The organism is Mesorhizobium sp. Cs1299R1N3, assembly GCF_037179625.1.
Taxonomy (GTDB): domain Bacteria; phylum Pseudomonadota; class Alphaproteobacteria; order Rhizobiales; family Rhizobiaceae; genus Mesorhizobium; species Mesorhizobium salmacidum.
Genome location: NZ_JAPYKQ010000006.1, coordinates 110,549 through 166,775, shown reverse-complemented (window position 1 = coordinate 166,775; position 56,227 = coordinate 110,549). Strand labels below are relative to the sequence as shown.

Annotated in this window: 55 protein-coding genes, 1 tRNA gene and 1 pseudogene (2 of these 57 cut by a window edge); 21 read left to right on the top strand and 36 right to left on the bottom strand. The window is 61.8% G+C overall.

All coding sequences use genetic code 11. From position 1 onward, the window contains the following. Positions 1–1,047: the 3' portion of a phospholipase effector Tle1 domain-containing protein gene (locus tag O7B34_RS15980; protein ID WP_337146947.1), read on the top strand. It extends 336 nt beyond the left edge of the window; only the last 1,047 of its 1,383 coding nucleotides appear in the window; its start codon lies beyond the left edge, outside the window; its stop codon occupies positions 1,045–1,047. Positions 1,048–1,098: 51 nt separating this feature from the next. Here O7B34_RS15980 and O7B34_RS15975 read toward each other — a convergent pair whose 3' ends face one another. The 5 genes from O7B34_RS15975 to O7B34_RS15960 all read right to left on the bottom strand — a co-directional run bounded on the left by O7B34_RS15975 (position 1,099) and on the right by O7B34_RS15960 (position 5,273). Further along, positions 1,099–1,716, bottom strand: coding sequence for a hypothetical protein (locus O7B34_RS15975; RefSeq protein WP_337146946.1), 618 nt, complete (start codon positions 1,714–1,716; stop codon positions 1,099–1,101). A 2-nt stretch (positions 1,717–1,718) separates the two neighbouring features. Then, positions 1,719–2,270, bottom strand: a complete 552-nt coding sequence (locus O7B34_RS32175; RefSeq protein ID WP_442920968.1) for a C39 family peptidase — start codon at positions 2,268–2,270, stop codon at positions 1,719–1,721. Positions 2,271–2,316: 46 nt separating this feature from the next. After that, positions 2,317–3,072 carry a hypothetical protein gene (locus tag O7B34_RS15970; RefSeq protein ID WP_337146944.1) on the bottom strand — a complete coding sequence of 252 codons (756 nt, stop codon included), beginning with the start codon at positions 3,070–3,072 and terminating at the stop codon, positions 2,317–2,319. Between the two features lie 524 nt (positions 3,073–3,596). Further along, positions 3,597–4,253, bottom strand: coding sequence for a recombinase family protein (locus O7B34_RS15965; RefSeq protein ID WP_337146942.1), 657 nt, complete (start codon positions 4,251–4,253; stop codon positions 3,597–3,599). A 45-nt stretch (positions 4,254–4,298) separates the two neighbouring features. Then, positions 4,299–5,273, bottom strand: a complete 975-nt coding sequence (locus O7B34_RS15960; protein WP_337146941.1) for an HNH endonuclease — start codon at positions 5,271–5,273, stop codon at positions 4,299–4,301. A 298-nt stretch (positions 5,274–5,571) separates the two neighbouring features. Here O7B34_RS15960 and O7B34_RS15955 point away from each other — a divergent pair, with 298 nt between their 5' ends. Next, complete coding sequence (locus O7B34_RS15955; protein ID WP_337146940.1) at positions 5,572–6,756, top strand: Swt1 family HEPN domain-containing protein; 1,185 nt, start codon at positions 5,572–5,574, stop codon at positions 6,754–6,756. Between the two features lie 33 nt (positions 6,757–6,789). Further along, the gene (locus O7B34_RS15950; RefSeq protein ID WP_337146939.1) at positions 6,790–7,734 is read left to right on the top strand and encodes an HNH endonuclease; all 945 of its coding nucleotides are present in this window, start codon (positions 6,790–6,792) and stop codon (positions 7,732–7,734) included. Between the two features lie 52 nt (positions 7,735–7,786). Here the strand turns inward: O7B34_RS15950 and O7B34_RS15945 are convergent, their stop codons facing one another. After that, positions 7,787–8,689 (bottom strand): S1 family peptidase, encoded by a 903-nt coding sequence (locus O7B34_RS15945; protein ID WP_337146938.1) that lies wholly within the window; start codon positions 8,687–8,689, stop codon positions 7,787–7,789. Positions 8,690–9,216: 527 nt separating this feature from the next. On the opposite strand from O7B34_RS15945, the gene O7B34_RS15940 reads away from it, so the two are divergent. From O7B34_RS15940 to O7B34_RS15925, 4 genes are all read left to right on the top strand, one after another. Continuing rightward, on the top strand, positions 9,217–9,894 hold the full coding sequence (locus O7B34_RS15940; RefSeq protein ID WP_337146937.1) for a vWA domain-containing protein: 678 nt from the start codon (positions 9,217–9,219) through the stop codon (positions 9,892–9,894). Between the two features lie 3 nt (positions 9,895–9,897). Continuing rightward, positions 9,898–10,641: a PP2C family serine/threonine-protein phosphatase gene (locus O7B34_RS15935; RefSeq protein ID WP_337146936.1), complete on the top strand. Its 744-nt coding sequence runs from the start codon at positions 9,898–9,900 to the stop codon at positions 10,639–10,641. Further along, positions 10,638–12,830 (top strand): helix-hairpin-helix domain-containing protein, encoded by a 2,193-nt coding sequence (locus tag O7B34_RS15930; RefSeq protein ID WP_337146935.1) that lies wholly within the window; start codon positions 10,638–10,640, stop codon positions 12,828–12,830. Before O7B34_RS15935 ends, O7B34_RS15930 begins: the two co-directional genes overlap by 4 nt. Before the next feature lie 122 nt (positions 12,831–12,952). After that, positions 12,953–13,447 carry a phospholipase D family nuclease gene (locus tag O7B34_RS15925; RefSeq protein ID WP_337146934.1) on the top strand — a complete coding sequence of 165 codons (495 nt, stop codon included), beginning with the start codon at positions 12,953–12,955 and terminating at the stop codon, positions 13,445–13,447. A gap of 213 nt (positions 13,448–13,660) precedes the next feature. On the opposite strand, the gene O7B34_RS15920 is transcribed toward O7B34_RS15925, so the two are convergent. Next, complete coding sequence (locus O7B34_RS15920; RefSeq protein ID WP_337146933.1) at positions 13,661–13,978, bottom strand: YMGG-like glycine zipper-containing protein; 318 nt, start codon at positions 13,976–13,978, stop codon at positions 13,661–13,663. 244 nt (positions 13,979–14,222) lie between these two features. On the opposite strand from O7B34_RS15920, the gene O7B34_RS15915 reads away from it, so the two are divergent. Together O7B34_RS15915 and O7B34_RS15910 are read left to right on the top strand one after the other, a co-directional pair. Then, positions 14,223–15,782, top strand: coding sequence for a recombinase family protein (locus O7B34_RS15915; RefSeq protein WP_337146932.1), 1,560 nt, complete (start codon positions 14,223–14,225; stop codon positions 15,780–15,782). After that, positions 15,782–16,606: a plasmid partitioning protein RepB C-terminal domain-containing protein gene (locus O7B34_RS15910; RefSeq protein WP_337146931.1), complete on the top strand. Its 825-nt coding sequence runs from the start codon at positions 15,782–15,784 to the stop codon at positions 16,604–16,606. The genes O7B34_RS15915 and O7B34_RS15910 overlap by 1 nt, the downstream gene beginning before the upstream one ends. Here O7B34_RS15910 and O7B34_RS15905 read toward each other — a convergent pair. Further along, positions 16,603–16,944, bottom strand: a complete 342-nt coding sequence (locus O7B34_RS15905; protein WP_337146930.1) for a hypothetical protein — start codon at positions 16,942–16,944, stop codon at positions 16,603–16,605. The two genes, O7B34_RS15910 and O7B34_RS15905, sit on opposite strands and share 4 nt — an antisense overlap. A 12-nt stretch (positions 16,945–16,956) precedes the next feature. Beyond that, entirely contained in the window at positions 16,957–17,418 is a 462-nt protein-coding gene (locus tag O7B34_RS15900) for a hypothetical protein (protein WP_337146929.1), read from the bottom strand. Positions 17,419–17,662: 244 nt separating this feature from the next. Between O7B34_RS15900 and O7B34_RS15895 the strand changes: the two genes are divergently transcribed. After that, positions 17,663–17,836 (top strand): hypothetical protein, encoded by a 174-nt coding sequence (locus O7B34_RS15895; protein WP_442920967.1) that lies wholly within the window; start codon positions 17,663–17,665, stop codon positions 17,834–17,836. Positions 17,837–18,316: 480 nt separating this feature from the next. On the opposite strand, the gene O7B34_RS15890 is transcribed toward O7B34_RS15895, so the two are convergent. Then, positions 18,317–19,159: a hypothetical protein gene (locus O7B34_RS15890; protein ID WP_337146928.1), complete on the bottom strand. Its 843-nt coding sequence runs from the start codon at positions 19,157–19,159 to the stop codon at positions 18,317–18,319. A 147-nt stretch (positions 19,160–19,306) separates the two neighbouring features. Here O7B34_RS15890 and O7B34_RS15885 point away from each other — a divergent pair. Both O7B34_RS15885 and O7B34_RS15880 read left to right on the top strand, forming a co-directional pair. Then, positions 19,307–20,749 (top strand): annotated as a pseudogene (locus O7B34_RS15885) (YifB family Mg chelatase-like AAA ATPase); the annotation flags it as partial. A gap of 210 nt (positions 20,750–20,959) precedes the next feature. Beyond that, positions 20,960–21,790: an acyltransferase family protein gene (locus O7B34_RS15880; RefSeq protein ID WP_337146927.1), complete on the top strand. Its 831-nt coding sequence runs from the start codon at positions 20,960–20,962 to the stop codon at positions 21,788–21,790. A 330-nt stretch (positions 21,791–22,120) separates the two neighbouring features. On the opposite strand, the gene O7B34_RS15875 is transcribed toward O7B34_RS15880, so the two are convergent. The 5 genes from O7B34_RS15875 to O7B34_RS15855 form a co-directional block, all read right to left on the bottom strand. Beyond that, positions 22,121–24,289 (bottom strand): malate synthase G, encoded by a 2,169-nt coding sequence (locus O7B34_RS15875; protein WP_337146926.1) that lies wholly within the window; start codon positions 24,287–24,289, stop codon positions 22,121–22,123. Positions 24,290–24,573: 284 nt separating this feature from the next. After that, complete coding sequence (locus O7B34_RS15870) at positions 24,574–26,616, bottom strand: hydantoinase/oxoprolinase family protein (RefSeq protein WP_337146925.1); 2,043 nt, start codon at positions 26,614–26,616, stop codon at positions 24,574–24,576. Between the two features lie 190 nt (positions 26,617–26,806). Next, positions 26,807–27,556 carry a CDGSH iron-sulfur domain-containing protein gene (locus tag O7B34_RS15865; RefSeq protein ID WP_337146924.1) on the bottom strand — a complete coding sequence of 250 codons (750 nt, stop codon included), beginning with the start codon at positions 27,554–27,556 and terminating at the stop codon, positions 26,807–26,809. A gap of 110 nt (positions 27,557–27,666) precedes the next feature. Continuing rightward, complete coding sequence (locus O7B34_RS15860; protein ID WP_337146922.1) at positions 27,667–28,038, bottom strand: hypothetical protein; 372 nt, start codon at positions 28,036–28,038, stop codon at positions 27,667–27,669. A gap of 99 nt (positions 28,039–28,137) precedes the next feature. Next, positions 28,138–28,395: a DUF1127 domain-containing protein gene (locus O7B34_RS15855; protein WP_337146921.1), complete on the bottom strand. Its 258-nt coding sequence runs from the start codon at positions 28,393–28,395 to the stop codon at positions 28,138–28,140. 222 nt (positions 28,396–28,617) lie between these two features. Between O7B34_RS15855 and O7B34_RS15850 the strand changes: the two genes are divergently transcribed. Then, the gene (locus tag O7B34_RS15850; protein WP_337147114.1) at positions 28,618–30,138 is read left to right on the top strand and encodes a winged helix-turn-helix domain-containing tetratricopeptide repeat protein; all 1,521 of its coding nucleotides are present in this window, start codon (positions 28,618–28,620) and stop codon (positions 30,136–30,138) included. A gap of 34 nt (positions 30,139–30,172) precedes the next feature. Here O7B34_RS15850 and O7B34_RS15845 read toward each other — a convergent pair whose 3' ends face one another. From O7B34_RS15845 to O7B34_RS15835, 3 genes are read right to left on the bottom strand one after another with little or no spacing between them, the layout of a single operon-like run. Continuing rightward, the gene (locus O7B34_RS15845; protein WP_337147113.1) at positions 30,173–30,523 is read right to left on the bottom strand and encodes a hypothetical protein; all 351 of its coding nucleotides are present in this window, start codon (positions 30,521–30,523) and stop codon (positions 30,173–30,175) included. A 56-nt stretch (positions 30,524–30,579) separates the two neighbouring features. Then, on the bottom strand, positions 30,580–32,067 hold the full coding sequence (locus O7B34_RS15840; RefSeq protein ID WP_337146920.1) for a pyridoxal phosphate-dependent decarboxylase family protein: 1,488 nt from the start codon (positions 32,065–32,067) through the stop codon (positions 30,580–30,582). Positions 32,068–32,078: 11 nt separating this feature from the next. Further along, positions 32,079–33,167 (bottom strand): PLP-dependent cysteine synthase family protein, encoded by a 1,089-nt coding sequence (locus tag O7B34_RS15835; protein WP_337146919.1) that lies wholly within the window; start codon positions 33,165–33,167, stop codon positions 32,079–32,081. 249 nt (positions 33,168–33,416) lie between these two features. Here O7B34_RS15835 and O7B34_RS15830 point away from each other — a divergent pair, with 249 nt between their 5' ends. Further along, positions 33,417–35,423 carry a BTAD domain-containing putative transcriptional regulator gene (locus O7B34_RS15830; protein WP_337147112.1) on the top strand — a complete coding sequence of 669 codons (2,007 nt, stop codon included), beginning with the start codon at positions 33,417–33,419 and terminating at the stop codon, positions 35,421–35,423. 98 nt (positions 35,424–35,521) lie between these two features. Next, positions 35,522–35,698 (top strand): hypothetical protein, encoded by a 177-nt coding sequence (locus tag O7B34_RS15825; RefSeq protein ID WP_198028721.1) that lies wholly within the window; start codon positions 35,522–35,524, stop codon positions 35,696–35,698. A gap of 38 nt (positions 35,699–35,736) precedes the next feature. Here O7B34_RS15825 and O7B34_RS15820 read toward each other — a convergent pair whose 3' ends face one another. From O7B34_RS15820 to O7B34_RS15770, 11 genes are all read right to left on the bottom strand, one after another. Continuing rightward, positions 35,737–36,045: a UBP-type zinc finger domain-containing protein gene (locus tag O7B34_RS15820; protein WP_140507000.1), complete on the bottom strand. Its 309-nt coding sequence runs from the start codon at positions 36,043–36,045 to the stop codon at positions 35,737–35,739. Then, complete coding sequence (locus tag O7B34_RS15815; protein WP_337146917.1) at positions 36,045–37,736, bottom strand: FAD-dependent oxidoreductase; 1,692 nt, start codon at positions 37,734–37,736, stop codon at positions 36,045–36,047. The genes O7B34_RS15820 and O7B34_RS15815 overlap by 1 nt, the downstream gene beginning before the upstream one ends. Positions 37,737–37,887: 151 nt before the next feature. After that, positions 37,888–37,972, bottom strand: a tRNA-Leu gene (locus O7B34_RS15810). 123 nt (positions 37,973–38,095) lie between these two features. Then, positions 38,096–38,716 carry a 2,3-bisphosphoglycerate-dependent phosphoglycerate mutase gene (locus O7B34_RS15805; protein ID WP_337146916.1) on the bottom strand — a complete coding sequence of 207 codons (621 nt, stop codon included), beginning with the start codon at positions 38,714–38,716 and terminating at the stop codon, positions 38,096–38,098. A 92-nt stretch (positions 38,717–38,808) separates the two neighbouring features. Beyond that, positions 38,809–39,654, bottom strand: a complete 846-nt coding sequence (gene dapB, locus O7B34_RS15800; RefSeq protein WP_337146915.1) for a 4-hydroxy-tetrahydrodipicolinate reductase — start codon at positions 39,652–39,654, stop codon at positions 38,809–38,811. After that, positions 39,651–41,510, bottom strand: a complete 1,860-nt coding sequence (locus O7B34_RS15795; protein ID WP_337141052.1) for an ABC transporter ATP-binding protein — start codon at positions 41,508–41,510, stop codon at positions 39,651–39,653. Before O7B34_RS15795 ends, dapB begins: the two co-directional genes overlap by 4 nt. A gap of 78 nt (positions 41,511–41,588) precedes the next feature. Beyond that, positions 41,589–42,635, bottom strand: coding sequence for a glucokinase (locus O7B34_RS15790; RefSeq protein ID WP_337146914.1), 1,047 nt, complete (start codon positions 42,633–42,635; stop codon positions 41,589–41,591). Between the two features lie 187 nt (positions 42,636–42,822). Next, positions 42,823–43,914, bottom strand: coding sequence for a penicillin-insensitive murein endopeptidase (gene mepA, locus O7B34_RS15785; RefSeq protein WP_337146912.1), 1,092 nt, complete (start codon positions 43,912–43,914; stop codon positions 42,823–42,825). Between the two features lie 58 nt (positions 43,915–43,972). Next, positions 43,973–44,887 carry an SDR family oxidoreductase gene (locus O7B34_RS15780; RefSeq protein WP_337146910.1) on the bottom strand — a complete coding sequence of 305 codons (915 nt, stop codon included), beginning with the start codon at positions 44,885–44,887 and terminating at the stop codon, positions 43,973–43,975. Beyond that, entirely contained in the window at positions 44,884–46,038 is a 1,155-nt protein-coding gene (gene queG, locus O7B34_RS15775; RefSeq protein ID WP_337146908.1) for a tRNA epoxyqueuosine(34) reductase QueG, read from the bottom strand. The genes O7B34_RS15780 and queG overlap by 4 nt, the downstream gene beginning before the upstream one ends. Next, positions 46,019–46,711, bottom strand: a complete 693-nt coding sequence (locus O7B34_RS15770; protein ID WP_015314714.1) for a glutathione S-transferase family protein — start codon at positions 46,709–46,711, stop codon at positions 46,019–46,021. The genes queG and O7B34_RS15770 overlap by 20 nt, the downstream gene beginning before the upstream one ends. 321 nt (positions 46,712–47,032) lie before the next feature. Here O7B34_RS15770 and O7B34_RS15765 point away from each other — a divergent pair, with 321 nt between their 5' ends. Then, on the top strand, positions 47,033–47,839 hold the full coding sequence (locus O7B34_RS15765) for an undecaprenyl-diphosphate phosphatase (RefSeq protein ID WP_337146906.1): 807 nt from the start codon (positions 47,033–47,035) through the stop codon (positions 47,837–47,839). An 88-nt stretch (positions 47,840–47,927) separates the two neighbouring features. On the opposite strand, the gene O7B34_RS15760 is transcribed toward O7B34_RS15765, so the two are convergent. Together O7B34_RS15760 and rsmI are read right to left on the bottom strand one after the other, a co-directional pair. Continuing rightward, positions 47,928–48,305, bottom strand: a complete 378-nt coding sequence (locus O7B34_RS15760) for a YraN family protein (RefSeq protein WP_015314716.1) — start codon at positions 48,303–48,305, stop codon at positions 47,928–47,930. Between the two features lie 84 nt (positions 48,306–48,389). Further along, the gene (gene rsmI, locus O7B34_RS15755; protein WP_337146904.1) at positions 48,390–49,286 is read right to left on the bottom strand and encodes a 16S rRNA (cytidine(1402)-2'-O)-methyltransferase; all 897 of its coding nucleotides are present in this window, start codon (positions 49,284–49,286) and stop codon (positions 48,390–48,392) included. A gap of 168 nt (positions 49,287–49,454) precedes the next feature. Here rsmI and O7B34_RS15750 point away from each other — a divergent pair, with 168 nt between their 5' ends. Together O7B34_RS15750 and O7B34_RS15745 are read left to right on the top strand one after the other, a co-directional pair. Then, the gene (locus O7B34_RS15750; RefSeq protein WP_027142552.1) at positions 49,455–49,640 is read left to right on the top strand and encodes a hypothetical protein; all 186 of its coding nucleotides are present in this window, start codon (positions 49,455–49,457) and stop codon (positions 49,638–49,640) included. Positions 49,641–49,647: 7 nt separating this feature from the next. After that, positions 49,648–49,836 carry a hypothetical protein gene (locus O7B34_RS15745; protein WP_027142553.1) on the top strand — a complete coding sequence of 63 codons (189 nt, stop codon included), beginning with the start codon at positions 49,648–49,650 and terminating at the stop codon, positions 49,834–49,836. Positions 49,837–49,882: 46 nt separating this feature from the next. On the opposite strand, the gene O7B34_RS15740 is transcribed toward O7B34_RS15745, so the two are convergent. The 5 genes from O7B34_RS15740 to rph all read right to left on the bottom strand — a co-directional run bounded on the left by O7B34_RS15740 (position 49,883) and on the right by rph (position 53,372). Beyond that, complete coding sequence (locus O7B34_RS15740; RefSeq protein WP_337146903.1) at positions 49,883–50,206, bottom strand: low molecular weight protein tyrosine phosphatase family protein; 324 nt, start codon at positions 50,204–50,206, stop codon at positions 49,883–49,885. A gap of 4 nt (positions 50,207–50,210) precedes the next feature. Beyond that, positions 50,211–51,389, bottom strand: coding sequence for a radical SAM family heme chaperone HemW (gene hemW, locus O7B34_RS15735; protein WP_337146902.1), 1,179 nt, complete (start codon positions 51,387–51,389; stop codon positions 50,211–50,213). Next, positions 51,386–52,063 carry an RdgB/HAM1 family non-canonical purine NTP pyrophosphatase gene (gene rdgB, locus O7B34_RS15730; RefSeq protein WP_027142556.1) on the bottom strand — a complete coding sequence of 226 codons (678 nt, stop codon included), beginning with the start codon at positions 52,061–52,063 and terminating at the stop codon, positions 51,386–51,388. The genes hemW and rdgB overlap by 4 nt, the downstream gene beginning before the upstream one ends. Further along, entirely contained in the window at positions 52,063–52,473 is a 411-nt protein-coding gene (locus O7B34_RS15725; protein WP_337146900.1) for a VOC family protein, read from the bottom strand. Before O7B34_RS15725 ends, rdgB begins: the two co-directional genes overlap by 1 nt. 182 nt (positions 52,474–52,655) lie before the next feature. Next, positions 52,656–53,372, bottom strand: coding sequence for a ribonuclease PH (gene rph, locus O7B34_RS15720; protein WP_027142558.1), 717 nt, complete (start codon positions 53,370–53,372; stop codon positions 52,656–52,658). 202 nt (positions 53,373–53,574) lie between these two features. Here rph and hrcA point away from each other — a divergent pair, with 202 nt between their 5' ends. From hrcA to O7B34_RS15705, 3 genes are all read left to right on the top strand, one after another. Continuing rightward, entirely contained in the window at positions 53,575–54,657 is a 1,083-nt protein-coding gene (gene hrcA / locus O7B34_RS15715; protein WP_027142559.1) for a heat-inducible transcriptional repressor HrcA, read from the top strand. Between the two features lie 140 nt (positions 54,658–54,797). Further along, positions 54,798–54,995: a hypothetical protein gene (locus O7B34_RS15710; protein WP_015314792.1), complete on the top strand. Its 198-nt coding sequence runs from the start codon at positions 54,798–54,800 to the stop codon at positions 54,993–54,995. A gap of 83 nt (positions 54,996–55,078) precedes the next feature. Then, positions 55,079–56,227, top strand: the 5' portion of a protein-coding gene (locus tag O7B34_RS15705) for a PQQ-dependent sugar dehydrogenase (RefSeq protein WP_337146898.1). 198 nt of this gene lie beyond the right edge of the window; 1,149 of the gene's 1,347 nt are visible here — the first part of the coding sequence; the start codon lies at positions 55,079–55,081; its stop codon lies beyond the right edge, outside the window.

Below are 56,227 nucleotides of genomic sequence, written 5' to 3'. Positions count from 1 at the left end.
GGCGCCTATACCGTTCGTGCACTCGGGGGCGTTTTGTCATTCTGCGGTGTACCCACACAGCAAGCAGACGGCGGCCCGCTTTTGCGTGACGAAGCCTCCACGCTGAAGATCGCAAAAGAAGCCGTCAAACAGGTCTACCAGTTCACAAACTCCCGTAACCTGCAGACCGCGACGAAGCGCCAGTTGGCGCGATTACAACAGCGCGATTTGATCGCTGCGAGATTCCGAGCGAGGTACCAGTCTGGGGATCTGGGACAGTCAAACGCTGTGCCATATTTCATAGGAGTGTTCGATACCGTTGCCTCACTCGCTAGCCCTGTCGCCATTGCAGGAATGATCGCTGTTTTTGCGGTATCAGTCGGGATTTTGGCGGCGCTTCTCTCCATTCTTTGGCTGTCTTTCACGGCTTGGTCAGCGATTTTCTTCGGTGTGACAGCCGGAATCGCCGTGATTTGGTACTTGTTTGATCACATAAAAATACCGGGGGCGCTGCCGGGCTTTAGCTTTCTCAAGACGATCCAATGGACCGAGTTTAGGATGCGCTTCTACGATTGGCGACTGTCTCCACGGGTTCCATATGCGAGGCACGCGTTGTCCATTGATGAAAACCGCAAGGATTTCAATCGAGTGCCGTGGGGCACGAAATCTGATCCAAACGACGTCGATGAAAGCGGGGCAAATCGCCTTCAACAAGTGTGGTTCGCTGGCGATCACTCTGATGTTGGCGGTAGCTACCCAGAGAACGACTCCAGGCTTTCTGACACTTCCTTGAAGTGGATGGTTGATGAGGCAAAGGCGGCGGGCCTCCTTTGCGATGACGACTGGCTGAATGTCTTTCCAGACGCAGCAGGTCCGCAACATGACGGACGTCAGGGTACGGTATTCCGGTTCATCGCACCGTTCGTGAGAACCATCCCGGTCGATGCGACCCTCCATCAGTCGGTGTTGGACAGGTTCGCACTACCAGAGGTGCTTCAGTACAACGTGCTGAAACCTTATCGCCCTGAAGGACTGAGGCAGCACGAGAAGGTCAAGCAGTACTATTAGCGGCTGTTCGGTGTCAGACAGCTCCCACCCCTCGGCAATGGTAAAGCCATGCTATTGATCAGGAACCCCGATAGACGGCGGAACGGAACTCAATGCGGTGACAAAATCATCGAATGTGTACAAATGGCGCAGAGAGATCAGCTTCTCGTCGTAGATCGGTCGCTCTACAACAACCACGTCGTTTTCCGTCGGCAAAACGAGCCAAAAGGCAGTGACGCCGTAGGCTGGAACGATCAACATTCGAACTTCAGCGTCGGTAGCAACATTGGAGTCGATCCAACTCACGGATTGATCGACCTTTGCTGCAATCGATGACGAACCGACTTCCGTGACCGTGAAGTCAGTAAGCTGTTCATTCGCCTTAGAGCGAGCGTATCTATACGCCGCCTTTCCGTCGCCAATTTGATGATGCCAATATCCGGTAGACCGTGCAAGGTTAGCGACGTTTTTCGATTTGGATTTTATCGCATCCAATCCAAGGCTCCATATAGGGAAGCTCTCTGTTAGCTGCAGTTCTTGGCCCCCAGGGTTGGGCTCCAGGCCCAGGTCCAACTCTACCCCTTTGGGATCGAGGTGACCGCTGCCAAAAGGCAGCACGGGTAGCCTTTGCGCAATCTGCGAAGCAACCGACTGCTGAATTCCCATCGGCAGTTGTGATGCATTGACCAAGGTCAAACTCCTACACTACCGCCAAGATTGTGGTATGTCATGGCCCATTGACCCATGCCATCCGCCGTTATCACGGCATCAAACGACTTTCTTACCGCAGCATCCGAAAGAGGGTCCATAACAACAACGTCTCCGTTCCCATAGTACCCGGTGAGCAAAACGACATGCGCGCCTGTCCCGGACCATTGAATATACGCCTCTACAGGGCGGTTGTTATCAATTTGGTTTTTTACCTCTTCCAGCGTAAGGGGACGCATCGTTTTGGTGAACGGGAACTCAAGGCCCTTATAGACTACCTCTGGCCACAGTGGTTGATTGCATGCAGGCGATGACGGCGTAGCACAGCAGGGGTGTGCGAACACGTTGGTTGCAAGATCGCACTGTGTGAACTGATTGGTGCCGAGAAAATGGAAAACCATTTCGCAACACGCCGCCCAGCACCAAAGTCTCTGACGTTGATGGCTGAACACAACGTCAAGAGTTAGGTCGGTTCCACCTGGCGGCGCTGGTAAAAACCTGGAGATCGCAACTCCCTCGACGATTCTGAGGCCCATCATTCCACCCCTACGAACCCACCATCGATGGCTCACCAGAAACCCGTCAGCAGAGGCCGCTCTGAGTGCAATCCGGGAGAGCTCGTTGCAGGACACCTTGATTTTGGATCTGGTCTAGGCGTTGTTGCGTATAAGGATCGACCTCGTTGGCAGCCGGCTTAGCGGGCGAGGGCGGCACCACAGTGATAGAGAATTTTGGAGGCTCTGGCGGAGCGCCGGGAGGCGGCGGCGGGCTTGGCTTTTGAACCACATACACAGCGATTGGCTTAGGCGCTGCTGGCGTCTTAATCTTTGCAAATGCTACACTTAGGGTGTCGTCGTTTGTCAACGATCCGCTCGCCTTCGCGGTTTCTGTTACCGTAAGCAGCTTGATCACGGGCGATGAATTTGCATCAATTGTAAGTTTAAACTGGTTCGCGTAACTTAAGGTATCCGGTTGTGCAAAATCGTCATACGTTGCGAATATCCTGTCACGCCACGGAACAATCCCGAGATTACCCGTCAAAGGATGCCAACCGAGTGAACTGACAACCTCCTGTTCTTTATCGCAATCGAGTTTTCGAAGGCTTTTCAAATTTGCACTATAGGCAATAAGGGTGTCACGATGACCGTGCTGGTTTATATCGGCGCCAAAAGGAAGATCTATTACCTTGTTTAAATTTCGATTGTACTTGTGGTCATAGCCGACGCCAGCATCGATTTCGCTGTCAGCCTTCAGCGTTATCTGGGTGGATACAGACCATTTGTCGACATCGAACCACGAGGGCGATTTTAGCTTATCGTCAATAAAAGCCCTCTTCATCTCACAATCCAAATGACGCACAACCAACGCAACTGGAAATCTAGCAGTTGGCGTAAAGTTAGGAAGAGGAGCACACGACGACATAACGAAAGCTGAGACGAATACAGCGCCTAGCTGACCAATTGTCAGGGACATAGGGCGCCGGGATGTTATCAAGTCGTGGAAAATACGACGACAGCCACCTCGTCCTTCGGAAACATAATAAATATGCACCGGACAGCCCCCCAGCCCAGAGTAATACATCATATTTTTCTTATATTAGGGGCTCGAATCGATCTTGGCAATTGCGGTGGATGCGATATTTTACAACTGCTTGTTTGGCAGGACGGTTCTCGACCGCATCACCAAGTCTTACGAGCCACCGATGGTGCCGCCTCTGAAGGAATACCGGGTTGGATGTCCGGCGGCTCGGTGCAACCAAACGATCCACCGAAAGGCACGTGCAACACTGCGCCTTGTAGGTAGAACGAAGACATATTTATTTCGATAGCATTCTCACGAAACGTCTATGTGAGGCGATAGGCTTACGCGAGGCGGTTGACGTCGCTGAACGCGCTCCTGAGCGCGGCTTTGATGTTCTTCACGGACTGTGCATGGAAGCGATGACCGTTCACAGTTTTGATCCCAGCGTGGTTCAAATGACGAGCTAGCGCTGAATGGGACATCGCTTGCCAGCCATCTGGAAAGGACATGCTAGCCAGCCGCGCAAAATCGATCGCCTTCGCCTTGTTTGCAGCGGCAAGAGAACGTCCGTTTTTTCCGAGCAGCTGTCCGCGTCGTTTAGCTTGGGCAAGTGCAGCTTTTGTCCGCTCAGAAATCACTCGACGCTCTTCCTGAGCCAGAGCTGCAAAAATGTGAAGCTGAAAGTCGGTCGCATGGGGCATCTCAGCGACAACCAGCTGAACTCCCTTCTCCATCATGGTGGCGATGAAGCTGACCCGCCGAGAAAAGCGGTCCAGGCGGGCGATTAGCAGGGATGCCCCGGCTTTTTTCGCGGCATTTATCGCTTTTGCCAGTTCAATTCGTCGATCGTTCTTGCCAGATTCCACTTCAACGAACTCCGCGACCAGCGACCCATGGGTCGCGGCAAATTGGCGGACCATCTGCTGTTGAGCGTCTAAACCGAGGCCGGAACGCGCCTGCTTTTTGGTCGAAACTCGGTAGTAGCCGACATATTTCATGGATGACGGCATCGTAAATTGCACACGGAGGATCAACGGGAGGCATCAGCCTTTGTCGGCCAAGACGGTCGCACGCGCTTTCGCATATTGACGATGGAGTTCGAGGTATTTGGCGTGGTTCTCTGTAAGTCCAGAGACTCGGTAACGTTCGAGGGCGGCCAAGCCAGCCTGCACCAATTGAGCCTGTGTCAGATTGCCGGTGTTTAGCCACGAGCCGTCGTCCGCGAGGCTGATCAGCCCTTTGTCAAAGGCCGCATCGAACGCAGGGGAGAGTAGCAGGCCGTTGAATTTATCTAGCTTCTCCACATCACTCGCTACTGCCCAGGGATGAATGTGAGAGGCGACGAGTAGGTCAAGGATGTCTAAGCCCGTGGCGCAGCACTTGCCACTCCATAGATCTAAGAGATCTCTGCGAAATTGTCCTTGACCGACACGAGCTTGAATTATCGTCTGGCGGGTCGTCGGAATTGGGGAAGTCGGCTCCGGCGGAGCGTCAACGTCAATCTGGTTGCCGATACCATTCTGCAACCATACCGGGTTTTCCGTATCCAGGATGGAAGCAATGCGCTCGAAAAGCGGTATGCCATCGATGTCCTGAATACGGGTAAGGTAGATTTGCGATCCTCGACCCGTACCGTCCTCGTGGTTCAGGAGAGGCCGGTATTTGACCCGCTCAGTAAACAGCCCCGCGGTTAGCTCGTCCCGATCTCTCGGCTTGTTGAACAGGATGAACGTGGTTGGCAGCAGCCAACCAAAGCTATGCCATTTGCCATCTGGAAATCCCGCGGGCTTTGCGCTGTCCGGAATAGCCGTACGACGGGCAACGCCAACACCTTCAATCCGCCCGTCTCTTGCGAGGACGATAAACTCGCCTACACGCACTCCTTCGATGATGGACCAATGCCACGCCGGGTCATCGAGAGTTCCGTTTTTCGCGACAGTTTTGTTCGGGCACCATAATGCGCCCGCCGACCGTTGCTCAGCAAACCTCTCGCCTAGATTGACCCACCAAACGCTCATGACAGCCTCCCTAACGCTGCAAAGATCCGCAATGTGACCTTAGAAGGTGACTAACCTATCCCCTGAAAGCCCGACAATCACAATCTGCGAAGACCACCGACGCCATCGGCACTCAGGTCAATCGTCAAACATAAACGCTGGTTTATGTTTTAAGGGATCCGCCAAACCGCCAATGATGGCAACATATCGAATGCCCGCCGGCCCTCGCGAGTTTTGACACCGGCAGCATCCCGAATCAGTCGGCTTCGTGCTATAGCTCAGCTGCCGGACGGCAACTTTGCGGCAGGAAGCGGTACACATGCGTGATTATCCCTTCAACGACAGGGTGGTGCGTGAGGCGTTTAGGGCATTGGATCAGGGCGAGGAAATGATCCGAGCTTCCCATCAACTCGTCACTTCACAAGATCTGAAACGGGCAGCAATAACAGTAATCGCAGCCCATGAGGCCATCAATGCCAGCTTGGACAATGGCCAACTTCAAACCGCGGTTGCTCGCATTCAAGAGATGACAGCTCCCTTTCGTGACCCTGAATTTATTACAGCGGCTCGGCAGTTGCGCGAGGATTTGAGGAACGGCGTCCTGGCCGTCCAGCAAGTAGTTCTTCCCACAGCCGATGCCACGCATCAGTTGCTGCGGGATATCGCCGAGACGGTTGCGCCCTACTCCGATATGTTCCGCACCGTAGCGCTGTGGCGGGAGTCGATAGCGGAGAGAATGATCGCAATGCGATCGAGGTGGGCGCTCGAAGCACATCTCGAAATATCGGTAGCCGGTTTCGCCCGCCTCGCTCGGCTCAGCGACGCGGTCCATAGCCCACAGCCATATGGAGAGCCTGTCTCTGACCTTGTTAATGGCGAGTTGGGCAGCGGTCGTCTTGATGACGAGACCGCGAAACCGCTTGACGCCGATTCTGACGCCATCGCCGGTGGAATGAATGCTGACTTGATCGCATTTGCACCGAATGCCTACAGCGAGGTGACCTTTTCCGCAGGTTTTCGTTTCAGGTTAACGAAGATCGAGCCTCCGCGCGCTATTGAATCTGGAGATCCCGGCGCCGTCTTCGATCCCACCCACTGGACAATCCTTGTGACGCTTGAGAACGCGTTGCGCACTTTAGTCAGTACAGAACTACGCACTCTTGCAGGAGATGCATGGATTAAACGCCGTGTTCCTGGAGAACTGAGAAAGAGATGGGTCGAGCGTCAAGCAGAAGAGCGTGCATCCGGACGACCAATCTACCACCTGATTCAGTACGCGGACTTTATGGATTTAGCACAGCTTATCTGTCAAAATGACAACTGGCCTTCGTTTTGTCATATCTTCGCCAAAAGGGATGACTTCCGGGTTTCACTCGAACGGCTGCATCCAATCCGCAAAGCGATTGCTCATGGGAGACCAATCGGGCGCGCTGACACATTGGTGCTAGTCAGTGAAGGCACCCGTGTTCTGCGGTCACTGAAGATCGCCCAATTCCTACCATAGCATTGATTTCGTCTGGCGGAGGATACGTTCTAATTGGCCAAACTGACGCGAACCTACACTCTGAAAGTGGAGTTCGATCGCGCCGAAAGATGCATCTATTGCGGCTCACGCGGAGGTGCCGATGGGCTGCGTGTAGAGCACATCATACCCGATTCCATTGGTGGTCGACTGATTTATCCAGGCGCCAGCTGCCACGGATGCGAGCAAGAAACGCATGCATTCGAGGGCCGTGTGGTGTCAGCGGCGTATGGGGATACTCGCGCTATTTTTGGGATGCGACGAGGAAACAAGCGCAAATGGCCCTCTCACTTTTCCGTGTCGGTAAAACGCGGCGATGACACCCACATCGTCCCCGTCACCGAGGAAGACCTTCCAACGGCCAATTGGCTAGTGATTCTAAATCACCGCCCGCCCCTCCTTGACAACAAGCCGGCACTGAACGGGCTTAAGGTAGACCTGGCTTTATGGAGCCCTTCTGGAGATTACTTACAGCGGCTGCAAAAGGTCGGCCCGGGTATCGTCGACGCCGCTAAAACCTTTAATTTCGATGATTTCTTTCGCTTTCTGAACAAAATCGCATACAGTTTTGCTCACGCGACCCTGAGGGGTCAGCTGAATCCGCTGACAAATACCTTTGTATACAGAGACCAGGGTAAACGTGTTCGTCGATATGTCGGCGGAGACATCGTTGGGAGGCGAGACGGTCGAGCTAGCGACATTCACGAATTGGACTTGGTTCAGATTCAGTCGGGCTCGATTCTGTACATCGCAGTTAGGGTGCATCTATTCGCGTTCGCGGACTTTCCAGCCTATGTTGTGATTGTGGGCACCGCAAACGACCTTACAATGGCCCCGGAAGGCGCCACTTACCCTGTCGGCCTGCCTGAACGCTGGATTGATAGACACCTTGATCAGACTAGTGCAATTTCCCCCAATACCGGGGTTCGCTTCCACCTTGGACAAGTAAGGCAGCGATGATGTTGGCGGCGTTGCGCCTGGGTGACTGCTCGGCAGTGTTGCCGCGAACAGGCTAAAGTGCTTGGCGAACCGCCCGCCCGACTTCCGGAAGGCGTCCTAGCCAAGTCGCCCATCCAACTCCATGGTGTTCGTCGCTTGCCTCGAGGGATCGACTAACAATGCCCACTACCTTCCCGTCTGCATTTAACACCGGGCCACCACTCATCCCGCTCGGCCAGTGCGCATCGACCTCGAAAACAGGAGTCCCATTGGCTCGGTCGCGTCCGTTCGGGTGAACCGCGATGACTTTGCCATAGCACGCAAACATTCCTTCCTCCACACGTGTTACAATCCGGGGCAAATGCTCTTTCACGGTGTCGATTTGCGGGTAGCCAATGGCGACAACGTGATCTCCGATTTTGGGATCGTCCGGACTAAGCTCTAGGGGAAGTGTGTGAAGTTCTGCCGATAGAGGCTGGGTTCGCAAGACGGCGATATCCGCTGGCGAGAAGTGCAATTCACCGCGCAATTCCCTTAGAGGATCGTCTCCAGGTTTAATAGGTGTATGGGCTGCGACAATTACGGGAAGATGCTCAGTTCTGATGCCGACTGTCCCAAAGACTACACCCGGGGAAAGAAATGCAATTAACGGTTCATTTTCAGGATACTCGAACTTGGGATTAAGGCCATCACGATCGAGCACTCTGGACCGCCCTCGAAGCTCCGCGATCACGTGATCTGCTGTCAGCAACATGCCAGTACCCGATATTCCAAAGGCAGTCCCTAAGCCTTCCAGTGATCCATCTTTTTGCCCTTGAAAAAGCGGGACGACAGCCTTTCGAACATTGAATGGATCGTGGACTGAAAAGTAGCGTCCTCCCGAGTCGTCATTGTGTCGAGGGGATAGCTCCCAGTTTCGGCGACGAGTGTCGTCGGCCTCAAGCGTACGAACGGCGATCCAGCGGTTGTTGGTCATGTCACCTTCAGAGGTTTTTCCACATATATATTGCAAAAGCGTGGTTCTTGCTTTGAGTTCTGCATCAAGCTCAGCTCGAAGCCAAGCGGGACCCCATAAATACCACCGGGGATCACCCTATTCGGCGTGGTGCGCGCAAGCGCATTCGCGAATGTACTAGTGGACCGGCTCCGATGATGGTTTTATATGGTACACGGCAGGGGGAAATGTCATGAAATTTGGTATGCGCAGACCTAGCTTGCGGCGTAGCTTTGCGGCACGGACATCACAAAAACGCATCATCAAGACAAAGCTAGGCCTTCGCGCACCAAGAGGTTGGGGCTGGATTACAAGTCCGAAAAAGGCCGCCTACAATCGGGTTTACAATCGGATGACGTTCTCGTTCTGGGGTCTACTGGCAAAGCTTTTCCACTGACCTCCCGCCAGGCGGGCAGCGATACTACCCGATCGCAACCGCTGCCCCATGCGCTGACGCATAGCCTCCCATATTTTGAAAACTTGAAATATCTGAAAGAGAAGGCCCAGACATGACCGATCTTGAACAAACGCCCTTTGGCGGCGCTGATCTCATCGAGAATACAGAGCCGCGTTGTCCCTGTCTGCTTCTCCTCGATAACTCCGGTTCTATGACCGGCGAGCCCCTTCGACAGCTAAATGAGGGAATTGCCGCGTTCAAGCAGGCCCTCTCCGAAGACAGCCTCGCGGCGAAGCGCGTTGAGATTGCCATCGTTAGCTTCGGACCAGTACAGACTGTTTCCGAATTCGTGACCGTGGACGGCTTTTACCCGCCGCTACTGCAGTCGGCCGGAGCCACACCCCTTGGCGAAGCAGTTATGCATGGCATTCAGATGCTGCGGGACCGCAAATCTGCTTACAAGGCCCATGGCACCCCTTACTATCGTCCATGGATATTTCTGATCACTGATGGCGCACCGACAGATTCTTGGCAGGGCGCCGCCCAGGCCGTGCATCAGGGCGAGGACAAGAAGGAATTCATGTTCTATGCGGTGGGTGTCGAAGGCGCCGACATGGGCGTACTCAAACAGATATCGGTGCGCGCACCACTTAAACTTAAGGGACTACAGTTCGCCGAGTTCTTCCGGTGGCTTTCCGCGTCGCTCAGCTCGGTTTCGCAGTCGAAGCCGGGTGAACAGGTCCCCCTCCAAAATCCTACAACACCTGATGGATGGGCTGTTGCGGGGTGATCCGTGTCAAAGTGGAAATGGATTGCCGCCTCGCGGCGTGGCACCTCCCATGAACGGTCTGACACACATCGGCAGGATGCCTACCGTTGCGTAGTATCTCGATACGGCAGACTAATTGCAGCGGTTTCAGACGGAGCTGGCAGTGCGTCGCACAGCCGCTACGGGGCTGTCATCACTTGCCGCCTGCTCACTAATCGAGCGCGGGCATATGGAAGGGTGCCTAGTCGGGGACTGTTTGAGGAATGGATCGACGAGTTGCGTGATACGATCGCGACCACAGCTGCCCGCCACGACCTGCAAATGCGCGACTTCGCAGCGACCATGCTTTTTGCAATGTCGGATGCGCGCAGTTTATTCATCGCCCACATTGGTGACGGAGCGATCGTTCGGCAGGATGATCCCGATGGCTTATGGGAATGTGTGTCCTGGCCGGAGTCTGGTGAATACGCTTCCACTACCTTCTTCGTGACAGACAATGCTGGCGTTCGCCTGCGCACGGCCACCTTTGAACATTCGCCACATGCACTCGCTTTATTTTCTGATGGGATAGAGCGGCTTGTGCTCGATTTTGCCAGCCAAACCGCACCATCGGGGTTCTTCGACACCATGAGCAGAGCTATGAAAGACAGCGAGCTGCCGGGAGCTCAACGCGCGCTCTCGCGTCAACTCCATTCCTATCTTGGAACGCCGAAGATCAACGAGCGAACCGATGACGACAAGACGATGATCGTTGCCGTACGCCGATGAACGCGCCCATTATTCACATAGGAGGGCAACCGGTTCCACTCGGCCGCAAAATAGGCAAGGGTGGGGAAGGTGAGGTCTACCAACTAGCAAGCGATCCTGCGAAGGCGGTAAAAGTCTATTTCCAGCCAGATCAGCTGCGCTTCGAAAAAGTCAATGCCATCGTCCAAGCTGGGCTTGCCTCGCGCACAAAGCTCGTCTCGTTTCCGACCGAGATCGCAACTGACAGCAAGGGCAGGTTCCTCGGGTTTACGATGAACCTTGTCAGTGCGTCGAAGCCGCTCCATGAACTCTATGCGCCCAAGGCCCGTAAGCACAATTTCCCCGAGGCTGACTACCGCTTTCTGGTGCGCACGGCGAGGAATGCGGCTGCAGCGGTGGGGATCGTTCACAATGCCGGTTGTGTTGTCGGTGACATCAACCATTCTGGTTTCCTGATTTCCGATCGCGCCCTTGTCGCAATTATAGATGCTGATAGCTTTCAGGTAAGCAGTAACGGGACGAACCATCTTTGCCGCGTGGGTGTTCTGGAATACACTCCGCCGGAACTTCAAGGGAAATCACTCGACCAGGTCGTACGAACCATCAATCACGATGCATTCGGATTGGCGGTGGCGATCTTCCAGTTGCTATTCCTAGGCAAACATCCTTTCGCTGGCCGATACAGTGGCGCCGATGAGATGCCGCTCGAACGGGCGATCGCTGAAGGGCGGTATGCCTATTCAGCTCTGCGGCAGACGGGCATGGCACCGCCTCCCCACGGTCCTCGCCCTTCTATCATGCCCAAGGCCGTAGCAATGGCTTTCGAGCAAGCCTTTACTGCCGACGCCAACCGGGTACGACCGAGTGCCCGCGATTGGGTCAATCTAATTGGAACTATCGAAAGCTCGCTTGTGGTGTGTCCCACACATAAGGAGCACTTTTTGCCAAAAGATGCCGGGTCATGCCCCTGGTGCGCAATGGACAATCAATTCGGCACCGTTCTGTTTCCGCCAGTCTTCCGCGCTAACGCAGTTTCGCCGGCTACAGTTGCCAACTTCGACCTCAACCGGGTTTGGGCAGCGATCGAAGCCGTTGCTTTGCCAGATCCAAAGACCGTCATCCCGCAGCTGCCTTTGCAAGCTGCTACGCCGAGTAACGCCGGGAACGCTGCCGTCAGTGCTCGCTTTGCTAACAGGGCATTGGGCCTGTTGATCCTCGGCGCGGCAGGTGGGCTAGTTGCCTTCGTACCGGCGCTTTGGTGGATTGCGCTTGGCATCGCAGCCTTCGGTCTCAATAGGTTCAATTCTAAACCTGAGGCACTCACCCAAGTCAGCAAGTCGCTCGACCAGAGCCGCAGCATTGTGATCGCCGAGTTAGAGGTCTTTCACCGTAATAGCGGCTCTATCGAGCCTTTCCGTATGAAGGGTGAGTTAGAGCGCGCTAGGCAGGAATATCAGAACCTGTCGCAGCTACAAGCGAAGTGGCATAGCGAGTATCAGGATAGCCGTCGGAAACAGCAGCTAACCGACCACCTCGACCGATTCCGGGTCGATAAGGAGAGAATCCAATCAATTAACCGAGGCCTCGCTCAGACGCTCGTCGCATACGGGTATGAGACCGCTGCAGACATTGATCACAATGTCACAAGGGTTCCTGGGATAGGGGATGTGCGCCGGCAACGACTTCTGGATTGGAAGAGGCGTCACGAAGCAAGATTCGCATTTAATCCAAATCCTACACCCGCCGATCAAGCCGAGAGGCAAAAGATCGACCAGAAAGTTGTGCAAATGCGCAGCGACCTTCAGAAACGGTTGATTTCAGGTGCAGATGCATTGCGCGATGCGATCAAGCGGGTTGAGACTTCGAAGAACAATCCGCATGCAGGTTTGGTAGAAGCCTATCGGCGGTTCGCGGTGAGCGAGGCCGATGCAAAAATGATCGGCATTACCGTGCCGCCGTTCAATCTCGCGCCGCCTGACACGATGTTTGCCAACATCCAACATTCCTCCTCTTACTCGGCAAAGCCCGTTTCGCCCGTAGCGCTGCCTAGCCGAAGTACATCGTCATCCGGAAGCCCGGGCCGAGTCACATGTCCTAAATGCGGATCTCACATGGTGAGCCGCCTTGCACATAGGGGTCGCCATGCCGGCAAACGGTTCTGGGGATGTTCTCGATATCCTTCATGTGACGGTATCAAAAACACTCCCTGATGACTCGGTGGACGCCGAACGCTTGCGGGAATGCCATCGTTACGACTTACCACGGCCGAAAGCGCCGCTACCGCGAGCCATTGAAGAGGCGATAGGGAAATAGGATGCGTTGGGGAGCGACTTTGCTTGTCGTCGGTGGATGCTTAGCCGCAGCCATCATGCCGGCGATTGCTACCGAGGCGGACGTGACCGTTTGCTTTACGCCCGGCCAGAAATGCGAGCCGGAAATCGTCAAGGCGATCGACACAGCCCGGGCGACCATTCGCGTGCAGGCTTATAGCTTCAAGTCGTCTCCAATCATCCACGCCCTGCAACGCGCCGCCCGGCGTGGCGTTGAAGTGTTGGTGATCTTAGACAAAACGAACGACCGGGAATACTCAGCCGCAACGCTCCTATCGGCCTTCAATATTCCGGTCTGGATCGACTACCAGCCAGCTATTGCTCACAATAAGGTAATCATCGTTGACGGGCATTTGGTTATCGGCGGCTCTTACAACTACACGGAGGGGGCCGCATCTCGGAATGCCGAGAACGTAACATTCATCGATTCACGGGCGATTGCCGACCGATACCTCGCAAACTGGGAGAGTCGGCTGAAGGTGTCGAGAGCTTTCTGATTTGTTCCCGCTGAGGTAAAGCATGCGAGCATCATTGGCAGTAATGGCTGTTACGATTCTTGTCGCCGAACCGGCTCATGCCGTTAGCGCTCTTGCTGAGAAGATAAACGAAAATCCCCCCTGTCAGCAATTCAATGACGGGTGCAGCGGACGCACAGCGAACTCGTGTTATGGGAGGGGACAATTATGTCCACCCCCCAGAGCGTGCGGCAATCAATAATTGCCGTTATAATACCGGTCGTCACAAGGCGCGGTGTAGATGCGGCCGTAGCGGTCCTGGTAACGGCAGAGTTGTTCGCCGCGACGCTGCGGGGTGGTAGCAGAGCCGACAACAGCGCCGAGCAAGGCACCGCTAGCTGCGCCGATCACTGTGCTCTTGGTGTTGCCGCCGATCGCCTGGCCAAGCAGCGCGCCGCCGGCGCCGCCGACTAGCGCCCCTGTCGTGGCCCGCTGTTGGCCCTCGGTCTGGGATTGGCAGCCCGAAACGGCCGCAGCCAGAAGCACGGAGGCTATGGCTTTGTAAAAGGTCATGTGAAGTCTCCCTTAATCGTCTGAAATCCCTGTCGATCTTCCCGTGGGGCCGCAATACGGCGGAACGGGGGCGCGTTTCGTCACGATATGCGACATGGTTTCTCGCTGGTTGAAGGTTTCGTCCGAGCCGCATAACGCCGTCTGGAACACCCCATTCGATATAAACTGTCCGGAAGTCCGTAACCTCACGGCAGGCTGAAGCTGCCTAGGCTACAGGCTGAAATCGTTGCTGGCACGAGAAGCTATGGGTAATCCGGGCGTTCCGAAGGCCTCCGCATTAAAACCGACAGTCCGGGCGGCGCAATACGTACGCATGTCAACCGACCTGCAGACCTATTCTATTGCAAACCAGAAAGATGCGATCGCTGCATATGCCGATATCATGGGCTACGAGATCATCGCCACTTATGAGGACGCCGGCAAAAGCGGTCTAAGGATTGGTGGGCGGGTCGGATTGCAACGCCTCCTGGCCGACATCGAGTCAAGACGCGCGGATTTCGAAACCGTCATTGTCTACGACGTCAGCCGGTGGGGCCGCTTTCAAAACATCGATGAAAGTGCTTCTTATGAATATCGTTGCCAGATCGCAGGCGTGCGAATCGAATATTGCGCCGAGCAGTTCGTCAATGACGGCAGCATCGGCTCCGATGTACTCAAGGCTATCAAGCGCAGTATGGCGGCTGAGCAAAGTCGGATGCTATCGCAGAAAGTCTTCATTGGCCAATGCAGGTTGGTTCGGATGGGTTTTTGGCAGGGCGGAATTCCCGGCCTTGGCCTCAGACGCCTGCTGCTGGATAAAGCGGGGCAGCCAAAGGCCATCCTTGCGCGCTACGAATATAAGAGCCTCCAGACGGATCGGGTCATCCTGGTGCCTGGACCACCAGAAGAGATCGCTATTGTCCGGTCGATATTCACTCAGTTCGTGAAGGCACGCAAAACACAACTCGAGATCGCAAGGCTGTTCAACAAGCGTGGAATTTTGACGGACCTGAGCAAGGCGTGGACACGGGAATCGGTACACCATGTTATCACCTGCGAGAAGTACATCGGCCACAACGTTTGGGGTCGGGGCTCATGCAAACTCAGCCGGACGCGTATAGGCAATCCGCCATCTCAATGGGCGCGAAAAGACGATGCTTTCGAAGCCATCGTCGACAAAAAACTTTTCAACCGTGCGCAAGTCCTGGTGAAATCCCAATCTGTTCTCATGAGCAAGGAGCAGATGTTGAAAGCTCTGTCCAAACTTCTTGAAAGGCGCGGTAAGTTAACCCGAGCTATTATTGATGCCGCGCCGGAGTGCCCACCGGCCGACCGATACAACAAGCGGTTTGGCGGTCTTCTGGGCACCTACCGAATGATCGGATACGAGCCTCGTCGGGACGTCACATTCTTCGACGCCAACAAGCGCCTTCGAGCGATGCGGAGGAGCATGATCGATAGTCTTGTCGCTGCAATAGACAATGCGGGCGGTCACGCCGTGCACGACAACGGTGACCTCGTCATTATCAATGGCGAGGTGACGGTCGCAATGGCGATCGCCCGCTGCCACGCAACGACCTATGGCTATCCGCGATGGATCACAGGTGCCGAGCGAAACCCTGCGCCCGACATCTCTGTTTTTATGCGGATGAACCCCGACAATGAGACCGTCAGGGATTACTTGATCGCTCCGACCAGCGAGATCAAATATCTGGTTAGGGGGATGGCAGCAAACAATGGAACAAAGCTCGATGCCTTTCTTTTCACATCGCTTGGGCCGCTCATCGCGCTGGGGGAGCGAGCGGCAGTCGGGGAGCTGCGATAGTGGTTTGGGTCTCGAGTATTGAGAAGTTAAGAAACAGCCAGGGAAGGCACACCAAACTGGCAGATCGACGCCCGGACGAGCCCACCAACGTGTTCACCACTCCAGCTTTCCTCAAGGTTTACGAGGCTGAATGCAAGAGGAAGCGTACCTTCATTCGTGAGGGCGACTTGATGCGGCGTAGCATGGGTAAGATCGCCGCAGCGCTTCGAACTCCGATCGCAGACCAACGATTTCGCGACCTGCTTCTTGCGGAAGATCTCGCGACATTGCCAAGAACACTGGCCATCAGAATTCTGGCTGACGGGCGCGACATGGCGGCTTCGAGCGCTGTTCATCGGCCCGTCCCAGGTGCTGTCGGCAGCGAGCTTGTCGGCGGCATTGCCCCAGAGGTAGTTGAGCTGTTCCAAAATTGTTATCTGCCGCCCAAGATTTTTGGCGTGCTGCGAAAGCTGGCTCCTGCCCGACAGCTTGAAGTTGCCAAGCTTATGGTCGCCATGAACAGGGTAACCTATAACTACGCGAAGATGGCCACGGCCTTGAGTTCACAGACGCAGCTAGCCGATTCATCGAGCCCAGAACGCAGGTTCGCTGGCCTGACCGACGCGCAATTGGCAGCGTTGAAACGCCAGTTCGCCAGTCTGTGCAACCGGTTTCGGAACACAACGGAGCAGTATGGAGCTCTGGCACTTGAGCTTGTCGCAGCACGCGAATATCTCAAGGAGCTAATAAACAATGTGCGCGTCGTTCGATATCTTGCGCAGAAATTCCCCGAGGCCCTTTCCGAATTTCAAAGGGCGACCGAGCCTAACCAACCAGCTGGTTAGCCACGTCGTTGACGTGGCGGCGCAGACAGTGTTCCTGGTCGGCACCTATCCGGCCATTTCCCTAACAGCGGCGTTCCATCGTTCTCAATCGCCGATATGCCTTTGATTGGAATCAGTGACAGCTCTTCAGTCTTGCGCTTACGTCCAGCTTTCAGCGCTTCGATTTCGTCATCACGCCTCGCGATGCGGCTTTCCAAGTTCGCGATCCGCTCTGTCAAAAAGTAGCGGCCAACGATGAACCCTCCGCCTGCAAAAAGAACTGCGAAAGCCATGAAGGCTATGGGGTTGGCGAACACCAAAGCCGCATTGGCCTGGAAGAAGTCGATCAGGTCGTGCACTTTCCAACTCCCTCAGTTCCGTGGAAGCTTGTGGATCTCAAGTCGAACCGGGCCTCCTCGGTCGCAACTCGTGCAGAACAGCGCGCGTTCGATGGTGCTAAAAAGCGCGCCTTTGCCATATCGCCGGATCAGCCCGGCCGGCTTCACCTCGGCATGATGCGAACATTTTGTGCACCAGGCCCGCAAAGTGTGCCACTCACGGAGGTCGCCAAGGGAGACGTCCAAGCCAGCGTGAACGCTGCCATCGATAATCGTTTGCGGGGGAATTACGACCTCCCCTGGTGTGACGATCTTTTCCATGACGTGACGACTGTTGTAATGGATCAGCAACATGCCAGGCCGGCGGCGTATCGAGGCCTGCCATGCGGCCTGTCTGACGCAAGAATCCGACGAACGATTGATCGTCTCGGCAAGCGTAGTCTCCTCGCGGTCCCAAACCTCGATGCGGAAATTGTCCTCTGCTGAGTCCGCCATTGCTTTGCCTATACGCGCGTTTGCGGCGCGTCCCCATAGCCCTTTTCTGCTGTATCCATTCAGAGATAAGGAACATATTCCTCTCCCGTCAAGGCCGGCATTGACTTTTCGTTCCTGTTTTGTTCGAAATGATTTGCCGACCTTGGCCTCACGCTCTGCTGCCTTCTACGCCAACCGCTCTTAGGCGTCGTCCGCCGCGCGCTTGCGTTCTATGTCCAACAGCACCATCAGAGGATGGAAATTCGTGTCAGAGGACGAAGCGATCGATGCGGCAGTGAGCGAATACGGCAAAGATCAGACGACGTCGGTCGCGTGTTGTGCATTCGTGGCTCAGGGCGATTCAGACAGGGCCGGATACCGGTTTTGGTTTGACCTGTTCCTGAAGCTCGCCAAATCGGATCACGCAGGTTGGGCGTAGGGCTCAGACTCAGTCTTCGGCTCAAGCAGCTTGCAAAGCCTTTTAAGCCCTTTATCGTTCATCTACCAACAACAGCAGACGGTGGGGATTCTCTTGGCAGAAAGCAAATCAGGTAGGCGGCCAACCAGGCGAAAAGTCGGCCGCAATTCATGGCAAAACATTCGTGCGGATGGGACGACGAGCTCAACATCTACGCGGTACGGCAAAACTACAGTAACTAGCCGATCTGACGGGAGTACAAAAAACACCCATAATGAAGGCGGGGGCCTCTACACTGTGACAGAATATAAAACTCCGTGGAAGACGTCGAGAAAGCGAAAATCTGGAAAGGAAAAATTGCCCGGAATCGCTGTTATGGTGACCATCTTGGCGATTGTCTGGCTAATTGGTCACCTGATGGCTGGCAGATCATAATCGTCAGGCATCTCAGGGTAGGGAGACCGAATACCGAATAATTTTTGATGGCGTACGACCAAAACTTTAGAGGGCCAAGATCGACTGGAGCCACCCAAGAGGTTCCACTTTCTCCCCTATGTCGGCAACAAACTCCTGACCCCTGCCAACAGTAGCGAGGAGGTCGTTCGAATATCGGTTGGATGAATGAAAGGTTAGACCTGTTCCACCTCTATGTGGGTTGAGCCAGTCAGGAATGCGCCATACCGACTTCATTTTGCTCTCAGATGCGGTCAGAATATAGGCTTCTTCCAACGTCCCAAATCCAGGAAGATTTGAGCTGGGCAACAACGATAGCCGTTCTTCGGCAATATAGACGGTATTTTGAAGCACCTTCGGAGAGACCCCGAATGTCTCCCATCCGTCCCGAAGATGGGCGTGGTCAGACAACCATGGGTGCTTAGTTCGAATCCCCTTTGCATCGTCTGCAACCGAAACAACTTCAGCGACCTGCAGCCAGCCGAATATGGCATGCTGAGGTTTTCCGAGATAACGCCAGCACCCCGCCTGCCTTTCAACTTCTTGAAACAGCCCGAAAAAGAGAAACAGGTCACCCGGGCCGACCCCCCGGTTTCTAAGGTGCGATTGCGCCTTACCGACTTGTCCAAGCGCACCGCGCCATCCGATTGGCCTCGAACCCTTCGTCACAGCGGCATCAATGTCCGGATCAAGGTGGCAGAATGCGTCGCCGTTAATCCGGCCCCGGGTAAGATCGCAAACGAGTTGAAAAACGGGCTCGCGAAGGTCGGAGAACCTAGTGTGCTGAAGTGTCGTTGGTATCGGAAAGCTAAGCGGCCTCCCGCTTATGATCGGACTTGGCACACCTCCTGCCACTCCGTCGAACCCTTTTCTGCTGAAGACGATCTTCATGACCTTATGTCCCTACAGAATCCTCTCGTCGTATAGTCAGGATGCCAACGAATCGCTACCCGCGCTGCTGCTCATCCTGACAGGCGAAAAATTACCACTGACGCGTCCAATGGTCTCCAAGACAAACTTAAATTAATCCGCCTCGTTATCCACATCGTCGGCCTGCCGGACAAGGCGGTGGCCGAGAGCCGCGAGCGGGTCCAGGCGGCCCTTCATGCTTCCGGCCTGTCGATGCCGTCGAAAAAAGTAACGATCAATCTGGCGCCCGCGGATTTGCCCAAGGAAGGCAGCCACTACGATCTGCCGATCGCGCTCGGCCTGATGGCGGCCCTCGGCGCCATTCCGGGCGACATGCTGGCCGGCTATGTCGTGCTCGGCGAACTGTCGCTCGACGGCACGATCACCGCGGTCGCCGGTGCGCTGCCGGCGGCGATCGGTGCCAATGCCGAGGGCAAGGGCCTGATCTGCCCCTTCGCCTGCGGGCCGGAAGCGGCCTGGGCGGGGCGGGAATTCGACATTCTGGCGCCGCGCAGCCTGATTGCCATAGCCAACCATTTCCGCGGTACGCAGGTGCTGTCGCGCCCGGAGGCCGGCATCCACGCCTCGGCGCGCGACCTGCCCGACCTCGCCGACATCAAGGGCCAGGAGACGGCGAAACGGGCGCTCGAAGTGGCGGCCGCCGGCGGCCACAATCTCTTGATGATCGGTCCGCCCGGCTCGGGAAAATCGATGCTGGCGCAGCGTCTGCCGTCGATCCTGCCGCCGCTGGCGCCGAAGGAATTGCTCGAAGTCTCGATGATCGCCTCGGTGGCCGGCGAGCTCGGCGAAGGCAAGCTGACCGACCGGCGACCATTCCGCGCCCCGCACCGTTCGGCCTCGATGGCGGCGATGGTGGGCGGCGGCATACGCGCGCGGCCGGGCGAAGTGTCGCTCGCCCATCACGGCGTGCTGTTCCTCGACGAGTTCCCCGAATTCACGCCGCAGACGCTCGATGCGCTACGCCAGCCGCTTGAGACCGGCGACTGCATGATCGCGCGCGCCAACCACCGCGTCACCTATCCGGCACGCATCCAGCTGGTGGCGGCGATGAACCCGTGCCGCTGCGGCATGGCCGGGGAACCCGGCTATCGCTGCCTGCGCGGCGAGCGCTGCCGCACCGACTACCAGGCGCGCATCTCAGGCCCGCTGCTCGACCGCATCGACCTTCGCATTGAAGTGCCGGCGGTTTCGGCCAGCGACCTGATCCGGCCCGACCGGGCGGAAAAGAGCGCCGATGTGGCGCTGCGCGTCGGCCGCGCGCGCACCCTCCAGCGCGAGCGCTTCGAACGGCTCGGCGTCAACAGCGCCACCACCAACGCGCATTGTTCTCCCGCGGTCATCGAAGCGATCGCCATGCCGGACGCCGCCGGCCTGTCGCTGCTCAAGGACGCCAGCGAAAAACTCGCCTTTTCCGCCCGCGCCTACCATCGCGTGCTGAAAGTAGCACGCACGCTCGCCGACCTAGACGCCAGCGAGGCTGTCGGCCGCATCCATCTGGCCGAAGCGATTTCTTATCGGATGAGTGCGGAGCGCATTGCGCAGGCGGCGTAGGCTCGATGCTCGCGACGCGCTTCGTGCGGTGGGCGAGCGCGCGATATTTGTGTTGGAGCCAAGATCTGGTTATCTCGGTACAAATGTAAAAGGTTAATTATCGAACTTCTGTTAGCTGCCTGCTTTAGCGCTCGAAGCGTTCGGATCATGGCGCGGCCTTGACGGCTGGTTGGCGCCCAGCGGTCACTAAGTTCTCTCAGGTTTTGCAACATGCCCTCTTCGAGAAGCAGCATCGACGGACTTCGGACCGACCAACTGGACGGCCTCAGATTTCTGGCGTTTGCAATGGTGTTCTTCAGCCATTTTTCGGCGCCTGCCGAATACAGCTCGGTTGTCATGGTTCAGAAACAGGGATGGGTCGGGGTCGAGATATTCTTTGCCCTATCCAGTTTTTTGCTCTTTCGGCTCTTCGAACAGGAGCGGGCCAGAACTGGAAGAATTTCCATCTCGCAATTCTTCGTGCGGAGGCTGTTACGCATCTATCCGCTGATGGTGCTCTTTCCGCTTGCGATGCTGCTTGCCTATGGTCCGCAGAACCCGGCTGCCTATGGATGGCTTCTTGGTCTGGTCTCGTTTGTCGGCAACTACATCGCCTGGTTTCCGGACAATTGGTCGTCGATCCGATACACAGCCCAGCTCTGGTCTCTGCCCTATGAGTTCCAAATCTACCTGCTGCTGCCGCTTCTGTTCCTCCTGTATCTCAGCGTTGGAAGGCACGCCCTTGCGACCGGTTTGCTTTGCGTTCTGCCATTGTGTCTGCTTGGGAGGGTGGCGTTCGCGTTGAGCGGAGTGGCAACTCAGGCGGTCTATATGACGCCGCTCTTGAGACCTGAATCGACAATCGTGGGAATCCTCGTCGCAATGGGCCTGACTAGAAGACTCCCGCTGCCGCTGGTCGCGGCTGTATTTCTCTTGAGCGGGATAGGGCTGGTTTTCCTGCCCTATATCCACACGCCCGTCGGATCGGTTCTGGCCTACCTCCCGGCCGGGCTTTTTGCCGGCTCGCTGCTTCACATCGCGCTTTACGCGCAAAACGCGTAAAGGCCGAAGGAAATCGTCCCAAGATAGGCCAGCGGTGGCCAGCGTAGCAGGTGGGCGACGTTTTTCCACGCCTGGTCATTCGACCAAGGCAAGGCCCTGCTCCAGCTGGCCCACATTCCGGAAAACTACGCCACCACCTGCCTGGCAGGTCTGGCACACTGTGTTCTGGCGGCAACGCTAAGCTACCGTGTCCTGGAGCAGCCGCTTCTCCGGCTGAAGCCACGTCGCAGCCATCCTGAACCCGTCCAAGACGATGCGGTGGCGGCAAACGCGTGATCTTGCACAGCTACAGCGCATCTGCGGCGGACCATGCCGAGATGGCGCACCAGTTCAGCCCTGTTTCGCCTTCAGCTCCAGCCGCCGCTTATGCAGGACCGGCTCGGTGTAACCATTTGGCTGGCTTGTTCCCTTGAACACAAGGTCGCAGGCGGCCTGGAAGGCGATCGAGCTGTCGAAGTCCGGCGCCATCGGCCGGTAGAGTGGATCGCCGACATTCTGCAGATCGACGATCGCGGCCATGCGCTGCAGCGAATCCCTGACCTGGATTTCCGAGCAGACCTTGTGGCGCAGCCAGTTGGCGATGTGCTGCGAGGAGATGCGCAGCGTGGCGCGGTCTTCCATCAGGCCGACATCGTTGATGTCGGGAACCTTGGAGCAGCCGACGCCCTGGTCGATCCAGCGCACGACATAGCCCAGAATGCCTTGCGCGTTGTTGTCGAGCTCACGCTGGATCTCGTCAGGCGTCCAGTTCGGCCGAACGGCCACCGGCACCGACAATATGTCGTCGAGCTTGGCCTTCGGACGACTCTTCAGAGCCGCCTGGACGGCATGCACATCGACCTTGTGATAGTGCGTGGCGTGCAGCGTCGCCGCCGTCGGCGAGGGCACCCAGGCAGTGTTGGCGCCGGCCTTGGGGTGGGCGATCTTCTCGACCAGCATCGCCGCCATCAAATCGGGCATCGCCCACATGCCCTTGCCGATCTGGGCATGGCCGGCGAGCCCGCATTCGAGACCGGTGTCGACATTCCAGGCCTCGTAGGCGGAAATCCAGGCGGCCTGCTTCATATCACCCTTGCGGATCATCGGGCCGGCTTCCATCGAGGTGTGGATCTCGTCGCCGGTGCGGTCGAGGAAGCCGGTGTTGATGAAGACAACGCGCTCCCTGGCGGCGCGGATCGCCTCCTTGAGGTTGATTGTCGTGCGCCGCTCCTCGTCCATGATGCCCATCTTGATGGTGTTTGGGGCCATGCCGAGCAGGGCTTCGACGCGGTCGAAGATCTCGACGGCGAAGGCGACCTCCTCCGGCCCGTGCATCTTCGGCTTCACCACGTACATCGAGCCGGCGCGGGAGTTCATCCGCCGCCCTTTCGGCCCAACATCGTGCAGCGCGATCAGCGCCGTCATCGCGGCGTCCATGATGCCTTCCGGCACCTCGCTGCCGTCGCGGTCCAGCATCGCCGGATTGGTCATGAGATGGCCGACATTGCGCACCAGCATCAACGAGCGGCCAGGCACGGTGAGCGTGCCGCCGGCGGGCATGGTCCAAGCGCGGTCGGGGTTGAGCTTGCGAATAAAACTCTTGCCGCCCTTGGTGATCTCTTCGGCCAGGTCGCCCTTCATCAGGCCGAGCCAGTTGCGGTAGACGACGACCTTGTCCTGTGCATCCACAGCCGCGACCGAATCCTCGCAATCCTGGATGGTGGTCAGCGCTGATTCCAGGATGACGTCGGCGATGCCGGCCGGATCGGTGCGGCCGATCTGGTTGGCGCGGTCGATCAGGATCTCGACATGCAGTCCGTTTTTCAGCAGGAGCACGGCTTGCGGATTGGCGGCGTCACCGCGATAGCCGACGAATTGTTTGGGATCGGCCAGCGTCGTCGAGCCGGCGCCGGCGCCGAGCTTCAGGGCGCCGTTGGCCACCGACAGGCCGTTAACCCCTGCCCATTTGCCAGAGGTGAGGGGCACCGACTGGTCGAGAAAATCCTTGGCCCAGGCGATGACCTTGGCGCCGCGCGCCGGGTTGAACCCCTTGCCCTTCTGCGCGCCATCCGTTTCGGGGATGGCGTCGGTGCCGTAGAGCGCGTCATAGAGCGAGCCCCAGCGCGCATTGGCGGCATTCAGCGCATAGCGCGCGTTCATCACCGGCACGACGAGCTGCGGTCCGGCGACGACGGCGATTTCCGGATCGACATTTTCAGTCGAGACACTGAAGGCCGGCCCTTCCGGAACGAGATAGCCGATCTCCTTCAGGAACGCCTTGTAGGCGTCCATGTCGATGGGCGCGCCATTGTCGCGGTACCAGCCGTCGAGCTTTTCCTGCATGGCGTCGCGTTTTGCGAGCAGCGCCCGGTTCTTGGGCGCGAGATCATGGACGATGGCCGAGAAGCCGTTCCAGAAGCGCGCCGCTTCGATGCCGGTGCCGGGTAGCGCTTCGTCGACGACGAAGTCATGCAGCTCGCGGGCAATGCGCAATCCGGCGATCTCGATGCGATCGGTCATCAGGCTACTCCAGATGAAAGCTTTGCGGGGCGTTTGGCATGTTTGGGGTTGCGGGGTCAATTCAGCTTAGGGTGAAGGTGGGCGCATCCTTCCTTCTCCCCTTGTGGGGCCCGAAGGGCGGGCGAGGCCCGTGACTCGTCCAGGGGGGTGGATCGGCGCGCTAGCGCCGAGACGGATGAGGGGTGTTCCAGCGGGAGTGAGACGCTGGCGTTCCCTGGAACACCCCTCATCCGTCGCCTTCGGCGACACCTTCTCCCACAAGGGGAGAAGGGAAGAATGCGCCCTCAAACCGCGATCCTTGGCCTGCCCGAGGCCACCGCCACGACATGCGCTTCGATGAACATACGTTGGGCCTCCACTGTCGAGACCCGGAACTCGGTCGCCACGTCGATCTCGGCGCTGTCGGTGCCGGCATCAAGGGCCCGCTGGGCGACAATGGCGCGGACATCCGCCTCGGCGGCGGCGATCGCCGCCGCCTCGTCGAGGAAATCGCGCACCGTTTCACCCGAAGCCAGGCGAAACAAACCCTCCTTGGGCTGGCTGACACGCGCCTCGGCCGAGACCCTGACCTGGCCGACGACGGCGCCAAGCGCGTTGGCGACATCGGTATCCCGGGGCACCACGCAGTCATTGCCGACCAACGGCGCCAGGCCGGCGTAATGCAGGGGGGCCGAAGCGCCTAGCCCAATGACCGGACGGTCGAGCGCGACGCTGAGGCGGGCGATGCCGGGATGGGCGTCGACGGCGCGCTGCACCAGCGCGTGCGCCACGGTCGCCGCGCCATCGAGCCCGTCCTCGGCAAAGGCGGTTTCCAGGATGTATTCGGCCGACCATCGCGTCAGCGTCACCAGCACCCGATCCGAGATCGCTTCCGGGGAGGCCGCGATCGCCTGGCCACGGCCATCGCGCCTGCGGGCGAACAGTTCGGCGCCAAGGCGGGCGGCGGCGGCGTCCCAGTTCGCCTGCTTGCCAAGCACATGCGCGGCGTCGGACGGGGTGAAGCCTGAGATATGCACCAGCCCGCGCGAGACCAGCCGGTTCAGCGTGGCATTCTGGGCATTAGAGGTCAGCAGCCTGTCGAGGGCGAGCGGTGTCGCGCCGATCGCCTCGTAGAGCTTTGCCTCCGGGGCGGTCAGCCCTGCGGCGAGCCGGTCCGGCACGCCGGTGCGGACCGCGAAACGGCCATCCATGCGGCCGGTGTTGGGGGCGCGCAACTGGCGTTCGAGTTCCGCCGTCACCGCCTCGCCATGCGCCATGCCGGCCAGCGCCAGCGGCACCAGGCGGCGCGGCCCGAGCAGGATTTTCGGATTGAGCGCGCCGTCCTCCAGCGTCACCTCGGAATCGCCGCCGAGGCCGAAAGTGCGCATGGCCACCGCCTCGACCATGGTGCGGAAGCCGCCGACGGTGGCGCCTTCCGGATCGAGCCGCGGCCGGCCGCCATCGAGCACCGCGACATCCGTGGTGGTGCCGCCGATGTCGGAGACCACCGCATTGTCGAGCCCGGTCATGTGGCGGGCGCCGACCAGGCTGGCGGCGGGACCGGAGAGGATCGTCTCGATCGGCCGCTGGCGGGCAAACGCCGCCGAAACCAGCGCGCCATCGCCGCGCACCACCATCAGGGGCGCTGCAATGTTGCGCGCCTGAAGGAACCCCTCGGTCGCCGCCACCAGCCGGTCGATCATCGAGATCAGCCTGGCATTGAGCAGCGTGGTGAGCGCACGGCGTGGCCCGCCGAGCTTGGCCGACAATTCGTGGCTTGATGTGACCGGCAGGCCGGTCCTGTCGCGGATCAGCTCGCGGGCGGCGATCTCATGCGCGGGATTGCGGGTGGCGAAATAGGCGCAGACGGCAAAGCCGGACACCGACGCGCCGAGTTCCGGCAGCATCGCCTCCAGCCCGGACAGGTCGAGCTTTGCCGCGTTGCCGTGCACATCATGGCCGCCGGGACAAAACACCACCGGGTCGGTGCCGAGTGCCGTCTTCAGCCCATCACGGGCAAGATCGGCCTCGGAAAAACCGATCATGACCAGCGCCACCCGGCCGCCCTGCCCCTCGACCAATGCGTTGGTGGCGAGCGTCGTCGACATCGAGACCAGCTTGATGTCAGCCGGATCGGTGGCCGCCTTTTCCAGCACCGCGTCGACGGCACCCGAAATGCCGACGGCCAGATCATGCCGCGTGGTCAGCGCCTTGGCCTTTGCCAGCACCTTGCCCTTGTTCGGCCCCTGCTGGGGACCTTCGGTCTCGGACCACAGCACGGCATCGGTGTAGGTGCCGCCGGTGTCGATACCGAGGAAGAGAGGGGCGGGCTTGGTCTTGGCGGTCATTTTGGGGCGAAAGTCCGGGGAAATGGTTTGGTTGCCTGCCCTTAGCCGATACGGGCTCGCGGATAAAGCCGGGAGAGGTGGGCCAAGGAACGCGGCACTGGCGCGGTGGAGAATTTATTGAAAGGTTGGCGTGAGGCGCCCCCCTCTGTCCTGCCGGACATCTCCCCCTCAAGGGGGGAGATTGGCAGTCTCAGTACTGGCACTGGCCCAGCAACGTTGGCGATAGGCGAAACCCGGTGTGGCAGCTGATCTCCCCACCTGAGGGGGAGATGCCCGGCAGGGCAGAGGGGGGCGCCTCGCGCCAACCTCCGCAGCTATCCGACAAACCCAACCTCTTATGACTGCCATCGCAGAACGGTTTGTTCGCCGAGTGGCCGCAGCGGCACAGGAAGACCTTCGTGGTGCGGTCGACCGTGTGGCCGGTGCCGGTGACAATCTCGACATTGCCTTCGAGCTTGAGCGGGCCGTTCGTGGTAGGCGTCGCCTTCAGCGGGCCGTCACGGGCCTCCAGCGCGGGCGTGTCCTTCAGCGCCGGTTCGCCGGTGGCGGCAAAGCCCGCCTTGATGTGGCTGTTGTCGCAGAACGGCTTGTTCTGGGAGGCGCCGCAGCGGCAGAGCGTGGCGCGGAAGAATGTCTCGTCGCCAAGCACGATCTCGGCATGCACCGCCAGCGGACCGTTTTCGCGCAGCCGCACGGTGTTGACCACAGGCGGTTTTTCCTGCGGGCCGCCATCCTTGCGCAGATAGGTGATGGCGCCCGAGGGGCAATTCTCGGCCAGCGCGACGATTTTCTCGACGCTGGCCGCCTCGGGATGGATCCATTGGCCCGGCGCATTGGGCACGAAGACATGCGGGTCGCCGAGCACGCAATTGCGCGAATGGATGCAGCGCTTGCCGGAAAATCCGACGTCGATCTTGTCGCTTTCGACCATGCCGGCCATTGGCGTGCTCCCCTGTGTGCCTGGAGCACACCGCGCCTGAATGCACGCGGCGTGCCTTGGGTGTTTGGGCTATGGTCCCCAGCGGGAAACCCGTCAAGCTGGCAAACCGGTCAGGGGACCAGATCGATCTCCTCGGTCTCGCCGCCGCTGCAGGTATAGCAGCAATCCTCGCATTTTTCCTTGTTGCCGGGGCCGACGCCCCAATAGGTGCCTTCGTCGCCGTCAACCCAGGCGCCGTAGCAGATCGATTCGCCTTCATTGCAGGATATCGGCAGCTGCTTGGTCTCGCCGTCATCGAGATAGAAATCCTTGCCTTCGCCCGGCCAGACATAGTCGCGGTCCTGGCTGTAGAGCTCGAGGCGCATGGCGTTGGGATGGCTGTTCTTGACGGCGAAGGTGACGTCGCCGGCATGGGCGGTTGATACAAACAGGACGGCAAGCGAACACGCGGCGGCGAGCCGGCGCGCTGATGTGAAAGACATGGAAACCCCCGATGTAGAATCGGCCCCCACGGCCGATGGGGGATCATGACATGACGCGGGCGGATGCTAAAGGGATGATGCCGGGCAATCCCGTCCAAATCATCGCGGCATTTCGCCTTGTCGCTGCCAGAAGGGCAGTTTGGCGATTTCTTCCTCGGCCTGTGGCGTCGTCAAACCGATGTCGTCGATCAGATGCGGACTGACCTCCGACATTCGCTTGAGGTCCCAGCGAAAGCGTGTCCGCTCGCGCCAGGCCGCTATGGTGTTTCGCAAGACCGCCAGGCGCCGACGCGGCGCTTGCTTGGGACTTGCGGGCTGCCGCACTGCCGGCGGAACCGAAGCAAGGATATCGTTCATGACAACCTCCGTGGGGCCGGACTTCTATGCCCTTAAGCTGAATGAGGTTGCATTCTGCGGGACGCGAACGCCGCCGTAATTAAGGCCCGCCAAATAGTTCTCAAAAGTTCCAAACGGGCGTCTAACTCTTTGTTTTCACGCAATTCCTCCGGGGAAAGCGCTGTGCGCTTCTCCGAGGCAAACCGCTTCGCACTTTTCCTGGAATTGCTCTATAGATGCGCCATGCAGGGAGAGCGCTTTGCCTTTGGCCCGTTCGTGCTCGATGCCGGTGCGGGAACGCTGCTCCGGAACGACGTCCCCGTGGCCATCGGCTATCGCGGGCTGAAGCTGCTCGCGGCGCTGGTCGCAAGGGCCGGCGAAATCCTTGAGAAGGCCGAACTCATGGACGCGGCGTGGCCCGGCACGGCCGTCGAGGAAGGCAATCTCACCGTCCAGATCGCGCAATTGCGCAAGCTGCTCGGTCCGCCCGGCATTGCGGGTGAAGGAGGCGGCGAATGGATCAGCACCGTTCCACGCGTCGGCTACCGCTTCACGGGAGCCGTCGAACAGCTCGCCGGCGCCAAGCGAAAACCGTTGCCGCTGCCTGACAAACCATCGATCGCGGTGCTGCCCTTCGTCAATTTCAGCAACGATGCCGGGCAGGACGCTTTCTGCGACGGTTTGACCGAAGACCTGATCACCGACCTGTCGAGGATTTCCGGCCTGTTCGTCATCGCGCGCAATTCGACCTTTGCCTACAAGGGAAGGGCGATGGACGTGCGCGAGATCGCCAGGGAACTTGGTGTCCGCTACCTGCTGGAGGGCAGCGCGCGGCGCGACGCGGGGCGCGTGCGCATCAACGCACAACTGGTCGATGCAGCGAGCCGCGATCATCTCTGGGCGGAACGCTTCGACCGCGGCCTGGACGATATCTTTGCCGTCCAGGACGAGGTGACCGCCAAGATCGTGGAGGCGTTGCTCGGCCGGCTGCGCGCGCCGCCGCCACGCAACCGGCCCACAAATCTCGACGCCTACGATCTGTGCGTGCGGGCGCGCAAGCTGATCGACGATTCGCCGCAGACGGCACGGGAAGCGCATCTGATGCTGACGCGCGCGGTTGCGCTCGACCCCGACTACGCCGAGGCCTATCGCTGGCTCGCCATGAACCACTGGATGGGATGGGTGCACTGGGGCGAGCCGATCGACCCTAACCGCCGCATTGCCCTGGACCTGGCGCGCAAGGCGGTCGCGATCGATCCCAACGATGCCGGCTGTCACTGGGTGCTCGGCAATTTGCTTGCCTATGAGCATGATTTCGCCGAGTCGGATGCCGAATTCGCCAGGGCGTTCGAACTCGACCCCAACGAGGCGGATGCCTGGGCGACATTGTCCGACATAACGACGCTCGCCGGGCGGGTGGAGGAGGGCCTGCAGCAGATCCGCAAGGCGTTCCGGCTGAACCCGTTTCCGGCAAGCTGGTACTATCTGACGCTCGGCCAGGCGCAATATGCGGCGCGCGACTACGCTGCCGCCGTCGAGACGCTGCGCCGGGACGAGACTTACCGCACCAGCTCACGCCGCTTCCTTGCGGCAAGCCTTGCCCAACTTGGCCGGCTCGACGAGGCGCGCGCGGAGGTCGAGCTGTTCCTTGTCGGCAACCCGCATTTCACGACCCGCCACTGGGTGATGACGGAACCGTTCCGCGACGACGCGACGCGCGAGCATTTCATCGAGGGCTTCCACAAGGCCGGCCTTCCAGACTGACGCGCCGGAATGACCGCCTGCACGGGATCCCCGATCACGGCACCAGGTCGATCGTCTCGGTCGTGTGCTCCACGCAGATGAAGCAGCAGGTATCGCAGGGCTGGTCGTTGTCTGGGCCGACGCCGGCAGAAATCTTGTCGTTGCCGTCGACCCAGGCGCCATAGCAGATGCGTTCGCCCTGGTTGCACGAAAGCGGCACCGATTTCTGCGAGTCCGGATCGACAAGGAACACCTTGTCGTTGCCCGGCCAGACGGTCTCACGGTCGCGGCTGAACAGCTCGACCGCGACCGCCTCCTTGCGCAGGTTCTTGACGAAAAAGGCCATGTCGGCGGCATCGGCCGAATTGGCCAGGACCAGAGCCGCCAGCGCAACCATGCGAAACATCGTCACCGCCGACCTCCCCCGAATCATCGCGGGCAGGTTCGCACGGCCGCCCGGAACTAGGAAGACACGCGGCCCTCCGCAGTGATCTCACGCCCCAGCCTCACCGCTTCACGCACCAGCAGATCGAGATCGTCGCGGCGGGTGCGATGATTGGTGATCGCCACACGCAGCCAGTGCTCGCCATGCACGGTGGTGTCGGAGAGTGCCGCTATGCCTTGCTCCTGCAGCCGCAGCATGATCTCGGTGTTGAGCGCCTTCAGCGCTTCGCCCGCCAAGCCGGGCTGATAGCGGAAGCAGACGATGTTGATGGTCGGCGCTGCCGCCAGTTCCAGCAAAGGCTCGGCCTCGATCAGCCCGGCCAGATAGGAGACCTGCGCGATGTTCTGGTCGATCAGGCGGCCGAATTTTTCGACGCCATGCTCCTTCAGCGCCATCCACACTTTCAGGGCGCGAAAGCCGCGCGAGGTCTGCAGGCCATAGTCGTGCAGCCATTCGCCGGATGCGAGGCCGCGCGGCGTCGATTCCAGGTATTCCGGCGTCACCGCGAAGGTCCGGCGGTGCGCCGTGGCATCCCTGACCAGGGCACAGCCGACCTCGAACGGCGCGTGCAGCCATTTGTGCGGATCGAGTGCGATCGAATCGGCCCATTCGATGCCGGCGACGCGATGGGCGTTTTGCGGCGCGATCGCGATCAGCGCGCCAATACAGCCATCGACATGGAACCAGAGTCCTTCCTCGTGCGCGAGTTTGGCAAGCGCCCTGAGGTCGTCGATCGCGCCGGTGTTGACCGTACCGGCATTGCCGATGACGCAGGCCGGCGTGAAGCCGGTTGCCCGGTCCTCGGCGATCGCCGCGCGCAAGGCCGATATATCGATCCGCAGCCCGGCATCGGTCGCGATCCGGCGCAGCGCCCGGTTGCCGAGCCCGAGCGCTTCCATCGCCTTGCGATGGCAGGAATGGATCTGGTCCGAGCCGTAGAAGCGCAGCGGTTTTTCGATGGCGGCGACGCCGTGTTCGCGCACATCGATGCCGGCCTTGACATTGCGCGCCACGGTCAGCCCGATGATATTGGCCATCGAGCCGCCGCTGACCAACGTGCCGGAGGCCGACGCCGGAAAGCCCAGCATCTGCTTGCACCAGTTCACCACCTGGCTGTCCATCAGCCCGGCGGCATGGTTGCCGCCGCCGAGATTGGAGCCCTGGATCGCCGCGAGGAAATCGCCGAGCGCGCCGGTGAAGTTGCTCGACCCCATGTACCAGGACCAGAAGCGCGGATGGATGTTGCCCATGGGGTAGGACATCACGGTGCGCGAGACCTCGCCGTAGACGGCGGCAAGCGGTGCCGGCGAGCGCGGCAACGGGGCGGTGAAAGAGTCCCGCACATCGGCCGGCATCTCCCGCCACACCGGGCGGTCGCGCACGTCGCGCAGATAATCGACGGCATCGTCGACGACCCGGTGCGACAAGGCCTGCACATCTGCCCAGTCGGCGGGGTCAAGCGTTTCCTCGGCCACCATGCCGACGGTTTCTCGCGCGATGTCCATGACTGCCTCCGTCATGCCGCCGGAAACTGGCAGCCGGGCGTCGAGCGCGACAGCGCCAGCTCGTCGGCATCCATTTCGGCCTCGATGCCGTCGAACAGCGGTGTCGACATGTAGCGCTCGCCAGTGTCGGGCAACATGCACAGGATCACCGATCCGGCCGGCGCCTTTTCCGCGACCTGCCGCGCCACGGCGAAGGTGGCGCCGCCGGAAATGCCGGTGAAGATGCCTTCCTTCTGGGCTAGCGCCCGCGCCCATTTGATGCCCTCTGGCCCTGCGATCGGCATCACCTCGTCATAAAGGCCGGTTTCGATCGCCTCCTGCAGGACATTGGGGATGAAGTCCGGCGTCCAGCCCTGGATCGGGTGCGGCTCGAAGGCCGGGTGGCTGGCGGTGGGGGCGCCATCGGCAGCGCGCTGCTGCGCCTTGCCGCTGCCGATCAGTTGCGCGTTGGCCGGCTCGGAGAGCACGATGCGGGCATCCGGCCGTTCGCGGCGCAAGACTCGCGCCACGCCGACGACGGTGCCGCCGGTGCCATAGCCGGTGACGAAGCAGTCCAGCCGCGAGCCGGCGAAATCGTTGATGATTTCGCGCGCGGTCGTCGCCTCGTGGATGGCGGCATTGGCGGCCGTCTCGAACTGGCGGGCGAGGAACCAGCCATTGGCCTCGGCCAGCTCGACCGCCTTTTTGTACATGCCAAAACCCTTTTCGGCGCGCGGCGTCAGCACCACCTTGGCGCCGAGCATGCGCATCAGCTTGCGGCGCTCGACCGAAAAGCTGTCGGCCATGGTGACGACCAGCGGATAGTTTTTTTGCGCACAGACCATGGCGAGGCCGATGCCGGTGTTGCCGCTGGTCGCCTCGACCACGGTCTGGCCCGGCTTCAGCGCGCCGCTGCGTTCGCCCTCCTCGATGATGTTGAGCGCCAGCCGGTCCTTCACCGAGGCGCCCGGGTTGAAGAACTCGGCCTTGACGTAGATGGTCGCATGGGCCGGCGCGAGATTGTTGATGCGCACCGCCGGCGTGTCGCCGACAGTGTCGAGAATGCTGTCGAACAGGCGCCCGCGCCCGGCAGTGGTCCTGATTTTCTGTTTGTTCAACATCGTTGATCTCCTCGATCGTGTTCATCTTCACGAACCGGTTACGAACCGGCGGCCCGGGCGGCGAGATTTCGAGACCTTGCCGCGCTAGGACTGACGTTGCCGGCGATGCGGCAATGACCGCTGCCGGCGCGAAATTCGCCGCCGGATGCGCCAGATCGTGTTTGGTGATAAAGCAGGGGCCGACAGGCCAGCGTGGGAGCAGGCGTGGAAACGGACGTGGAATCCGCACCATCGAGCCAGGACGGCGGTATGCCGGGCCTGTCCGTGCGCCTGCTCGGCCAGTTGGCGATCACGCGTAACGGTGTGCCGATGGCACTGCCGGCCTCGCGCAAGCTGCGGGCACTGCTTGCCTATCTGGCGCTGGCGCCGCACCCGGTGGGGCGCAGCCGCCTGTGCGAACTTCTGTGGGACGTGCCCAACGATCCGCGAGGCGAGCTGCGCTGGTGCCTGAGCAAGTTGCGCGGCGCTCTCGACACGCCGGACCAGCGCCGTGTCCGCACGCAGGACGATATGGTCGCGCTCGATCTCGGCGGCTGCCTTGTCGATGCGCTGGAGATCAGCCATGCCGCCGCGCACGGGATCGACAAGCTCGATGCGGAGCGGTTGCGAGTGCTGGCAGAACTCTTCGCCGGCGATTTTCTCGACGGGCTGGAACTCGAACGCAATCCGCACTTCAACAGCTGGCTGATCGGCCAGCGCCGCCGTTTCCGGTCCGTCCACGCGGCGGTGCTGGAACGGCTCGTCGCGAGCCTGCCCGCTGATTGCGACGAGGGGATCACGCATCTCGACAAATGGGTGGAACTCGCGCCTTTCGACGAGCGCGCGCATACGACGCTGCTGGCGAGCCTCGCCCGGCGCGGCGAGATCGCCGCGGCCGAGGAGCATCTGGCGGGGGCGGCACAGCTGTTCCAGTCGGAAGACCTGGATTTCGCGCCGCTGCGGACAGCCTGGCGCATGATCCGCGACCAGCAGTCGGCTGCCTCGCCGCGGCCGCAGCCGGCCTGCCAGTCCACAGCATCGCAATTGATGACACCTGGTCCGCCCGACTCCGGTCTACTCGACTCCGGTCCACTCGAGCCGAGCCATGCGTCGCTGGCGGTGATGCCGTTCGTCGAGGAATCCGGCCTGCGCGGCGGGCTGGCCGACGGCCTCACCCACGACATCATCACCCGTCTCGCCAAGCTGCGGGATTTCTTCGTCATCGCGCGCGGATCGGTGTTCGCGCTGGCCGACAAGGGCATCGCACCCGAAGAGGCCGGTCGCCGGCTGAAGGTCGACTATGTCGCCACCGGCACGGTGCGCAGCATGGCCGGCCGCCTGATCGTCAGCGTCGAACTCGTCGAGGTGCGTACCGCCAGGATCGTCTGGGCCGAGACCTTCGAGCACCGTCCGGACGACATTTTTGCCGTGCTCGACGACATCGGCGACAGCATCGTGTCGTCGATCTCGGTGGAGGTCGAGACCGTCGAGCGTAACCGAGCCCTGCTGAAGGCGCCCAACTCGCTCAACGCCTGGGAGGCCTACCACCGCGGCCTCTGGCACATGTATCGCTTCACCCAGGCCGAGAACGAAACGGCGCGGCATTTCTTTGCCAGGGCCTTGCAGCTCGATCCGACCTTCGCCCGCGCCTATGCCGGCCTGTCCTTCACCCGTTGGCAGAACGCCTTCCAGCGCTGGGGCGACCGCGACCGCGAAAGCGCGCTGGCCTTCGAGAGCGCCGGCCAGAGCCTGCTGGTCGACGACCACAATCCGGCCGCGCACTGGGCAATGGGGCGGGCGCTGTGGCTGCGCGGCGAACAGGAGGGCTCACTCGGCGAACTGGAACAGGCGGTGAAACTCAGCCCCAATTTCGCGCTCGGCCATTACGCGCTGTCCTTCGTCCACTCGCAGTCGGGCGACCCCAGAGCGGCAATAAGCTCCTCAGACCATTCGCGCCATCTCAGCCCGTTCGACCCGCTGCTGTTCGGCATGCTCGGTGCGCGGGCGATGTCGCATGTCCGGCTCGGCCAGTTCGAGGAGGCAGCCGTATGGGCGCTGAAGGCGGCGGCGCGGCCGAACGCGCACGCCATCATTCTGGCGATCGCGGCACATTGCCTGGCGCTGGCGGGGCGGCTCGACGAGGCGCGCGGCTTTGCAGCCGCCATCCGCAAGAGTTTGCCGGACTACCACGCCGACGATTTCATCGGCACGTTCCGCTTCGAGCCCGACGCCGAAGCGTTGTTCCGGCAAGGCGCCAGGCGGATCGGGCTCGGCTGATTTCAGGCTTGAATCGCCTGCATTAACGAAGTCGGCAGGAGTTGCTTAACCGTTCACGGCTATGTGACCTCCGGGGGGTAGATCGCAAAGTGAGTATGATGAGCAACAGCCCCGACAAGCGCAGCGAATGGCGCGCCATTCTTCATATACAGGCCCGCGTCGCCGTGCTGTTCGTTCCGGTCGTGGCCAGCCTGCTGCTCATCGCCGCCCTTGCCGGCAACGATCGCAAGTCCGTTCCCGATGTCGACCGGACTATTACCGGGTCGGTGCGATAGATGAGGCCGAACCCGCTTTTCCCAGCTCGCCGAAGCACTCAGTAAAATCGCGGGATCGGTCCGTTCTGCGGCGTCGTGCGGTCGCCGAGGTCGAGAAAGATCTCGTCGACATAACACCAGCCCCAGCCTTCCGGCGGATCATAGCCCTCTATGACGGGATGGCTGGTGGCATGAAAATGCTTGGTGGCGTGGCGGTTGGGGGAATCGTCGCAGCAACCGACATGGCCGCAGGTGCGGCAGAGCCGCAGATGCACCCACCACGATCCGCTCTTCAGGCATTCCTCGCAGCCGAGCGCGCTCGGCGTCACGTCCTTGATCCCAGCCGCGTGTCTGCACTCGTCAGCCATCACACTCCCCCGACCAGTTGAGGCGCGTCGGCATGGCTGCCTTCCCGCGCAAGAAATGCATGCAATGCGGCCACCACCTGGGCGCCTTCGCCGACAGCCGCCGCGACGCGTTTGACGGAGCCGGAGCGCACGTCGCCGATGGCGAACACGCCGCTGCGGCTCGTCTCCATCAGGCCATGCGCCGATGCCATGTCCGATCCGGTGCGGATGAAACCCCTGGCATCCAGCGCCACGTCGGATTGGGCGAGCCAGTCGGTATTCGGGTCGGCACCGATGAACAGGAAGAGATGGCGGATCGGCCGCGTCGTCGAGGCGCCGCTCGAGCGGTCGCGCCAGCGGACCGTGGCAAGATTGCCTTCCTCGCCGTCCAGCGCCTCGACCTCGGTGCCGGTCAGCACCTCGATGTTCGGCTGCGCCCTAATGCGCTCGACGAGGTAACGCGACATCGAGGCTTCGAGACTGCCGCCACGCGCCAGCAGCGCCACTTTCCTGACATGGCTGGCCAGGAAGACGGCCGCCTGGCCAGCCGAATTGCCGGCGCCGACCAGCGCAACTTCCTGACCGCCGCAAAGCCGTGCCTCGATGGGCGAGGCCCAATAATGCACGCATGTGCCCTCGAACTCGGCGAGATTGGCGACATCGAGGCGGCGATAGCGCGCGCCGCTGGCGATCACCACCGAGCGCGTGCGCACCGTCTCGTCGTCGCCGACGGCAAGCTGGTAGCGCGCGCCGTCGGTGGCGGCACCGAGCAGCTTCACTTCGTCGGGAATGACCATCTCGACGCCGAATTTCTGCGCCTGGTTGTAGGCGCGCGCCATCAGCGCCATGCCGGTGATGCCCGTGGGGAAGCCGAGATAGTTCTCGATGCGCGCCGAGGCGCCCGCCTGCCCGCCGAAGGCTCGGCAATCGAGCACGATGGTCGACAGGCCTTCGGAGGCCGCGTAGACCGCCGCCGCCAGCCCGGCCGGCCCGGCGCCGACAATGGCGACGTCATAGACCTTGCTGGCGTCGACCGGCCGCAGCAGGCCGATGCAGCGGGCGAGGTCTTTCTCCGCGGGATTGAGCAGCAGCCTGCCGTTCGGGCACAGCACGACCGGCAAATGGTGGGGATCGACATGGAAGTGTTCGAACAGGGTCTTCGCGCAACGATCGGTTTTGGAATCGAGCACGCGGTGGGGCTGGCCGCTGCGGGCGAGAAAGCCCTGCAGGCGAAGGACGTCGCCATTGTCGGCCGGCCCGACGATGATCGGACCGATCGTGCCGCTCTCGAGCAGCCCGACGCGGCGCAGGATCAGCGCCCGCATGATGCGCTCGCCGAGATTGGCTTCCTGCACCATCAGGTCGCGCAGCCTCTGCGAGGAGATGACGAACGCCTCGACCGGCTCGGCCGCTTGCGCATTGACCAGCGAGGGACGGGCCGAAAGCTGCGCCAGCTCGCCGACGAAGCTGCCCGGGCCATGGGTGACGATCGTCTCGCGCCGGCCGAGCTTGCCGTCCTGCGTGATGTCCACCTTGCCCGACAGGACGACGATCAGCCCCGGGGACACATCACCGGCCTCGAAAATGTGCGCGCCGGCGGCATAGGCGCTGGCCTCCCCGAACCGGCGCATGCGATCGATGTCGGCCTCCGCCAATGTCGGGAAGGCCTGGTCGCGGCGGGCGCCGAAGATCGCGGTGGCGGATTGTGACATGGGAGCGAGCGTAGCGAAGCAGCCGCCCGGTTTGAAGCGGTTTGTGTGGGGACTGGCCAGGAGGGGAGGTCATCGAACAAGAAAAAAGCCCGGACGAACCGGGCTTTTGTCTTGAGCTTCTGAACCGATCGAATGGTTCGAAACGGGAATTTGGTGCCCAGAAGAGGACTCGAACCTCCACTCCTTGCGGAACACGGACCTGAACCGTGCGCGTCTACCAATTCCGCCATCTGGGCTGGTGCGGGCTCAATAAGCGGGCAAGCGATTGCTGTCAACGCGCTTTTTGGGACAGGACGCCAAAAGCTGGGAAGTCGCTTTAGCAAAGCTGGTGGAGGCCCGCCGCCGCAACTCGCCAGCCGTCAGCCTTCCAGCACTTCCTTCGAGGCCACGGTCGAATCGGCGTTGAGCTGGTAGATGACAGGCACGCCAGTGCCGAGTTCCAGCTTGACGATCTCCTCGCCCGACTTGCCGTCCAGCGCCATGATCAGCGCGCGCAGCGAGTTGCCGTGGGCGGCGACCAGCACGGTGCCGCCGCGCAGCACGTGCGGCTGCAGATCGTGCAGGTAGTAGGGCCAGACGCGGGCGCCGGTGTCCTTCAGGCTTTCACCGGCGGGCGGCGGCACGTCGTAGGAGCGACGCCAGACATGCACCTGCTCCTCGCCCCATTTCTGGCGCGCATCGTCCTTGTTGAGGCCGGAAAGGTCGCCATAGTCGCGCTCGTTCAGCGCCTGGTCGCGAATGGTCTTCAGGTCGCTCTGGCCGACGGCGTCGAGAATGTGCTGGCAAGTCTTCTGCGCCCGGACCAGCGCCGAGGTGAAGGCAATGTCGAATTTCAGGCCGCGCGCCTTGAGCTTCTGGCCGGCGGCCTTGGCCTCGGCGTGGCCCTGGTCCGTCAGGTCGACGTCGCGCCAGCCGGTGAACAGGTTTTTCAAATTCCATTCGCTCTGGCCGTGACGCACGAGCACGAGAGTTCTCGACATTTTTGCTCCTCTGGGGTCTGAGCATTCCAGGAAAAGTGTGTGGCGGTTTTCCGTCCGGACTTGCGTAAGGACGAAGATGGTTCAGGGTCGTTTCAGGCAAGCCCGAGCACGTCCCGCATTGAGTAAAGGCCCGGCTTCCTGCCGCGCGCCCAAAGTGCGGCCTTGACGGCGCCGCGGGCGAAGATGGCGCGGTCCTCGGCATGGTGAGACAGCGTGATGCGCTCGCCGGTGCCGGCCAGGATCACGCTGTGGTCGCCGACCACCGAGCCGCCGCGCAGCGCGGCGAAACCGATCGAGCCGGTTTGTCGCACACCCGTGTGGCCGTCGCGTGAACGCACATCATTGCCGGCCAGTGCAATGCCGCGCCCTGCGGCGGCGGCCTCGCCGAGCAGAAGTGCGGTGCCCGACGGCGCGTCGACCTTGTGCCTGTGGTGCATTTCGAGGATCTCGATGTCGAAATCATCGGCATCGAGCGCGCGCGCCGCCTGTTCGACCAGCACCGCCAGCAGGTTGACGCCGAGGCTCATATTACCCGACTTGACGATGGTCGCGTGGCGCGCGGCGGCAGCGATTTTCGCATTGTCGTCGGCCGAACAGCCGGTCGTGCCGATGACATGGACGATGCGCGCCTGCGCGGCGTAGCCGGCGAACTCGACCGTCGAGGCCGGGGTGGTGAAATCGAGCACGCCATCGGCCCTGGCGAAGACCGGCAGCGGATCGCTGCCGATCGGCACATCGATGCGGCCGACGCCTGCAAGTTCGCCTGCATCCTTGCCCAGATGAGGCGAATCCGCGCGTTCGACCGCGCCGATGACGCGGGCGCCCGGAATGGCATGGATCGCGCGGATCAGCGTCTGGCCCATGCGGCCGGCCGCGCCGACCACCACAAGTCCCATATCGCTTGCCGGCTCGCCTGATGTTGCCGATGTTTCGCTCATGCCGTGCTCCCGGCGATGTTCTCGGTCTCTAATTCCTGAACCGAAATCTCGGCCGGCACGCTGTCGTCGACAAGCCCCAGGCCCTTGACGCCCTGTATGCGGTGGAAACGGGCATAGACGCTGTGCGGGTCGGCCATCAGCGAGGCGTGCGTGCCCTCTTCGACCAGATGGCCCTGTTCCAGCACGATGATGTGGTCGGCATTGACCACGGTCGACAGGCGGTGCGCGATGACGATGGTGGTGCGCCCTTCCATGACCTTGGTGAGCGCCTGCTGGACACGGGCTTCGGCCTCGTTGTCGAGCGCCGATGTCGCCTCGTCGAGCAACAGGATCGGCGCCTGGCGCACGATGGCGCGGGCGATCGATACACGCTGGCGCTGGCCGCCGGAGAGTGTGGCGCCATTCTCGCCGACCGGCGTGTCATAGCCTTGCGGCTGCTGGCGGATGAACTCGTCGGCCGCGGCCAGGCGCGCGGCCTGTTCGATCTCGGCGTCGGTCGCCGAGGGGCGGCCGTAGCGGATGTTGTCGCGGATGGTGCCTTCGAACAGATAGGGCGCCTGCGAGACATAGGCGATCGAGCCGCGCAGCGACTGTTTGGTGACCTTGGAAATGTCCTGGCCGTCGATCTCGATCGTGCCGCTCTCGACGTCGTAGAAGCGCTGCAGCAGCGCCACCAGCGTCGTCTTGCCGGCGCCGGATGCACCGATGACGGCGGTCATCTTGCCGGCGGCGGCGACGAAGCTCAGACCCTGAAGGACAGGCGCCTCCTCGACATAGCGGAAGGACACGTTGTTGAAGCGTACTTCGCCGGTGGTGAAATGTGCCTGTGTGGCGCCAGGAGCGTCGCCCTGCTTCGGCTCGAGGTCGAGCAGTTCGTAAATCATGCGCGCGTTGACCAGTGCCCGCTCCATGCCGACCTGCATGCGCGCCAGGCGCCGCGCCGGATCATAGGCCAGGATCAGCGCGGTGATGAACGAAAAGACCGCGCCCGGCGGCTGGCCCAGAACCAGCGCCCGGTAACCGGAATAGGCGATGACGGAAGTGACGGCGAGACCAGCCAGCATGTCGGAGATCGGCGACAGCCGTTCGGAGACGCGGGCAATCTTGTTGGAGCGCTGTTCGGCGTCGTTGGCGAGCTTGCCGATGCGGCCCGACAGCTCGTCCTCCATGGTGAAGGCCTTGACGATGGCGATGCCTTGCGTGGCTTCCTGCACCGCGCCGATCAGCCGCGAATTGATGAGCACGGATTCGCGCGTGATCCGCCGCACGCGGCGGGTGAGGTAGACGACGGCCCAGATCAGCGGCGGCCCGATCAGCAGCGAGCTGAGCGACAGGACCGGATCCTGGTAGACCATGACGCCGAGAAGCCCGATCAGCGTCACGGCGTCACGGGTAATCGAGGTCAGCGTCAACGACAGCAGGTCGCGGATGCCGCCAACGTTTTCGTTGACCTGCGCCGCCAGCCGGCCGGAGCGTGTGTCGTTGAAGAAGCCGACGCCGAGCTTCATCAGGTGATCGAAGATGCGCTTCTGGTAGCGCGCCACCAGATTGTTGCCGATCTTGGCCAGCGCCACCGCCTGGCCATAGCCGGCGAAGCCGCGCAGCAGGAAGGCCGCCATGAAGCCGGCGCAGATCCACACGATCGCATCGCCACGCCGTTCGTAGAAGATCTGGTTGACCATCGGGGCCATGATCCAGGCCGTGAAGGCGGTCGTGCCCGAAACGATCAGCGAGCAGGTGATTACCATCACATAGGTCCAGCGATAGTCGTGGCTGTTCTCAGCGAGAATGCGGCGCAGCACCGCTGTGACCTCGCCGGGCCGGGCTTTCAGCTTGTTTGGAGTTTGAAGTGTCAAATCAGAGGGCTTTGTCGGTTTCCGCTTCCCGTGGCCGGGCAATTCGGCACCCCTATTAACGCCAAGCAGCCGGCTTGCCTATGCCTTGGGGTGACTAACTTCGTCGCGCCAGCGCCGGCCCGATGTCTGGACGCCGAACAGCGAGGGGTTCCTGGCATAGGCGGCAAGGCCGAGGAGCGCCGCCAGCGGGTGGGTGATGACATAAACCGGCATGGTGCGCATCAGCGCGCTGTGCGGCGCCTTGTCCTCGAAGGCGGCGCGGAAATTGCCCTCCTTCAGCGCCGGCACGATCTTTTGCGCGATGCCGCCGGTGAGGAACACGCCGCCCCTGCTCATGAACACCAAGGCAAGGTCGCCGGCGGTGCGGCCAAGGCAGGTGACGAAAGTCTCCAGCGCTTCCTGCGCCACGGGATCGGTCTTGGCCAGCGCCGCGGCGGTGACCTCGGCCGGCGTGGTGAAGGGCGACGGCTTGCCGTCCGCCCTGGCCACCGCCCGATAGACATTGACGAGGCCCCGTCCGGACAGGATCTGCTCGCCCGAAATGCGGCCGTCGAGCTTCTCGATGTGCGGGAACACCTCGAAATCGCGGGCCGAACGCGGCCCGATGTCCATATGGCCGCCTTCGCCGGGCACCGGTATCCAGTGATGCAGCGCGTGGACCAGCCCGGCGACGCCGAGCCCGGTTCCCGGACCCAGCACGACGCGGCCGGCATTGGGCTCCGGCGTGCCGCCGCCGATCTTTTCCATCTGCTCTTCGCCGAGCGCGACGACGGCCAGCGCCTGCGCCTCGAAGTCGTTGAGCACGACGATGTCGCTCAGGCCGAGGCTGGCGAACATCTGCCGGGGCTTGACGATCCACGGGCAGTTGGTGAGTTCGATCTCGTCGCCATCGACCGGACCGGCTACCGCCAGTACCGCCGAATTGGGCCGGACCGAGGAGCGATCGAGCACGGCCGACTGGATCGCCTCGTCGATGGTGCTGTAATTGGCGGTCTGGACGATGGTCGGCTCGCCGGCCTCGGAATTGGCGTCGAGCACGATCGAAAAGCGCGCATTGGTGCCGCCGATATCGCCGATCAGGATCGGAAACCGCAGCAAAGTCTCGTCATCGCCTGTGCCTGGCATGCTCTTGTCCGTCCCCCGGCGCCCTCGATGGCGTTTCGCCGTTCTTCCGTTGACTAGCGCATGAGTTTGAAAAGGGAAACGGTTTTCGGACCCGGCGACGCTTAGGGAGAGGTTCTGCGGCCAAACGGCCACTGTTTCATGAAAGCAGGCAGCTAAACCGATTGAGCTTGCCGACGGCGCCCGACAATCACTTCGCAGGCGGGCGTGGACGCGGCACCGGCACGCCGATCTCGGGTGTCGCGGTGAAGGCGTTCAGCACGCTTGGCAGGCCGGCCGTGCTGCTGGCCGTGACGGCGGGTAGCGACGACGCGTCGGGCTCGGGCGCGGGCGCCGCCACCGCGATCGGCACCGTGTCGCCGTGATAGGTCGCCGCCTCGGCCGAGGCAGGCCCCGGCGCGTCGAGCACCGCGCGGCATTCCTTGGGCAGGTTGGCCATCGTCATCAGATCGCGAGCCTTGGGCGCATCCGGGTTCTTGTTGGGCCGCCACGGCTCCTGCGTGAACCACCAGGCCAGCGGCTTGCCGCAGCCGTCATCATCCGGTGTCGCTTCCTGCGCCTTGCAATTGGGCGAGCCCGGCTGACAGCCGATGCGCATGTGGAAATGATAGTCGTGGCCCCAGAACGGCCTGATCTTGCGCAGCCAGGAGCGGTCACCCTTGACGGTGTCGCAGAGCTTCTTCTTGATGCCCGGATTGACCAGGATGCGCTCGACCTGCGGATAGCTCGCCGCCCGCTTCAGCAAAGCCGTATGCTGCGGCGTCCACAGCGCATCCTTCACCAGATGCGTCTTGTCGTCGACCATCAGCGTGGCGCTCATGGTCTCGCGCCGCGCCCTGCTCATCGTGCGATCGGGCATCGGCGTCAGCCAGATGTCGGCGTCGAGCCCGATCTGGTGCGAGGCATGGCCGGTCAGCATGGGGCCGCCGCGCGGCTGCGCGATGTCGCCGATCAGCAGGCCGGGCCAACCGTCGGCGACGGCATCGCGCGACAATCTCTCGATCAGCGCGATCAGCGCCGGATGGCCCCAGCGGCGATTGCGCGATGGCCGCATCACTTGCCAGGTCGGGCCATCCATGGGGATGGCGACGCCGCCGGAAAAGCAGCCCTTGGAATAGAAGCCGAAGGATTGCGCCGCGGTAGCCGTCGGCAGTTTCTCGGCGCCGAACAGGTCTTTTGCCCGTTCCTCGGCCGCTGCGGGCTGCGCGGCGAGACCTGCCAGGGCCAGCGCCGCCGCCAATACCCAATTTCTGGCGCCAGGCGATCGCGTCGATGATTTCATGAACCGCACCCCCGTGCCTCCAACGCCGAATCATACCACGCCAAGCGCCGCGCTTCGATCATCCTGACCCCTTCGCGGCCTTCATCGGGCTGCGCGGCGCGCCGTCGCGCCAGTCGCCGCTTGCCCACATATAGTCGAAGGCGGCGCGATAGTCGGGAAAGCGAAACCGATAGCCCGCCGCCTTGATCGCCGCATTGGCTACCCGCTTGTTCTCGCCATAGAAGGACCGCGCCATGGGCGAAAGTTGGGCGGTCTCGAAGGGAATTTCAGGCGGCGGTGCGACACCCATCAGCGAAGCGGCATAAGCGACGACATCCTGCGGCGGCGCCGGCTCGTCGTCGGTGACGTTGAAGATGCCGCCCGTATTGCCGCCGATCAGATGCCAGAGCGCACCCGATATGTCGTCGCAATGGATGCGGTTGAAGACCTGGTCCGGCTTGACCAGCCGCCTGGCCGTGCCGTTTTCCAGATTGACCAGCGCGTTGCGGCCCGGACCGTAAATGCCCGACAGTCGCAGGATCGCCACCGGCCGGTCGATTTCCCGGCCGAGCTTCTGCCAGGCCTGCTCGGCCTCGACCCGCATCGTCGAGCGCTTCGAAACCGGCCGGCACGCGGCCGTTTCATCGACCCAGGCACCGCCATGATCGCCATAGACCCCGACGGTCGAGAGATAGCCGATCCATTTCAGGTCAGGCATCCCTGCGATCGCCTCGCGGGCGGCAGTCAGCACGGGATCGCCGGCTTCCTCCGGGGCGACGGAAATCACCAGATGGGTGGTTTTCTCGAGCGCTTCGCCGATTTCGCCCGTCAACTTGCCGTCGAACAGCAGCGGGGCGATGCCGGCTTGGCGCAACGCTTCGATTTTTTCCTCGGAGCGTGTCGTGCCGAAGATCGGGGCGGCTCCCCTGTTGGCGCGGCCAAAGGCCTTGCCCGAATAGCCGGCGCCGAAGATGAAGATCCGCTTTTCGTTCATGCATGCGTCCTGTTTGGCCGCGCCAGGCGCCATTCCTCGCGGACGGCGCCATCGCTCTCGCTCTTCAGGCCGTTCGCGGCCCGTTCGGCATATTCGGTTTCCGGCACCAGCCGCGCCAGCGCCCATATTGCCGCGCCCCGCACCAGCGGCGAGGCGTCGCCGAGCAGGTCCCGAACGCTATCGGCAAGCGCGGCCTCGCCGGAATTGCCGGCGGCGATCAGCACGTTGCGGACAAAGCGGTCGCGGCCGATGCGTTTGATCGGCGAGCCGGAAAAGAAGGCGCGGAAGGCAGCATCGTCGAGGGCCAAAAGGTCGGCGAGTTCAGGTTCGCGCAAATCGTCGCGCGCGGCGAGCTTGGCCTCGGACGCGGCGCTTGCGAATTTGTTCCACGGACAAGCGGCTAGGCAGTCGTCGCAGCCATAGATGCGGTTGCCGATCGCCTCGCGGAATTCATGCGGGATCGGCCCCTTGTTCTCGATGGTGAGATAGGAGATGCAGCGCCGCGCATCGAGCCGATAAGGCGCGGGGAAGGCGTCGGTCGGGCAGGCGTCGAGGCAGGCGCGGCAGGAGCCGCAATGGTCGATCTCGGCGCTGTCCGGCACCAGCTCGGCCGTGGTGAAAATGGTGCCGAGGAACAGCCAGGAGCCGTGCTCGCGGCTGACCAGGTTGGTGTGCTTGCCTTGCCAGCCCAGGCCCGCTGCTTCCGCCAGCGGTTTTTCCATGACGGGCGCCGTGTCGACGAACACTTTGACGTCGCCGCCGGCCCGCGCGACGATCTTGCCGGCGATTTCCTTCAGCCGGCCCTTCATCACCTCGTGATAGTCGCGGTTTTTCGCGTAGACCGAGATCGCGCCGCGGTCGCGCCGGGCCAGCACGTCGCGCGGATCATGGTCAGGCCCATAATTCATCGCCAGCACGACGATCGAGCGGACGTCGGGCCACAGCGTGGAAGGCTCGCTACGGCGCGCAATCGTTTCGGCGATCCAGTCCATGGAGCCGTGAAAGCCGTCGGCGACGAATTCGGCCAGGCGCGCTGGCGCCAGCGGGATTGCATTTGGGGTGGTGACGGCGACGGCGTCGAAGCCGGCGCGCCGCGCCTCCGCGTCGATCAGCGCACGCAGTTTTGCCGGGTCAGAAGTCGAGATCCGCATAGTGCGATACCGGCGACAGGCCGCGCACGCGGTCGGTCAGGAGCGGCCGGAACGAAGGCCGCGATTTCACCCGCGTGTACCATTCGCGAGCGGCGGGGTGTTCGCGCCAGTCGATCTCGCCGAGATAGTCGAGCACCGACAGCGTCGCGGCGGCCGCCAGATCGGCATAGGTGACCCTGCCGCCGGCCAGCCAGTGACGGGTGCCGGCCAGCCAGTTGGTGTATTTCATGTGCTGGCGGATGTTGGCGCGCGCGGCGCGGATGGCGCCCGAATCGGGCGAGCCGCCGCCCGCCGTTTCCGGCATCACCGGCTTCAACACGCGCTCGCGCACCAGATGGCGCGTCACTTCGCTTTCGGCCTTGTTGAGATACCAGTCGATCAGCCGGCGGATTTCGGCGCGCTGCATCGGGTCCTCGGCGAACAGCCGCTTGTCGCGCTTGAGCACACCGCGTGTCTCGTCGAGATATTCCGAGATCACCGTCGCACCGATGATCGGCACGTCTCCCTCGGCCAGCAGGATCGGCAGCGTGCCGGCCGGATTCAGCGCCAGAAACTCCTTGCGCCGCGTCCACGGCTTTTCCTCGATCAGCGCCAGCTCCTCGCCATACTCGCCAAAGGCGAGGCGGACGAAGCGGCAGGTTGCGAACATGGGATGGTGGAAAAGCGTCAGCATGGTTCCGCGATGATAAAGCGCACTAATGTGGTTTGGATTTGAAGTTCCTGCCCCTCAATGGCATCCGCGTTCAGGAACTTCAAATCCAAACCACATTAGAACTCAAAGTTGACAGTGTGGCTCAGAATCCGGAATTCGCGCATCGCGCTCGTCCCGGGTGTGGCGAATTCCGGATTGCCACACTGGCGAATCGCAGGGCGCACCGGTAAGTCTTGGCCGCCCGGTTAGCGGGCCGTCAGGGGTGTTGCGACCTATAGGGGGACTTCGGCGCCATGACAAGCAAGCCATTCTGTTAGCCGTCACGCCAACGCCGAGGTAGAAATGGAAAGCCAGACCATCGTCGAAGCCCTGCTGCTTGGCCTGCTGGAAGGGTTGACCGAATTCATACCGGTGTCCTCGACAGGCCATATCCTGCTGGCTGGCCATTTCCTCGGCTTCCAGTCGACCGGCAAGGCCTTCGAGATTCTGATCCAGCTCGGCGCCATCCTGGCGATCCTCAGCGTCTATTTCCGGCGCCTGTGGCAGATGCTGCTCGACCTGCCGCATGACCGGCTGACGCGGCATTTCGTCATCGGCATCCTCATCGCCTTCCTGCCCGCCGCGATCATCGGCGCGCTGGCGCACGACTTCATCAAAACGGTGCTGTTCGAATCGCCAAGGCTGATCTGCATCATGCTGATCATCGGCGGCGTGGTGCTGCTGGTCGTCGACCGCATGAATCTCAAGCCGGTCTATCGCGACGTCGAGCGCTTTCCGACCAGGCTTTACCTGCAGATCGGGCTTTTCCAGTGCCTGTCGCTGATCCCCGGCACATCTCGCTCGGGTTCGACCATCGTCGGCGCGCTGCTCCTGGGTGTCGACAAGCGGGCGGCGGCGGAATTTTCCTTCTTCCTCGCCATTCCGACCATGGTCGGCGCGTTCGCCTTCGACCTGTTCAAGAACCGCAACGTGCTGACCTCGGCCGACCTGCCGATCATCGCCGTCGGCTTCGTCGCCGCCTTCGTCACGGCGCTGTTCGTGGTGCGCTTCCTGCTCGACTACGTCTCGCGCAACGGCTATTCGCTGTTCGGCTGGTGGCGGCTGGTGGTGGGTGTTGTCGGGTTGATGACGTTGATGATCTGGGGGTGAGGAGCGGTCCGCACCTCCGCGCCTTCGTCATCCACGGGTCTCCGCGACGTCGCTCCGCCCGTGGATGACGAAGCATGTTTTGCCGCTCTCAACTCCTCCCATAAAACGCATTCGGGACATGCACGGGCCAGCGCCAGGGCAGCACGGCGACCATGTCGAAGCGCATCGACAGCCTGCCATAGTCCGGCTGGCGCGACAGCCAGATGTCGGCCGCACCCTCGATGCGGCGCTCCGATTCGTGGCCGATCGCTTCCATGGCTTCGATCAGCGTGCGGCGCGCCTTGACCTCGACGAACAGCACCAGGTCGCCGCGGCGCGCGATCAGGTCGATCTCGCCAAAGCGCGTGCGGTGGCGGCGGGCCAGGATCCGGTAGCCTTTCAGCATCAGCGCGGCAGCCGCCAGCCATTCGCCGCGATGGCCGCGCCGGTAGGCCTTTTGGCGGCTGGCGCTCGGGCGCTCAGCCACCGCCGGCTCCGGAACTTTGCTCGACCATGGCCCCTGGACAAACGAAACCGTTTGTCCGAGAAAACCGGCTTCCACTTTTCGGGATCATGGTCTGTCCTTGAGCTCGAGCAGCCGCCGATACAGCGCCTGCTTCTGGCCGCCGGTCATTTTAGCGGCTTCCGCCGCCGCCTTGGACGCCGGCATTTCGGCGGCGAGCGACAAAAGCAGGCGATCAATGTCTTCGGGTTCGTCGGCCCTGGTCTCGGCGGGGCCGATGCAGACGACGATCTCGCCTTTCGGCGTATCGGCCGCCGCATAATGGTCGGCCAGCGCTTGTAGCGTGCCGGTGCGCATTTCCTCGAAAGTCTTGGTCAATTCCCGGCCGATGGCGGCTTTGCGTTCGCCGCCCAGCGCCTCGACCATGGCGCCGAGCGACTCGGGCAGCCGGCGCGGCGATTCGAAGAAGATCAGCGTCGCCGGCACCGCCTTCAGTGCCTCCAGCCGTGACAGCCGCTGGCCAACCTTGACCGGCAAAAAGCCGGCGAACAGGAAGGCATCGGATGGCAGGCCCGACGCCGTCAGCGCGGCAAGCGGCGCCGACGGGCCGGGGATCGGCACGACGCGAATGCCCTGGTCGAGCGCCTCGCCGACCAGCCTGTAGCCGGGATCGGAGACCAGCGGCGTGCCGGCATCCGAAATCAGCGCCACGCTCTGGCCGGCTTCAAGTGCCGCGATCAGCTTCGGCCCGGCCTCACCGGCATTGTGTTCGTGATAGGCGGTGGTGCGGCGGCGAATGCCGTAGCGGTCGAGCAGCACGCGCGACACACGCGTGTCCTCGCAGGCGACGATGTCGGCGGCGGCCAGTGTCTCCAGCGCGCGCAGCGTGATGTCGGCGAGGTTGCCGATCGGCGTCGCCACCAGATAGAGCGCCGGATCGAGCGGACGAGCCGCGATCTCGGCCTGCCCGACCACATAGCTGCGCTTGCCCGTCTCGCCAGTCACCAATGCCGTCTCCATTCAGGCCTGTTTGGCCTGCCAAATCTTGTTTGGCATGGCTGGCGCCGGCTTGCAAAACTCGCACTGATGTAAGGCAATCGCCATTCCTTCGCCACAGTAGGGAACGAAACCGGGTTTGGCAGATTTAGCCCCTGATTCCCAAGGGAGGACAGGATGGACAGCCTGACGATACAGGACGCTTTCGAGCCTTACTATGCCGGCCGCAGCCGGAGTGCCGCACGCCAGGACAAACGGCTGCCAGCCCGGAACGACACCAGCCTGACCAAGCAGGCCGCGAGTGCCTTGCCAACAGACGTCAGGCTTTCCGACAACAAACCCGACAGCACGACGGAGCACTGACCGGACGATGCCCAATCGCTTCGATATCTTCATCACCCGTCTTGAAACGAAAACCGCCCGCAACGGCGTACCGCAATCTCCGATAGGCGACCAGCACCGTGGCCGCCGCGACAAAGACGGCGCCAAGCCGGTCCGGAGCGGCGAGACGCATGCAGAGAAGGAGCGCGGAAAGCACCGCCACAAACACGACGCCTGATCTGGCTCAGATCGGCAAGGCGGAGGGGCGAACGCCGGCCAGGCGCTCAGTCCAGATATCGTGAAACGCGCGCTTTCAGAAGCGCTATCAGCTCCGGGTCCATGAATTCGTAGTCGTCCGGGATGTCGAGGCAGATCACCTTGGCCGCCTTCAGGCTGGCCTTGAATTGCTTCTGCAGTTTCGTCCGGTGGGTTTTCTCCATGACAAAGATGATGTCGGCCCAGGCGACAAGTTCGTGCGTCAGCGGAGTGTCGGCATCGTGATTTGTGCCGGCAGACGCGACTTCGATGTCGCGCCGCGTGGAAAACACCTGCTCGGCGGTAGGGCTGCGCAAGCGGTTCTGGCTGCAGACGAAGAGGACGTTTTTCAAGGGTTTAGCGCGCTAGGTCCGCCACCACGGCGTCGAGCACGATCATGCCGGCCGGCGTGGCGCGCAGCCGCGCATTGCCGATCGGCGCCACCAGCCCCTCGCCCTGCAGCACCGACAGCCGCGCGCTCGATAGGCCGCGTCCGGAAAACGCCTCGTAGCGGGAGAGGTCAATGCCTTCGGCGAGCCTGAGCCCCATCAAAAGAAACTCGTCGGCCTCTTCGGAGCGCGTCAGGAGTTCGCCGCCGGTGATGCCATGGCCCTTGGCCTCGACCAGATTGGCCCAGGTCTCCGGCATTCTCTCGGCAATCGTCACCACGCGATGGCCGTTCTCGACGAAGCGGCCATGCGCGCCTGGACCGACGCCGACATATTCGCCGTAGCGCCAGTAGGTCAGATTGTGCCGGCTCTCGGCGCCCGGCCTGGCGTGGTTGGAAATCTCGTAGGCCGGCAGGCCGTGCGCCGATGTGATTTCCTGCGTCAACGCGTAGAGATCGGCGGCGTGATCGTTGTCGGGAATGACGAATTTCTTCGCCGCGTGCAGCGCATGGAAGGGCGTGCCTTCCTCGATGGTCAGCTGATAGAGCGACAGATGGTCGGCGGCATGGCCGATCGCCTGTTCGAGTTCCGCCTGCCAATCTTCCGGCGTCTGCCCGGGGCGCGCATAGATCAGGTCGAAGGACAGGCGCGGAAAGATTTCGCGCGCGAGCCCGATGGCGTGCAAGGCTTCCTCGACATTGTGCAGCCTGCCGAGAAAGCGCAAATCCTTGTCGTTCAGCGCCTGCACGCCGAGCGAGACGCGATTGACCCCCGCCGCCCGGTAGCCACGGAAACGCTCCGCCTCGACCGAGGACGGGTTGGCCTCGAGCGTCACCTCGATGCCATCAGGCACCGCCCAGTTCCTGGCCACCGCGTCCAGAACCCTGGCCACCGTTTCCGGCTTCATCAGCGACGGCGTGCCGCCGCCGAGAAAAATGCTGGTTACGTCGCGCGGTCCAGTGCGCTGGCGCATCGTCGCCAACTCGGCCTCGAAGGCGGCGGCAAAGCGCTCCTGGTCGACCGGCTGGTGGCGGACATGGCTGTTGAAGTCGCAATAGGGGCACTTGGCCGCGCAGAACGGCCAATGCACGTAGACGCCGAAGCCGGGACTGCGGTCGAGCGCCATGGTGGTTGCGGGTCCGATCATGCGGAGCCAAGCCTGACCGAATCAAGCCGAGCTTGGGCGAATTTCTGGAAGGCGCGGGCGCGGTGCGACAGCGCCGTCGCCTGGCCTGGCTTCCAGCCGTGCTTTTCCTCGGCACTCATCTCGCCGAAGGTTTTGTCGAAGCCATTGGGCAAGAACACCGGATCGTAGCCGAAGCCGAGCTCGCCGCGCGGCGGCCAGACCAGCGTGCCCTCGGCCTCGCCGCGATAGTATTCGGCCTCGCCGTCGGGAAAGGCGAGGCAGATGACGGCGACGAAGCGGCCCGTGCGCCGTTCGGGCGTGGCGGCGCCGACTTCCTGTAACGCGACTTCGGTGCGCTGCATGGCCATGGCGAAATCGCGCGATCCCTCCGGCGTCTCGGCCCAGTTGGCGGTATAGACGCCGGGCGCGCCGTCGAGCGCGTCGACGCAGAGGCCGGAATCGTCCGACAGCGCCGGCAGGCCGGTCGCCTTTGCGGCGGCGAAGGCCTTGATGTAGGCGTTCTCCTCGAAAGTGGTACCGGTTTCGTCCGGTTCGGGCAGGCCATACTCCTTGGCCGACTTCGCCTCGAAGCCGAATGGACCCATCAGGTCGGCGAATTCGCGCAGCTTGCCGGCGTTGTGGCTGGCAACGACGATCTTCTTGCCATCTAGCGTATGGAGGTTTGGTGAATGCATCAAAGGCCCCAGATTCTTGGCTCGGCGAACTCGATCGAATTGCCCGAGGGGTCGCGTATATAGATCGAACGGCCACCTTGCGGCCATTCGAATTCGCTTTCGATGGCGATTTTCTTCGCCTGAAGATGTGTTCTCCAGCCGTCGATTTCAGCGGCGCTGGCGGCAAAGCACAGATGACCCTCGCCGACCGCGCCATGCGGCGGCACTTTCAGCTTCGCGTCCGGTGCGGGCGGAATTTTGGTCGCCTCGGCGTTGAAGACGAGCAGGACGCCCGGGCCGCAGCGGAAGAAAAGGTGGCGGCCGTCGACCTTGCCGAGCAGGATGAGGCCGAGGACGTCGGTGTAGAAGTGCTCAGCGGCATTGAGATCGGTGACGTAGAGGGCGGATTCCAGGATGGCGGAGGGAGTCACGAGGTGCCCCCCTCTGCCCTGCCGGGCATCTCCCCCTCAAGGGGGGAGATTGGCAATTTCGATGTTGTCGCACACCCAGCAACGCTGAAAACCAGCGAAGGCCGAGACCGTATCCGATCTCCCCCCTTGAGGGGGAGATGGCCGGCAGGCCAGAGGGGGGCGTTCAAGCTCGGCATTAAACCCTACGCCACCGCCATCTGCTGCAGGCTGACCAGCCGGGAAATGCCCTTCTTGGCCAGGCCCATAAGCGTCGCGAACTGGTCCTCGGAGAAAGGTTCGCCCTCGGCGGTGCCCTGGATCTCGACGATGCCACCCTTGCCGGTCATGACGAAATTGGCGTCGGTGCCGGCCGAGGAATCCTCGACATAATCGAGGTCGATGACCGGCTGGCCGTCATGGATGCCGCAGGAAATCGCCGCGACATGGTCTTTCAGCACTTTCGAAACGCTGGCCATCTGCCGGGCTTCCATCCAGCGCAGGCAATCATAGAGCGCCACCCAGCCGCCGGTGATCGAAGCGGTGCGGGTGCCGCCGTCGGCCTGGATGACATCGCAGTCGACGGTGATCTGCTGTTCACCCAGCGCCTGCAGGTCGACCACGGCGCGCAAGGAGCGGCCGATCAGGCGCTGAATCTCCAGCGTGCGGCCGCCCTGCTTGCCGGCGGAGGCCTCGCGGCGCATGCGCTCGCCGGTCGAGCGCGGCAGCATGCCGTATTCCGCCGTGACCCAGCCCTTGCCGGAATTGCGCATCCAGCCCGGCACCTTTTCCTCGAGGCTCGCGGTGCACAAGACGTGCGTGTCGCCGAACTTCACCAGGCAGGAGCCTTCGGCGTGTTTGGAGACGCCGCGCTCGAAGGAGATGGCGCGCATTTCGTCGAATTGGCGTTTGGAGGGGCGCATTCGGCCTGCTTTCTTGTCAGTTTCTTGAAATCGTGGCCGGCTTTTAGACGCAAGGGGGGCAGCGCGCAAAGGAAAACGGACCGGGCGATCTGACACAGACACCCGGGAGATCTAACACAGACACCCGGGGCGATCCGACACAGACACCGGTTGCGCGCGGCCCACCGAAGTCTATATCCTTGAACCGGAGGTTTTTGGCCAAATGACCAAGCCAGTCGATCCCGCGTCGCAGTCGCCCGCGCTTCAATCGCTCGACATGCGCTCGCGCGACATCTTCCGGCGCATCGTCGATTCCTACCTGAGGGACGGCGAGCCCGTGGGCTCGCGCAGCCTGTCGCGCATCCTGCCGTCCTCGCTGTCACCGGCTACCATCCGCAACGTGATGAGCGACCTCGAACATCTCGGGCTGATCTACGCGCCGCATATTTCGGCCGGCCGTCTGCCGACGCAGGCTGGCCTGCGTTTCTTCGTCGATGCCTTCATGGAGCTTGGCGATCTCTCCGACGAGGAGCGCCGTGCCATCGAGGCGCAGGTGCGGGCCTCCGGCTCGGGCGCGACGCTGGAGCACATGCTGACCGAGGCCAGCCAGATGCTGTCGGGCATGTCGCGCGGCGCCGGCCTGGTGCTGGCCGCCAAGAACGAGGTGGCGCTGAAGCACATCGAGTTCATCCAGCTCGAGCCGACCAAGGCGCTTGCCGTGCTGGTGTCGCAGAATGGCGACGTCGAGAACCGCGTCGTCGAGCTGCCCGCCGGCATCACCGTCTCGCAGCTGCACGAAGCCTCGAATTTCCTCAACGCGCATATTCGCGGCCGCACGCTGGCCGAGGCGCGCACCGAGATCGCGCGCATCAAGGAAGAGACGAGGGCGGCGCTCGACACGCTGTCGCAGGACCTCGTCGAGAAGGGACTGGCGGTGTGGGCGGGCGCCGAAAGCGGCCTGCCGGCCCGGCTCATCGTGCGCGGCCGCGCCAATCTGCTCGAAAACGTCACCGCCCAGGCCGACATCGAATTGCTGCGCCACCTGTTCGAGGACATGGAGACGCAGGATGGATTGATCCAGTTGCTCGACCTTGCCGAGGAGGGATCGGGCGTCCGCATCTTCATCGGCTCGGAAAACAAGCTGTTCTCGCTGTCGGGTTCGTCGCTGGTGGTGGCGCCCTATCGCGACAAGGACGCCCGCGTCGTCGGCGCGCTCGGCGTCATCGGCCCGACCCGGCTCAACTATGCCCGCATCGTGCCGATGGTTGATTATACGGCGCAGCTGATTTCCCGTATGCTGCGCTAAGGCATCGATATTCAGGTGATGCCGGCCTGCAAACGGCTGACATCTGCGCTTCCGGTGCCACCGTTTTCGACTCGGCCTGACCCGAATCTCGACACACCTTTGGTGTGACACCGAAGGACCGGCTGCAAAGGAGAAAAAGAATGGCGCTGGAATCATTCAAGGCCCAGATCAGCCTGCTGCTCGAAGAAATGGTCAACCAGCCGGAGGACCAGCACGAAATTCAGGAACAGCTGCGCGAAAAACTGCGGGAAATGCGCGCCATGGGCCTGCCGTTGCCGGCCGATCTCGTGGAACTGGAAAAACGCCTGGACGACGATTTCTACGCTGCCGGGACCTGATCCCGGAAGTTTGCTCACCGTGCGTGACGGAACCCACGGACAAGCCGATCGTTAATTTCCTTCACGACCGAGTGGAGGAAGTGATGCGATTGGCCGGACTGGCGATGTCGGCACTGTTTCTCACGACCGCGGCTCTCGCCCAGCAGGCCGACCAGCCCGTGCTCAAAGGCCCGGCGGCCTTCGGCGACTGGCGCGCGGACAAGCCCGGCGTGCGCCGGCTGATCAAGCCGGAAGACCTGCCGAGGCCCTATGTCACCAAATCCGCCTCGAACGGCGCCGGCCTGACGGAGAGGCCGCAAGGCGCCAAGCCACAACTGCCGCCCGGCTTTTCGGCGGAACTCGTTGCGTCCGGCATCGACAATCCGCGTGTCGTGCGTGTCGCGCCGAACGGCGACCTGTTCGTCGCCGACAGCGAAGCCAACCAGGTCCGTGTCTATCGGCTGACGAACGGAAGCGCGAAAGCCGCGGAGAAAAGCATCTTCGCCGGCGGCCTCAACCAGCCCTATGGCATCGCCTTCTATCCACCCGGCAATGACCCGCAATGGGTCTATGTCGCCAACAGCGACAGCATCGTGCGCTTTGCCTACCGCAATGGCGATCTGAAGGCCTCGGGCGAACCGCAAACCATTGTCGACAACATCCCCTCGAGCCACCACTGGACCCGCGACATCGCCTTTTCGCCCGACGGCAAGACACTTTACCTCTCCGTCGGCTCCGGCTCGAATATCGCCGAGGACATGGGCAAAAGACCCAGAGGCGGGCTCGACGCCTGGGTCAAGTCGAAGCCGCTCGGCGCCAGTTGGGGTTCCGAGGCGGGCCGGGCCGAGGTGCGGGCTTTCGACCCCGACGGCGGGAATGGACGCATCGTCGCCACCGGGCTGCGCAATTGTTCGGGCATGACCGTGCAGCCGGCGACCGGCGCGCTGTGGTGCGTCGTCAACGAGCGCGACGCACTTGGCGACAATACGCCGGCCGAATACGCGACGACGGTCAGGGAAGGTGCCTTCTATGGCTGGCCCTGGTATTACATCGGCAACAATGAGGACCCGCGCCACAAGGGCGAACGTCCTGACCTCGCCGGCAAGACTGATATTCCCGACGTGCTGATGCACGCGCATTCGGCGCCGCTCAACATCGCTTTCTACGATGGCAAAAGCTTTCCGGTGGAATATCAAGGCGATGCCTTCGTGGCCCTGCATGGCTCGTGGAACCGCGGCAACAGGACCGGCTAC

Excerpts from the sequence above, each read along its gene's own strand:
- O7B34_RS15855 (WP_337146921.1), bottom strand. The coding sequence starts at position 28,395 with ATGAACGATATCCTTGCTTCGGTTCCGCCGGCAGTGCGGCAGCCCGCA.
- O7B34_RS15830 (WP_337147112.1), top strand. The coding sequence starts at position 33,417 with ATGCCGGGCCTGTCCGTGCGCCTGCTCGGCCAGTTGGCGATCACGCGT.
- O7B34_RS15860 (WP_337146922.1), bottom strand. The coding sequence starts at position 28,038 with ATGTCTTTCACATCAGCGCGCCGGCTCGCCGCCGCGTGTTCGCTTGCC.
- O7B34_RS15960 (WP_337146941.1), bottom strand. The coding sequence starts at position 5,273 with ATGAGCGTTTGGTGGGTCAATCTAGGCGAGAGGTTTGCTGAGCAACGG.
- O7B34_RS15790 (WP_337146914.1), bottom strand. The coding sequence starts at position 42,635 with ATGCCAGGCACAGGCGATGACGAGACTTTGCTGCGGTTTCCGATCCTG.
- O7B34_RS15965 (WP_337146942.1), bottom strand. The coding sequence starts at position 4,253 with ATGAAATATGTCGGCTACTACCGAGTTTCGACCAAAAAGCAGGCGCGT.
- O7B34_RS15845 (WP_337147113.1), bottom strand. The coding sequence starts at position 30,523 with ATGTTTCGCATGGTTGCGCTGGCGGCTCTGGTCCTGGCCAATTCGGCC.
- O7B34_RS15765 (WP_337146906.1), top strand. The coding sequence starts at position 47,033 with ATGGAAAGCCAGACCATCGTCGAAGCCCTGCTGCTTGGCCTGCTGGAA.
- O7B34_RS15770 (WP_015314714.1), bottom strand. The coding sequence starts at position 46,711 with ATGCTGACGCTTTTCCACCATCCCATGTTCGCAACCTGCCGCTTCGTC.
- hemW (WP_337146902.1), bottom strand. The coding sequence starts at position 51,389 with ATGATCGGACCCGCAACCACCATGGCGCTCGACCGCAGTCCCGGCTTC.
- O7B34_RS15850 (WP_337147114.1), top strand. The coding sequence starts at position 28,618 with ATGCAGGGAGAGCGCTTTGCCTTTGGCCCGTTCGTGCTCGATGCCGGT.
- O7B34_RS15870 (WP_337146925.1), bottom strand. The coding sequence starts at position 26,616 with ATGACCGCCAAGACCAAGCCCGCCCCTCTCTTCCTCGGTATCGACACC.
- O7B34_RS15900 (WP_337146929.1), bottom strand. The coding sequence starts at position 17,418 with ATGGCGGACTCAGCAGAGGACAATTTCCGCATCGAGGTTTGGGACCGC.
- O7B34_RS15880 (WP_337146927.1), top strand. The coding sequence starts at position 20,960 with ATGCCCTCTTCGAGAAGCAGCATCGACGGACTTCGGACCGACCAACTG.
- O7B34_RS15890 (WP_337146928.1), bottom strand. The coding sequence starts at position 19,159 with ATGAAGATCGTCTTCAGCAGAAAAGGGTTCGACGGAGTGGCAGGAGGT.
- O7B34_RS15865 (WP_337146924.1), bottom strand. The coding sequence starts at position 27,556 with ATGGCCGGCATGGTCGAAAGCGACAAGATCGACGTCGGATTTTCCGGC.
- rdgB (WP_027142556.1), bottom strand. The coding sequence starts at position 52,063 with ATGCATTCACCAAACCTCCATACGCTAGATGGCAAGAAGATCGTCGTT.
- O7B34_RS32175 (WP_442920968.1), bottom strand. The coding sequence starts at position 2,270 with ATGGGCCTCAGAATCGTCGAGGGAGTTGCGATCTCCAGGTTTTTACCA.
- O7B34_RS15915 (WP_337146932.1), top strand. The coding sequence starts at position 14,223 with ATGGGTAATCCGGGCGTTCCGAAGGCCTCCGCATTAAAACCGACAGTC.
- O7B34_RS15970 (WP_337146944.1), bottom strand. The coding sequence starts at position 3,072 with ATGAAGAGGGCTTTTATTGACGATAAGCTAAAATCGCCCTCGTGGTTC.
- O7B34_RS15945 (WP_337146938.1), bottom strand. The coding sequence starts at position 8,689 with ATGACCAACAACCGCTGGATCGCCGTTCGTACGCTTGAGGCCGACGAC.
- O7B34_RS15930 (WP_337146935.1), top strand. The coding sequence starts at position 10,638 with ATGAACGCGCCCATTATTCACATAGGAGGGCAACCGGTTCCACTCGGC.
- O7B34_RS15815 (WP_337146917.1), bottom strand. The coding sequence starts at position 37,736 with ATGTCACAATCCGCCACCGCGATCTTCGGCGCCCGCCGCGACCAGGCC.
- O7B34_RS15835 (WP_337146919.1), bottom strand. The coding sequence starts at position 33,167 with ATGTTGAACAAACAGAAAATCAGGACCACTGCCGGGCGCGGGCGCCTG.
- O7B34_RS15750 (WP_027142552.1), top strand. The coding sequence starts at position 49,455 with ATGGACAGCCTGACGATACAGGACGCTTTCGAGCCTTACTATGCCGGC.
- O7B34_RS15875 (WP_337146926.1), bottom strand. The coding sequence starts at position 24,289 with ATGACCGATCGCATCGAGATCGCCGGATTGCGCATTGCCCGCGAGCTG.
- O7B34_RS15805 (WP_337146916.1), bottom strand. The coding sequence starts at position 38,716 with ATGTCGAGAACTCTCGTGCTCGTGCGTCACGGCCAGAGCGAATGGAAT.
- O7B34_RS15825 (WP_198028721.1), top strand. The coding sequence starts at position 35,522 with ATGAGCAACAGCCCCGACAAGCGCAGCGAATGGCGCGCCATTCTTCAT.
- dapB (WP_337146915.1), bottom strand. The coding sequence starts at position 39,654 with ATGAGCGAAACATCGGCAACATCAGGCGAGCCGGCAAGCGATATGGGA.
- mepA (WP_337146912.1), bottom strand. The coding sequence starts at position 43,914 with ATGAAATCATCGACGCGATCGCCTGGCGCCAGAAATTGGGTATTGGCG.
- O7B34_RS15920 (WP_337146933.1), bottom strand. The coding sequence starts at position 13,978 with ATGACCTTTTACAAAGCCATAGCCTCCGTGCTTCTGGCTGCGGCCGTT.
- hrcA (WP_027142559.1), top strand. The coding sequence starts at position 53,575 with ATGACCAAGCCAGTCGATCCCGCGTCGCAGTCGCCCGCGCTTCAATCG.
- O7B34_RS15780 (WP_337146910.1), bottom strand. The coding sequence starts at position 44,887 with ATGAACGAAAAGCGGATCTTCATCTTCGGCGCCGGCTATTCGGGCAAG.
- O7B34_RS15955 (WP_337146940.1), top strand. The coding sequence starts at position 5,572 with ATGCGTGATTATCCCTTCAACGACAGGGTGGTGCGTGAGGCGTTTAGG.
- queG (WP_337146908.1), bottom strand. The coding sequence starts at position 46,038 with ATGCGGATCTCGACTTCTGACCCGGCAAAACTGCGTGCGCTGATCGAC.
- O7B34_RS15710 (WP_015314792.1), top strand. The coding sequence starts at position 54,798 with ATGGCGCTGGAATCATTCAAGGCCCAGATCAGCCTGCTGCTCGAAGAA.
- O7B34_RS15745 (WP_027142553.1), top strand. The coding sequence starts at position 49,648 with ATGCCCAATCGCTTCGATATCTTCATCACCCGTCTTGAAACGAAAACC.
- O7B34_RS15820 (WP_140507000.1), bottom strand. The coding sequence starts at position 36,045 with ATGGCTGACGAGTGCAGACACGCGGCTGGGATCAAGGACGTGACGCCG.
- O7B34_RS15840 (WP_337146920.1), bottom strand. The coding sequence starts at position 32,067 with ATGGACATCGCGCGAGAAACCGTCGGCATGGTGGCCGAGGAAACGCTT.
- rph (WP_027142558.1), bottom strand. The coding sequence starts at position 53,372 with ATGCGCCCCTCCAAACGCCAATTCGACGAAATGCGCGCCATCTCCTTC.
- O7B34_RS15940 (WP_337146937.1), top strand. The coding sequence starts at position 9,217 with ATGACCGATCTTGAACAAACGCCCTTTGGCGGCGCTGATCTCATCGAG.